This window comes from Roseofilum reptotaenium CS-1145 (assembly GCF_028330985.1).
Taxonomy (GTDB): Bacteria; Cyanobacteriota; Cyanobacteriia; order Cyanobacteriales; family Desertifilaceae; genus Roseofilum; species Roseofilum reptotaenium.
In genome coordinates, this window is the sequence record NZ_JAQMUE010000088.1 from 115344 (window position 1) to 173014 (window position 57671).

A 57671-nucleotide genomic window follows, 5' to 3' on the forward strand; every position below is an offset into this window, starting at 1 on the left:
GGCTGCTAAAATATCGGTAATACCCATACACTCTTCTAATAAGCGCAAATTGAGAGTGGGTAAACATTGACTATCCTCGGCGCGATCGTATCCACTCAAATCCGATCGCAGCACGTAGAGCGAAAGGCGATCGTTTTGCCAAAACCAAACTTCTGGGATACTGAATCTACGGTACTTTTCCAATTTATCAATGCCACCGCTTCCCACACTTATGAACGCACCTTTCTTTCCCCAAGTTTCCGTTATTGTGCCGGTGTATAACGGTGAGGAGGACTTACCGGAATTGTTACAGGGGTTTCGGAACCAGACTTATCCAAACAATCGCCTAGAATACCTGATTGTCGATAATGGTAGCAGCGATCGCACCTCGGAAATTCTCCAAGCTGCCGACTTACCCAACCTCAAACCCCTGAGTCAAACCGAGATCCAAAGTTCCTATGCAGCGCGAAACTTGGGCATCAAAACCGCTCAGTATGAGATTCTCGCCTTTACGGATGCCGACTGTCGTCCCCAACCGGAATGGTTAGCGAACCTGGTTAAACCGTTTGCCAAGCCAGACATTGGGTTATCGGTGGGCGAAATTATCGCGCTTCCCGGTAACACTCTACTGGAACAACACGCTGATCGCCAAGAAACCCTCTCCCAAAAACATACCCTCGCGAACCCCTTCTGTCCCTATGGACAAACAGCCAACTTAGCAGTGCGTCGCTCTATTTTCGATCGAGTGGGACTGTTTCGTCCCTATTTAACCACAGGAGGAGATGCAGATATCTGTTGGCGTATTTTGCGCGAAACTGACTGGAAATACGAATTTGTCCCCGATGCAACCGTTAAACATCGCCACCGTCGCACCCTCAAAGAGCTGCAAAAACAATGGTATCGCTATGGAAAATCGAACCGCTATTTACATCAACTCCATGGCGTAGACTTGATGCGTTCCCTAACGCTCAAAGAAACCCTCTATCGGATGACACGCTGGATGGTTAAAGAAGTCCCCCTCACCAGCGCCAAAATGCTCTTAGGGAAGGCCGATATTGTAGACTTAGTGAAGACTCCTTTAGGGTTGTACATGTTCCAAGCCAGAACTCAAGGGCAAACATTTTCCGATCTGCCGGAAAATGCCCGCTATATCGAACCCCTCACCCCTAACTCCTAAACTATGCGTTCATATACCCTATTAGCGTGCGCGAAAATTAATTTATATCTGGAGATTGTCGGCGATCGCGCCGATGGTTATCATGAATTAGCGATGATTATGCAAAGTGTGGGTTTGTGCGATCGCCTGCAAATCGAACCCTCTGGTACAGATATCATCCGCATCACCTGTAACCATCCCGATGTTCCCAGTGACTCTAGTAACTTAGCCTATCGTGCAGCGGAGTTAATGTGTTCCGAGTTTCCCGAAGCCTTCGCCCAATATGGAGGTGTGAATATTAGCATTGATAAACACATTCCCGTCGCTGCTGGGTTAGCCGGAGGATCGAGTAATGCGGCGGCTGTATTGGTGGGGATGGATTTGTTATGGAATTTGGGCTTAACTCAGGGAGAATGCGAACGGTTAGGAGAGCAGTTGGGGTCAGATGTGCCGTTTTGCGTTCGAGGGGGAACAGCTTTAGCTACGGGACGGGGAGAAAAATTATCCCCTCTGCCGGATCTAGATCAATTGTATGTGGTGTTGGCCAAGTATGAAAGCGTGAAGATTTCCACCGCTTGGGCGTATAAAACCTATCGCAACATCGATGAAGAGTCCTATATTCGCGACCCAGAACATATTGAAGCCTATGGTCAAAAAGTTCATTCCGGGCCGATAGTGAGGGCGATCGCCAGCAAGAATCATGCTATCATTACCGAAGAATTGCGGAATGATTTTGAAAAAATTGTTTTACCCGAATATCCCCAACTCGTCGCGCTCAAACAACGGTTTATAGAAGCCGGGGCACTGGGTACACTCATGTCGGGTTCAGGGTCTACCATATTTGCCCTTACCGAATCTCAAGCGGAAGCTGACCGAATTAAAAGCGACATCGAACAACAATTAAATGACCCCGATCTCAACTTATGGGTCGCTCAGTTTTCACCAACAGGCATTAAAGTGAGTGACTAATAGATACTCTAGCAATCATGATCAATCATAACGAATCAATTTCTGAACAGACGAGTAAACCGGCTATTTCTGCCAATGTTACCCCAGTGCGCTGTTTAACCGGCGCTCTGATGAGTGGGGCGATTACCTCATTTCTCTATTTCCTCTCCATGTCCATTATTGAGACATTTGCCAATAAGCCGCTCGCGACAAAAAATGCGATCGCTTTAAATATTGGTGCAGCCGTCCGCACCCTCGTCATGGGCATGGGATTATTAGCGACTGGTGTATTTGCTCTGACTACAGTCGGATTGTTAGCTCTAGCCATTCAACTCAGCGTTCGCAAAAGCACTGTCAATTAATCCCCGCTTGAACGAAAAAGAATGCACTATTCTATATGAAACAGTCCACTACTAGAACTATCTGCTCCAGCTTTTATAGCGCTTCGCGAAGCGTGTGTTTACAATAATCTGTAGGGACTTTCTGGCCGGAAAGCCCCTACATGCGCCCTTATCTGTCAAGACTATAGCGCGCAGCGCTATACTATTCGCTGATCAGAACAAGAGGCTCTTTCTGGGGAATTTTTATCGTAATTTCCAGAGTTCCCCCTAATGCATTTACCACCTCCTGAAGTGTATTTAACTCCAGACATTCCCTACTTTCTAGTTTTGCTTTTCCGGGATGCGCTTCGGTAAAATATTGCTCTAACTCTTCCTCCAACAATCCTAACTTCTCTTGCAGATACTGGAAAGTCAGTTCTTCAAGATAAATTTTATTCGCTCTAGCTTTAATCCATTCCTGTCGTTCTGGAGAAAGTTTTGCTAACTCTGACGATAACGTTGTATAGTCTTTCATTATTCTTCTTCCTTCAGTTTTTCAAGATAGTTTTCATAACGTTGCTCTGCTATAGGAATATTTTCCTTATACCATTGCTTGTTACCCGTTTTATTGCCGCCAACCAGTAAAATAGCTTATCGTTCCGGGTCGAACGCAAATAAAATCCGCCAAGGGTCTCCTTTATATTGAATACAAAGCTCTTTGAGATTCTTAATTGAAGAGACTTCAAGAGTATCAACTCTCGGTCTGCCCAAAGACGGGCCGAATTTCATCAACAGAGTTAAAACTGAAAAGACTTCATCTTGGAGTTCTTGTGCCTGTTGATAAAACCAGAGCTTAAAATCGGGATCGAATATAACAGTCCATTTCATAAACTATAACTCAACTCGCAGCAAAGTCAGTAAACTTCCGTTTATATTGAGATTATCGTTGGAGTTTTGCGGCAATTCCTTCTAAAGATAACGCTTGAGGGGGAGGAATTGTACAGACGGAACTGTTGCCATAACTATACTCAGGATCGTGAATCATGGCTAGAGTTTGATAGATATGGAAACGGTTAATTTCTTCCGGTAAAGTTAAGCCGAATTCTTTTAAACAATCCGCTAATTTGAATTGGTAGAAAAATATTTTTTCGCCCTTCGGTCGCTCAAAAAATCCCCAATTAAGTGCCATCCCAACTGCGGCACGATAGGGATCATTTTTCAATTTACCAAGGTTACGGGGCAGATCTTCAGGACTAATTGTATTTCCGGGGGTTCCTAGATAGGTATAGTTATTGGTTTTCATCGCTGACCAAAAATCCGGTTTATTTCGCCAATCTTGAATGATTTCGATGTTTACCCTAATATCGGGATCGCCCTGATAATATTCCCAAATTGAACTCATGGTGTGGTGAGAGTCAACCATATAAAATTGATTCCCCGGGCCTAAAACAACCGGTACTTTGCGCTGATTTACATAGTTTTCAACCGTTGCATATTCAGAAGATTCTCCGCGATCAATAACCTTTAAAACCGCGACCTGATATTGCACTTGATACTTACCCACCACGGGTTGTGTGGGATGCAAATCGGCGATCGCGATCTGGCATTCCAGAGTCGTTCTCAGTTGAGGAGGACGGGAGGGACAAGGGGGAATTCTAGCGTCTGCGGATGGAGGAAGAACGATCGATAAACCCAAAACGACTAGAGTCAGGCAGAAGAGCCAGAATTTTTGCACAGGTCAAACTCACCAAAAAATGCATACTCGTACAGGGTAATAGTGAGACTTTCATCTGTCAAATCAATTAAATCTTAAAATAATCAGATCCAAAACGAAAGGAAAAAAACCAGTTTTCCCTATTCCTCACTCTCTTCCTCTACATTTAAAGTATCTTGATAGGGTAATTCTTCCCAGAGAACACGATAGACTTGTAGGGGATCTTTTTTACCTTTGACTTGTACAAGGGGTAAGCGTTCTACAGGAATTTGATGCGGGTTCAATTGGGCGAAAGTGCTGGCAGAAATGAGGATTTCATTCGCTTTAGCTTCACTACAAATGCGACTAGCTACATTCATCGTATCGCCAATATGGGCATATTGAATCAGGCGTTCTGTGCCAATGTTTCCGGAAGCCACTCGTCCGGTATTTAAACCAATGTGAATATGAATGGGATGATGGTTACGACGTTGGCGCTGGATATTCAGCCGTCTAACAGCCCATTGCATGGAAATAGCTGCTTTGACCGCTCGTTCTGCATCATCTTCTCTTTGATAAGGTGACCCCCAGACGGCAACTAAGGCATCGCCAATATATTTTTCTAGGGTTCCTTCATAGGGGAAGACAATTTCTTCGACCATCATACTGAAGTATTCATTGAGCATCTCAATCACTGCCCGGGGAGACATGAGGGAAGACATTTGCGTAAATTGACTGATATCGGAAAACAGGGCTGTAACTTCTGTGTCTACAATTTTGTTCAAGTTGCCTTCTTCCCGTAGTTTACGGCTGACAGCTTTGGGAAAAAATCGTTCTAGCTTGTCCCGAAGGACGGCTTCGGATTCCATTTTCTGATAGAGTTGACTATGATCGATCGCGATCGCTGCCTGGTTCGCTAAAGCAGTTAAGAATTCTACATCTTCATCGGAATAGACATTAGCCAAGGATAAATTATCCACGTATAACACCCCAATGACCGTATCGCGAGGCTTGAGAGGGGCACAAATCGAGGCATGAATACATTGACTAATGACCGAATCAGAATCACTAAACCGACGATCCATTTGGGCATCTGCCGTCATAATAGTTTGTTGTTTTTCACAAACATAATTTGTGATTTTTTTACTATAAAATTGATAGTCTGCATGAATACCGACTTGAGAATGTACCGCTTTAACTTGCAGCTTTTCGGTTTGCGGATCGATCAACAAAATAGCAGCGCGGTCAATCTGCATTAAATCCAACAGAATTTCTAAGATTTTTTTGAGTAACTTATCGAGTCTTTTGGGATAGGAGAGTTGTTTACTAACTTCTAACAAAAGTTTGAGTTTATCTTCTTTCCGTTTTTGTTCATCCTGTTCTCGCAATTTGAGTACGGTTAAGCATTGTTCTTGATCGGACAATAACTCAGGTATTCCCACGTTGCCTCGATCGAGAGAAAATTCTTTAATAATAGTGCGATGTTCCTCTGGATCTAAACCCATGTTTTCTTCAACAACTTCCAGTTGGTCTCGATATTGAAAGCTAATTTTACCGCAGCGAATGATATCCTTATCCTTGAGTAATTTACTATCAATTCGACTTTCATTAATAAAGGTATGATTACTGCTATTGAGGTCGCTCATCTCAACCCCACTCGGTGTCCAGTGAATTTCGGCATGATGGCGGGAAATACTGGCGTGACTAATCACGATCATGTTATCGAGCGATCGCCCCAGGCTATTGATTCCCCAACGCAGTTCATATAATTTTTCATCCTGACTATGGGGAGCGTAGATTAAGTACGGCATAGTGTTTTCATGCGGGATGATAAGGGATAAAATAAAGCCTGGAACAGACTTTAATCAAGTTTGAGGTGATTTTTATACTCAAGTATAGGCGATTTAAATAGCTTTGGCAAACAGGGTATACTGACGTATGGGTTGAGCATATCGATGGCTGATGTTTAGGGATGAATTACCTTGATACATAAGGGCATGAATTACGGATTTATAGCCTAACTTTTGGGCAATTTGATGACATTGCCACACCAAGAAACTCCCTAGCCCAGCGTAATCTTTTCGGGGCAAGATAGCAACGGTTTTCAGAATCACAGTCTCAACAGGTAAGTTCCGTTGTCTTAGGCAAAAATCCGGAAGAGCAAATAAAAAACCAACAATGGCGTTTCCTTGCTGCGCTAATACTACTAATTCTGGGTTAATGTAGCTACGGACTGGGTTATACTGCTCGATAAATTCGGACTCTGAGAGGGGTGTATATAAGAAATTTCGCGCAAATGCAATTCTAGAAACATGATAAATTTGACGGAGTTCTTCTTCCCACTTGTCCAAATTCAGGGGGCGAAGGGTAAGGTCGAGTTTTTTCAGGCGATCGCCGACTCGCTCTAAGCGACGATCGCCTTGATTTAAATCAGTGACTAAGGCAGAATAATAGCCAGCTAAAGGACTAAATCCAGCCTCTAGAATCTGTTCAACATAGTCTGGAGGATTGTTAGGTTCGAGAAAGAAAGCGGGATGCTCTCCTCGATCGGTAATCCAGCGATAATTGCGCCAAGTATTGCCATCAATAGGCGCAACGGCTAAAGTGCAATGGTGTTGCCCTAAAATCTCTAGACTACGACTCAATAAAGCTTTAGCGCTTTGACGATCTTGGGCAGCATAATGGCCAATTAATCCAAGGTTTTTTTGACCATAATTTGGCGTATTTTTCCACCAGAGGGAACAGCGAGCGACTAAGGTTTGATTGTGCAAAATTGCCAGATGTAGATCCGGTTGATGTTGCTTCAATTCAGTTGCACTGAGAGCAGAAATTCCGTCAACACTGGCTAAGATCTCTAGCTCAGATTCTCGATCAATTAAACGATAATCATACATAGAAAAATCCCCTTTACCCATGACCCATTACCCAAATGTTTAAGCTAATTGCCGATCCCAAAGCAACGATCGCCGATCGCCCGATCCACATCCACGTCTCATCTAGATTCCGGCAACTCCCTTGTAGGAGAGCAAAGACAATGGCGATTGGCCCCATGATCATGAATCCTTCTCCAGCATAGGCGATCGCCTGGCTGTCCCAGCCTTGAATCCATAAAAAAGGGACAAAAATTAACACCCATCCCTTCACCACAGAGCGCCCAATAAACCGCCAATTCGGTAATTGAGGATGAAATTGAGGTACAGCAATATCAATGATGGCTAGATGAGCCGCAAAGGCTAAGGTATAGGGATAAAAACAAAGGGTTTCACCCATGATTTTACCCAGTAATAACCATAAAATCCCGGTTGAGCCAATACTCAAAACTGCCCGCATGTCATGGCGACGTTCCTGGTATTGTTGAGTCCAAGGACAGAGTAAAGAATAGGCTAAAAATAGGATAACTGGAGCAATAAACCAGCGCCAATCTGCCAATACCCAAGTTAAATATCCGAACCAAGCACTCCCTAAAACAGCGCTATCATTGAGGGTCGTTCGGTGTCGCCAATTGAGGGTTAATAGGCCCACAATGAGGGTGAGAATGAGACGAAAACTGAGAGAGGGAATATCCATGGGCAGGAATAACTTTAACATGATCAATCCGCCGATGGGAATAAAGATATTATCCAATCCTTGCCAGGCGATCGCCTCTAAAACCATCACTTGCAAGCCTAGAATCACCGCAATTAATAGGCTTTCGGCTCGTCCTGTCTCCGTGAGCAGCAGTAAAGGAACATGGGTACTTAAAAAAGCTACTGTGAACAAGGCGATCGACCCTTCCGCACTTTTGTGTCCCTCCGAGGTACTATAGGTGTGCAATCCATAGCTCACCCCAATGAGTGCGGCAACTGCATCCCCAAGTGTCAGAAGGAGCATGGGAATCAGATAGTAGACCCAATTCCCTTGGGACAAGGTAAAAACCAAGGCAACTGAAAGGGGAAAATACACTTCTCCCCACGAGCTACGAGCTACGCCATCCGTTACGCTGCCCAACCGTTGATGAAAGTAGGGGATAAACTTAATACTGCATAAAAAGGCGATCGCGCCCATAGCCAAGCCAATTACCGGCAGGGGCGAATCAAATAACCAGGGAAAACTTAACGTTACTAACCCCATGCCCACATGAAGTAATTTACGCACCCATTCTGGATGTGGAGAGTACCGGTGCTGATACTCTCGCAACAGGAGCATCAAGCCGGCGAGAATCGATAAGACGAACAGTACACTCACCCAAGGAGGAAACATGGGGATTGATAGCGCTTCGCGCTAGGGAATAGGGAAAAAGTAGGTTTTACCGTATATCAATTGAAAATTAGAACTGAAAAATGATTTTATTTTAATTCTTCCGATGATTATTATCCAACTCAATCCTTGTGCCTGCCCATTGGAGCTTATTGCGGAGGGTGCGATAGTAGGAATGGTTTTCTTCGAGGATAATAAATTTGGCTTGATAATCAGCCATTCGCACATCAACACGATGACCTGGCCAAATGGCTGTACCCATGACTCCATCTGTCCAGAGTTTGGTACTTAAATCGTAGTCTGCCAGGGGCCAAACACTGACGATGCAGCCAGACGGAATAACAATAGGACGACTCGATAAACTTAACGGACAAATGGGAGTCACAGTCATGGCCTCCATTCCTTCATGAATGATCGGCCCATTGGCAGAGAGATTGTAACACGTTGAACCCGTGGGAGTGGAGACCAATAAACCATCCCCTTGATATTGATCGACGACTTCCCCATCGATCTCAATCTCTAGCTTCGAGGTAATCATGCGGTCATGGGAAGCCGGTTTAATGCAGATTTCATTCAACGCCAAAAAGCGATCGCTCACCGGAGGGATAAACCGCTGATTGCCTTCATAAACTGCTGCTTGGAGCATCATACGTCGTTGTATGGCGTAGCGATCGCCTTGCAACCGTTCCCAAACCCGTTGCGTATCATAAAAATTATCTGCCGACTCCGTTAAAAAACCTAAATTTCCCCCAATATTCACCGCTAAAATCGGGATACCTTCGGCTGCCAACTGTCGAGTGGCTGCCAGTGCCGTGCCATCTCCCCCCAAAACCACTGCCAGATCAATGGGTTCAGTCGCTGAAGCCAAAAATACAGGATATGGATTATCTTTAGCCCCCGATGGCCCCATCAGCACTCGACAACCCAAAGCATCCAACTCTTTCGCGCATCGTTCTGCCCATTTACGACTATCCGGGTCTCCTGCTTTATGGGAAATAATGACCTGTTTGAGTTCCACGATTCAATGAATAATTAACCTGAGTTCGGGATAAGCGATCGCTAGAAAATAATGAATACGAGCATCGGGTACGCTGACTTGTGAGAAATTATCAGCCTGATCCCTTCTCATAACTACCAGCTTAGAAGAACGGTTCTGCTATGTCGATGACTTTTGTCAAATATTTGAACCGGCTTAATTAACCATAGTAATTGAATCTCCTTCGACTAGCATTGATTGCTCCCAGACTTGAGTCCATCGCCCCACAGTAAAAATGCCTCACTCACGTTAAAATAAACCTGAATTACATCAGGTCAGGTAAGAGAATGGCACTAATTATCACAGGTAAGAAGCTAATTCGAGACTTAGAGAGCGAAGGCGCACTGGGCATGTATGTCCCCCTAGAAGGAGGAGAGGAAGGACGCTATATCCGCCGCGTCCGTGCAGCCGGTTATACACTACTGTCCCTAGACGCAAGAGGTTTAGGAGATTTATCCGCTTATTTAACTGGAGTGCATGGGGTACGTCCTCCCCACCTCGGTAAAAAGAGCAGTGGTAAAAAAGCCGCCGTCGGTGATGTCTACTTTATTCCGCCCATTATTCAAACCCAACTCGCTCAACTGCCTGCCAAGTCAAAGGGGCTACTGTTGTGGATTATCGAAGGTCATATCCTATCGTCAGAAGAACTCGGTTATCTAGCGGCGTTGCCTAGTCTAGAACCTAAGGTAAAACTGATTGTGGAATTAGGAGGCGATCGCGATGTTCGCTGGCTTCCTCTAAAACAAGCCCTCTAGAAAAAACGGTTTACCCATTACCCATTATCTACCCGCGCCAAGCGCTATCTATCAAGGAGATCATATCTATGGCAGAAGAGATTCTAAAAAACCGCGACTATACTCTAATTATCGACAAAAGTAATAGTATGTCGCTGCAAGATCAACCGGGAGGTAAAAGTCGGTGGCAAGCGGCCCAAGAATCTACATTTAAGGTAGCCCAATTCTGTGAAAAACTCGATCCAGATGGAATTACCGTTTATTTGTTTTCCGCTAACTTCCGCCGCTATGATAACGTCACGGCTAGTAAGGTAGAACAAGTTTTCCAAGAAAATACTCCCTCTGGAGTCACTAAGTTCGATCAAGTGCTTGAACATGCCCTCAATAATTATTTTGAGCGTAAAGCGGCTGGTCAAGCGAAAGAAAACGGAGAAACGTTTTTAGTGATTACCGATGGTATTGAAGGAGAAGAAGAAAAGAAAGGTGCCATTGCCTTAATTCGAGATGCCTCAAGCAAAATTGACCGCGATGAAGAGTTAGCTATTTCTTTTATCCAAGTAGGCAAAGATCCCAAAGTAACCGAGTTTCTTAAGGCTTTAGATGACCGGATGGTTGAAGTCGGTGCGAAATTCGACATTGTGGATACTGTTATCATGGAGGAAATGGAGTCCATGACCCTGACAGATGTATTGATGAATGCTATCTATGATTAGGGTTAGAGATTAGGGGATCATTGATCTCCTAGTGTATTGGGGAGGTTAGGTAGACAATGAGTTCTATTGATGATTTCTTGAATGAGTTGAAGGTTCAACATCAGCAGAAACAGCCCGGAGATCGCCAGCCTCCCCCTCTCGATCGCTTTCCTCAGCAGAACCAAGAGAATGAACCAATGGATGATTTGCTCTCTGATATTAAGTCTGGGTTTGTACATGGGAATGATGTAGAGGGAGAGGAAGTTGGGTTAGATGAGCTTCGCCAACGGTATCAGCAAGGAAAAAAAGCAGCTACTGCGGAGTCTCAAACTTCAGAATCGGATTTAGACGAGATTCGCCAACGATATCAACCTGAAAAAAAAGCGCCTACTGCGGACTCTGAACCTTCGGAATTAAATTTAGAACAGATTCGACAACGTTATACGGTGCAAAAACAACAGGGTTCTGAACACTCGAGTGGTAAAGGACAAGATTTAGAGCAGGTACGTTTAAGGGCGATGCAAATGCGATCGCAACTCGAAGCGCTAAAAGCATCTGCGGCTCAGACAGATGATGTACTCGATAATATGCGCGATCGCTATATCCAAAATCGTGCCATTGAACGCCAAAAACGAGAAGCGGCTCAACAGGAAGAAAAAAAACGCCGCCAGCAACGAGAAGCTCTCAAACCTCGTGCCAGGGAATGGTTGGCACGGCTCGATACCTACTCTGATGAGGGCTTTTGGTTTGATAGCTTTGCTCAAGGATATAGCGATCGCCTAGAAGCTGCTCTGGACTATCTACAAGCTCTGGAAGAATAGGGATAGGGAGATAGGGGGTTTTAATCCGATGATTAAAATTAAATCTCATTAGAGATTATTTGTACTACACAATATTTCTGTTATACTACAAATAATCTCACCTTAACTCTAGATCTCAATTTCAAGCAATTGAGATCTAGACTTTATCTATTGTGATTGTACACTTCCCCATTTTGGCCACAAGGCCTTATCTTAAAAGGGTGACTCAACTGTACCCTGCCCTAAACTCGATCGGGGATCGCCGCTGGTTCAAGCTTATCTGCGGGGCCAGTTACCAACATATCCCTGCTATTCGTAACCTAACGTTGGCTTACACCCTCGCGGGAGCCGACTGTATTGATGTGGCGGCCGATCCGGCCATTGTCGCCGTAGTTCAAGAGGCCATCTTTGCCGCCCGTAAACTCAAAACCGAAACCTGGCAACGCCAACTCGGTCAACCGGGCAAAACCCACGATCCCCTAATCATGGCTAGCCTGAACGACGGAGAAGATCCCCATTTTCGCAAAGCCGAATTTGACCCATCGTCATGTCCCCCAGACTGTCCCCGCCCCTGCGAAGCCGTCTGTCCTGCGCAAGCAATCCAACTGGCCATTCATCCAGAAATTGGTGTGATTGACCAACGTTGCTATGGTTGCGGCCGGTGTATCCCCATTTGTCCCCACAACCGAATTGTGACTCGCTCTTACATTTCCATGCCTCAAACCCTTGTTCCTCAACTTGTCGAGGCAGGGATTGATGCCTTAGAAATTCATACCCAGACCTCCCATTATACAGACTTCAAGCGTCTTTGGCAAGCGATCGCACCGCACACGGCATCCCTGCGGTTAATCGCCATTAGCTGTCCAGACGGCGATCGCCTCATCGACTATCTATGGTCTCTCCATGAACTCGTGCAACCCCTGCCCTGTCCTGTAATCTGGCAACTGGATGGTCGTCCCATGAGTGGGGATATCAGCTCCGGAACCACCCACCGTACCATCAAACTCGCCCAAAAAGTTATGGAATCCGGATTTCCAGGAGCCTTACAACTGGCAGGAGGAACGAACGACTATACCGTTCCCAAGCTCAAAAGCCTAGGACTCTTGGGAACCCCAGAGACAAACAAGCTTGGATCGACCTCATACCCATTGACCGATCTAAAATCCCCCATTATAGGTGTTGCCTATGGTAGTTATGCTCGTGTCCTACTCTCTCCCATTTTGGAACCCTTGGAGCCATCGGAAACCCAAACCGAATCTTTCCAGGGATTGGCCTATCCCCATATAGAAGACCATCCTGACCTTCTCTGGGCTGGGGTCAAGTTAGCCCATACCCTAATCTCTCAACTCAAACCCCCGCCCCCCTAAGCCAATCCTATTCCCCTATTAAATATCGATTTTATGAACGCTTTTGAACTGCCTCGGATACCTGAATCCTCCAACACTCAAATGCCCAAACAACCCTCGATGGATATGGCCGACGACTTAAAGCAATTGCTCGACATTTTACCGGTGACCATCCGCCACAATTTAGACAACCATACCAACTGCGGTCAACTGATTGAAGTTGTCCTGGATTTAGGTCGTCTCCCAGAGGCTCGATTTCCCAAACAAGCGGCTGAGTATATTACCGAAACTCCCGTAAGCCGAGAAGATATTCAATACTGTTTAGATCGAGTCGGTCACTTTGGTGGCGATAACCGGGCGGGTATCGAACAAACCCTGCATCGGATCAGTGCCATTCGCAACCGTACCGGAGACATTATTGGCTTGACCTTACGGGTGGGTCGAGCCGTCTTTGGCACGATTGGTATGATTCGGGATTTAGTCGAGCGTGGACAATCGATTCTAATGCTGGGTCGTCCCGGTGTGGGCAAAACTACGGCGCTGCGGGAAATTGCCAGGGTATTGGCCGATGAACTTGATAAGCGCGTCGTGATTATTGACACCTCTAATGAAATTGCGGGTGATGGAGATATTCCCCATCCTGCCATCGGTCGCGCTCGACGGATGCAAGTGGCTCGTCCAGAACTTCAGCATCAAGTGATGATTGAAGCCGTGGAAAACCACATGCCCGAAGTGATTGTGATTGATGAAATCGGCACGGAACTAGAGGCCTTAGCCGCTCGGACGATCGCCGAACGGGGAGTCATGTTAGTGGGAACCGCTCACGGGAATCAACTGGAAAACCTGATTAAAAACCCGACTCTTTCCGATTTAGTCGGTGGCATTCAAGCCGTTACCCTAGGCGATGATGAAGCTCGGCGACGGGGGTCACAAAAAACAGTTTTAGAGCGCAAGTCCCCCCCTACGTTCGAGATTGCCATTGAAATGCAAGAGCGTCAACGGTGGATTGTCCACGAACAAGTTGATGACATGATCGATGGTTTATTGCGCGGCCGACAACCGACTCCCCAAGTGCGTACCGTCAATGAGCAAGGGGAAGTGGTGATTAGCCATGAAACCACAGAAAATGGGTTAGCCATTCAACGGCCTACAGGTCGCCGTTCTGGTCATCATGGCCAATCTAATCATCTCACTCCAGTGCCTTTATCTAATAGTGCGGTAGGAGAGACTCAAGGGTGGTCAAAGGCTCAGGGGGTCAAGGGTTGGCGCAGTCAGGGTCATATGTTCCCGGTCTCCAATGATTCTAAATATGCTTCTTTTCCGCAAGCGGTTTCCCCAGAGCAAGAGTCGTTTCATCAGATGTTGGAAGATTCCTTTAGTCGCACTGGAGAACAAGAGCGACCTACCGGGCCTAATGGAGAGGATTGGCCGTTGCATATCTACCCCTATGGGATTAGTCGCCATCAATTGGAGCAGGTGATTCGCACGTTGAATATACCGGTATTGCTGACCAAGGATATTGATGGTGCGGATGCGGTGTTGGCGTTGCGATCGCATCTGAAAAACCAAGGGAAACTCAAACAAATGGCCAGATCCCGCCATCTACCGGTACATACGCTCAAGTCGAACACGGTTCCCCAGATGATTCGCACCCTGCAACGACTGCTGGATCTCGATACCTCCCATGTCAATGAGGCGATCGACTTAAATCTCTTTGCCCACAGTGGTGCAGAAGATGAGTTAGAAGCTCTCGAAGAAGCACGCTTGGCTGTAGAACAGATTGTGATTCCCAAGGGACAACCGGTAGAACTGCTGCCCCGCTCTGGAAAAGTTCGCAAGATGCAACATGAGCTAGTGGAGCATTATCGGCTCAAATCCGATAGTTTCGGTGAAGAACCCAATCGCCGTCTACGGATTTATCCGGCTTGAGGCTTACAGTGCTTTACTTGCGTTATGGAAGGCAGGGTTGAATGTTCAAAACCTTGTACACAAGTAGGGGCAAAAAAATTTTTTTCCCTACTGCCTATTGCCTAGCGCTTCACGCTATAAGTCAGACAGGAGTAAGATCTCAAAACTCAACCTTACTCCTGCTTGACTGATTAAAGCAACTGATGATATAGTTGTAAACCGGTAGGTAAATCACCTATTTCCCATCAGTTTCACCTGGAGAGGTGGCCGAGTGGTTGAAGGCGCGACACTGGAAATGTCGTTTAGTGGAAACGCTAACGAGGGTTCGAATCCCTCTCTCTCCGTATTAAATAAAACTTACCCAAACTAGAGTCTCGCTTTCGTGAGCGCGATCGCTCAACGGTTATTTACACATATTTCAAACAAAGTTTTTTTACTATAGTCAATTCAAATAACAGTGAGACATTTTTGTAGGGGCGAAAAATTTTTCGCCCCTACAAATACCGTTATATACCGTTATTGTAGACTCTCTTAGAGTGTCTCAGTGTTAATTAAATCAACTATATCACCCTAAGCCTTTCTACGCTTCGCTGAACGACGGGGTTTCAGACCCAAAATTTTCGATGATTTTTGTGAAAATCATGATATGGTTAGTGTTTGGGGTTTAAATCCTCCAGGGCGCGTTAGCCCCTGATCTTGGCCAGTCTGTCATCAAGTCCCGCTTAGGACTGCCAGAACTGGCTGAAAGGAAGTGGTGTAAAGGTCGTAAAAATCAAGACAGGTTCGCTAGACTGGAGATTAACGTCAGGGTAAAGAAAGAGAAACCCATGCTCAATAACATGGGAAGAACTCAATCCTCACCCCATCACTCAATCAGAAGGGAGATCCAAACACTGTGGCCAAAAAAGAAACCGCACAAGTACCAGAAAAAACAGACAATCCCGTAGAGGTTACCCAGAAATTTCTGCAAGGAACGCAAGACGAACTGCAAAAAGTTGTTTGGCCTTCTCGCCAACAACTAATCAGTGAGTCTGTTGCTGTAATGTCCATGGTTGGATTATTTGCCTTCCTGATCTTTGCAGTCGATAAACTATTTATTTGGACAGCCAGTCAGGTATTTTGATCATGGTATCAGAGGAGTCTTTCGAGTCTAACCCCAGAGAAACAGACCTCCAGGAAACCGACAACAAACCGGCTGAAAAACCCAGATGGTATGCTGTACAGGTTGCTTCCGGTTGTGAAAAGCGGGTTAAAAATAACCTCGAACAACGTAAGCAAACTCTCAACGTAGCTAACCGCATTCTGGAAGTTAAAATTCCGGAAAAATCAACGGTTCAATTCCGTAAGGGAGGAAAATCTCAACAGACGGTAGAAAAAGTCCTTCCTGGGTACGTCTTGATCCATATGGTTCTGGACGATGAAACTTGGCCTGTAGTCAAAAACACCCCCAATGTGATTAACTTTGTAGGGGCAGAACAAAAACGTCGCTACGGTCGAGGACGGGGGCATGTTAAACCCCTTCCCCTGAGTCCAACAGAAGTCGAGCGTATGTTCAAACAGACCCAGGAAGATAAAACAGTGGTCAAAATTGATATGGCCCCTGGTGACAAAATCCTGGTTTTATCTGGGCCATTTAAAGATTTTGAAGGAGAAGTGATTGAGGTGAGTCCGGAACGGAGCAAACTCAAAGCCCTCCTTTCTATTTTTGGTCGAGATACCCCAGTTGAACTAGAGTTCAATCAAGTGGAAAAACAATAAAGTCAATTTAGGATGATTGCCAATGGCTAAAAAAGTTGTTGCTCTGATTAAATTAGCTTTACCTGCGGGTAAAGCTAACCCTGCACCTCCGGTTGGTCCCGCACTGGGTCAACATGGGGTGAATATCATGATGTTCTGCAAAGAATATAATGCGAAAACGGCCGATCAACCTGGAATGGTGATTCCCGTTGAAATCTCTGTTTATGAAGACCGCAGTTTTACCTTTGTTCTCAAAACCCCTCCTGCTTCGGTGCTAATTAAAAAAGCGGCCAAAATTGAGAGAGGTTCTGCCGAACCCAACAAACAAAAAGTAGGAAGCATTACCCGCGCCCAACTGCAAGAAATTGCCCAAACCAAAATGCCTGATTTGAATGCTAATGATATCGAGGCAGCTATGAATATTGTGGCCGGAACTGCCCGAAATATGGGAGTCAAAGTGGTGGACTAGAAGAAGTTTTCTTCTTGTGCTATCATAATAAAATTGTCTACTCTTAAGACAACTGTAATTGAACTAAAGCGGGGGAGAAGTCAAACCTTCGTTACCCACCCCAGGAGATCCAAAAAAACATGCCTACAAAGCGATCGCGTAGACTGCAGGAGCTGTACAAAAAAGTAGAAGAGCGGCCCTATGAACCCTTAGAGGCTATCCAGTTACTCAAAGAGACAGCCACAGCCAAATTCCCAGAATCGGCAGAAGCCCACATTCGCCTAGGAATTGATCCCAAATATACTGACCAGCAATTAAGAACGACTGTAGTTTTACCTAAAGGAACAGGGCAAACGGTTCGAGTCGCTGTTATTGCTAGAGGGGAAAAAGTCTCAGAAGCCTCCAGTGCTGGAGCAGATGTCTTTGGTTCGGAAGAACTGATTGATGAGATCCAAAAAGGACGTATGGACTTCGATCGCCTCATTGCCACTCCAGACATGATGCCTAAAGTGGCAAAACTCGGTCGTTTACTGGGGCCCCGTGGATTGATGCCTTCACCGAAAGCGGGAACAGTAACCTTGGATGTGGCTCAAGCCATTTCTGAAGTCAAAGCGGGTAAACTCGAATTCCGGGCAGACCGTACCGGGATCGTCCATATCCTATTTGGTAAAGCCGCGTTTAGTGCGGAAGATCTCTTGGAAAACCTCAAAGCCATCCAGGAAACGATCGATCGCAACAAACCGTCTGGTGCTAAAGGCCGATACTGGCGCACCGTTTATGTTTGTGCCACTATGGGTCCGCCCATTGAGGTCGATACTTCCCTCTTACGAGACCTCAAAGTTGGTGAAGCTGCCTAACTTGTGCAACTTGCAATGCATCTAAAACTCTAAACCTCTGAATTTTTTATATCGATTCAGCCCAAGATAGCAGGTGCTTACTGCTTAATTTCCTGCCGAGGCCCATCGAAAGTGTTCTTTAATTTCCCATTACCAGGTCAGTCTAGTCTGGTTGGGTCGATCATTTTCGCTAGCAACGCCCCGGCTACCCCGTCGGGGCATTGCTTTTGGGCAACTAATGCCAAAGTCGGAGTAATGTCTGACTCAGACCATGGAGGTAACACATCAATGGGGAGAACCCTAGAAAATAAAAAGGCGATCCTCGCCGAACTTCAAGAAAGCTTGAAGGATGCCCAACTCGCTGTTGTCATTGACTACAAAGGTCTGTCTGTTGCTGAAATCACTGATTTACGGCGACAACTACGCCCAACAGGAACCACCTGTAAGGTAACCAAGAATACCCTGATGCGTAAAGCCGTAGAAGGGGATGAAGCTTGGGAACCGATGAAGGAGTTCCTTTCCGATGCTTCAGCCTTTCTGCTGGTTAAAGACGATATTGGTGGGGCAATTAAAGCCTACCAAGGCTTTCAAAAAGCCACCAAGAAAACTATTCTTCGGGGTGGGGTCATGGAAGGCCGTGCCCTCTCCGAGGAAGAAATTAAAGCCATTGGTGAGTTGCCCTCTAAAGAGGAACTCATTGCTCAAATTGCTGGGGCAATCAATGGTGTGGCGACCAAACTGGCGGTTGGAATTAATCAAGTTCCATCCTCTATTGCCCGTGGCCTTCAGGCCTACGTGGACAAAGAAGGAGGGGATGCTGGCAGTGATGCTGCTTAGAATCCCCTTCACCTGATCGTAAATGACTAATACGGAGTATACCTAACTATGTCTGCTGTTACTGACGAAATTCTGGAAAAACTGAAAACCCTTTCTCTGCTCGAAGCTTCTGAATTGGTTAAGCAAATCGAAGAAGCCTTTGGGGTGAGTGCTGCGGCGAGCGGTGGCATGATGATGATGGCTCCTGGCCCTAATGCTGTGGCTCCGACTGAGGAAGCAGAAGAGAAAACTGAATTTGATGTGATTCTCGAAGAAGTTCCTGCTGATAAGAAGATTGCCATTCTTAAAGTGGTTCGCGCCCTTACTGGCTTGGGTCTGAAGGAAGCCAAGGAAATGGTCGAATCTGCGCCTAAACCGATTAAAGAGGCAGTGGCTAAGGATGCGGCAGAAGATGCGAAGAAGCAGCTTGAGGAAGCAGGCGCTAAAGTTAGCATTAAATAGAGAACCATTGGCCTGAATTGATATACTTTGAGGGGGGATTCAATCCCCTCTTTTCTTTTATTTAGACTCTTGTTTTCTCTCTGTGGGCTTTTTGTATGACGACTCGCAATCCAGTTTTACTCATTCATGGCATTGATGACACTGGAGCGGTGTTTAGGAAAATGGCTGCGGTGTTAGAGCGTCAAGGATGGTTGACTCATGCCCTAGATTTAGTTCCCAACAATGGCAAAGTGGGTTTAGATCGATTAGCTGAACAGATTCAAGGGTATGTAGAGCGAACGTTTAGCCAAGATACACACCTCGATATAGTTGCCTTTAGTATGGGCGGAATCATTAGCCGGTACTATTTACAGCGCTTGGGAGGGTTAGAGCGATGCGATCGCTTCATTACGTTATCGTCTCCCCATCATGGTAGCTTAATGTCCTACGTGCGACAAAATCCTGGTTGCTTGCAAATGCGCCCCAAGAGCCAGTTTTTGCAAGATTTAAACCGAGATTTCGATCAACTGAACTCCGTTCAATTTACCTCCATTTGGACACCCAACGATTTAATGATTTTGCCTGCTAAAAGTTCCAATGTTCCTGTGGGGAAAAACATCACGGTTCCTGTTCTGATTCATCCTTGGATGTTAACGGACGATCGCATCATTGAGTTAGTGGGTCAATACCTGAAGAAAACAGGAGTGGGTTAGGACAGTTACAGCGCTTTGCTTGCGTTATGAGGGACAGTGTTGAATCCTTTCTCTCCATGTACCACAACCCTATTCCCTATTCCCCAGCGCAAAGTGCTCGAATTCGGTTACATCGTTGTTCATAAATGGAATCACTGAGAACAGGAGAGAGCCGATCGCCAGAAATCGCAGTTTGTAGATCGATCCAAGATTTACAGCCGCCATAACTCGCATCGTAGGGCACGATCGCCGGTTCTGGTAAGCGATAAACCCTTAGGAGGAGAAGAGAGAGCGGTTTTTGAGGTTTCCAGCGCAGGCGATCGCCAATAAAGTCTTCAGTCCAAATCTGTTCAGCAAACAAGTTTTGAAATAATCCCTGAATTTGCTCCGGTTCCGTGAGTTCTAAAACATCGGTAACCTTTGCCCCACTACTAATGGTAATTTTATCAGGATGCCATCCAGAAGGAACCGGCTTAACTTGAGCCGCATAGACCGATTTGAGCAAAGAAGGTTTTTGATGCTCATAAGTCGGATAGAGCCACACCCAATCCCGATCTACCTGAAAGCGTTTTTCGGTTTCTTGAATGCCTCCTTTGCGCCAAAGGCAGATGATTTCGCCCGTTTCTAAGGCTTGGATGGCGATCGCCCATTCTTTTAAGGCACGAGTTGACAACACCATACTTAATTGATCCTCAAAATGAACTTACGGAATCGGTAAACGGACTACAAACGTTGTGCCTTGGGTCGCGTCAGGTGGATAGGCGGCTGGACTAAAAACGTTTAGGCTTCCCTGCATTTGTTCGGTTAAATCTTTGGCGATCGCCAAACCTAAACCCGTTCCAGGAATCTCCCCCTCAGCTTGAACCCCTCGATAATGGCGCTTAAACACCTCGGGGAGATCCTCTTGGGGAATCCCTGGGCCGGTATCACTAATGGCCATCAACAGTTGATTTTGAGTCTCGTGAGCCGTGACCTGTAGATAGATCGTTCCTGGAGCGGGGGTGTATTTAATTGCATTTTCTAAAAGATTATTCAAAACTTCCGTCAACGCCGTGGGATCGACTTCAATGAGCGGTAAATTAGCCGGCATTTGACAATTGAGACCCAATCCCTTTTCTTGAGCGATCGCCTCAATAGACGGTAAAAGAGCGTCTAAAATGTCTTCAATGGCGCACGATTGAAGCGTGAGGGAAATCTCACCTAGGGAAGCCGGAAGTTGAGGTACAGAGGAAGGACTTGCACTCAACAGTCGTTGTTCTGAAAGATTCTCCCCATTCAGAGTGTTTCCCGACACTTCTAGAGAATCCATCGATTGGTTAAAATGTTGCAGCAAATCCTGGAGGCGAGTACTTTCGCGCAGAAGATTTTCGGCGATCGCCCGATTCGGATCGGCAGCAGGCAATCGTTTGAGCAGCAGTTTCCCAAAAGTTCGCAGAGCGGTTAGAGGATTACGGAATTGATGGAGAAAATTATGGAACAGTTCATGACGCTTCGTTTGCAGCTTACTCTGTTGTTGATAGCGATGTTCAGACCATTGACCCCGTTGATCCAACAAACAGGCGATCGCCAATGTATTGGTAATATGTTGAATTTGTTCTCGCTCGAGTTCATTCCATTGCCGATCCTCCCGTTGGGTGACTAAAAACCCCATCAACATTTTTTGTTTGACCAGCGGTAGGATCAGTTGATGAGGTTGCGGCAGTACTTGCGATGCGGCTGATTCTAGCTGCGGATCGAGGGGATCGGGTAAAGAAGGAGCAAGACCTTGCAAGTATCCCTCATAGGGAAGAAAAGAGATCGGCTTCAACTCCGTCCAAGGAGTTGCCCGATCCGGGTAAGCGGCGATCGGAATCAGTTGGGTAAACGACCGGTCTAGATGATGTTCCGTCAGATAAACTGCACTCAAAGATGCTCCCAACGATTGGGTCAACAAGGAGATTTGCGATCGACACAGTTCAATAAAGTCCGAACTGGCAGGCCTTAACATGAGGATAGAACTTAAGCGGGGACGTTAGGAATTCACAACATTACACATTTAAGGAATACCCAAATTGAATTCCATTTTCCCTATTGTAGTGGTTTCCGCGACTTCAGTAGCTTTAACCGGTTCTACCGATGGGGATCTGCATAGGGATCGCGTCAGTATGATTAGGGAATTTTGTTGATTTATCTTAAGACTGATTGATTTTTTTCATAGAAACCGATATAATCTGCACGTATTTTGTAACCACAACTACATCTGTCTGCTAAAAGGGGAGGTAAGGAGATTTGGCTAGGAGACGTAAGCGCAAAAGTCGTCGTCGCCAGGAAGGACGGCGTATCCTCGAACAAGTTCCTCAGTATAGCATTGAAAGCGGAGAAGATAAACCCGTAACAGCAGCTCGAAAATTTATTCGCGCTCAAGGGATTATCCCACCCGCTTTATTATTGGTCAAGCGGAATGAGCATACCACGGATCGGTATTTTTGGGCAGAAAAAGGTTTATTTGGCGCTCAATATGTTGAGGAAAACCATTTTCTGTTTCCCAGTCTGAAACATCCGGATGACCTGCAACCCCCATCAATGCTACTGGGAGCTATCATAACTGAAGCCAAACAAGTTGATACACCTTATCCGATCGGATAGCAGCGTGTCAAGCTTCAGGTAACTCAGGGAGCTTATGAGGCAGAGTTTCAGCTTAACTCTGCCTCATTACAAAGCAAAGATTGTAAGGCTTTCTGAAGTTCAGCGAGTTCATCTCGGTGCGCTCTGACCGCAATCAGACTTTGCGCCACTTCCGTGGATGGCTCAAGAGATTGAACTTGTAGCTCCACTTGTTCAGTGCGATAAGCGCCCTTCCAGTAGAAAAGACCTGCACCCGGGGCAAGGAAGACGATCGCCCATAGGATTGGGGGAAAGTCAGACCATACGGTAGAGATTACAAGATTACCACAAAGTAGGCCAAGAGTAGCTAAAAAAGAGAGAAAAATGGCTAAAAACCAACTGGGTTGAACAGTTCCCTCAAAGGTGATTTTCTGGGTTTGGCTCTCTAGAGCTGTAACCTGGTAGGCTCGGTTGTCAAAATAGGTTTGCAGTTGGGGAAGTAATTCTTCTTCTGTGACGTTAGCTATGAGGGTGATTTCTTCTGTTCGGTCTTTAACGGAGGCTCGAATAAAGAAAAAGAGACCGATACACAGCAGAAGGGTCAGGATTAGGAGGGGAATTAAGGCAGGATTTTCGCCGATCATGTCAGGGTTTAAAGTATAGAAGACGTTTTCAGTATTTTACGATGTGGCCATGAAGGTGAGAGAAGTTGGGGAACAGGGGCTTTTGCAGCGTCTCTTCCGGTTTTGTGCTGCCCATAGAGTGGGGGATGATGGGGCAGTACTGGATCTGACTCCAGGATACCGCATGGTGGTGACCACAGATGTGTTGGTGGATGGAGTCCATTTTAGCGATCGCACGACTCCCCCCCATGCCGTCGGATGGCGAGCAGTAGCCGCTAATTTATCAGATTTAGCTGCTATGGGCGCTTGTCCCCTAGGGATCACCGTGGGGTTAAGTTTAACGGCAGATACAGAGGTGGAGTGGGTTGAGTCACTTTATGAAGGGATGAACGACGGTTTAAAACCCCATGAGACAGCCATTATTGGTGGGGATGTAGTGCGATCGCCGGTTATTTCCCTTAGTATTACCGCTTTGGGACAAGTTAAACCCGATCGCCTCTGTCAACGCCATACGGGAAAACCTGGCGATCTGATTGTAGTCACAGGAGTTCATGGAGCCTCCCGTGCTGGCCTAGAATGTTTGTTAAATCCTCAGTGGTCGATGACTTTGTCACCGGGCGATCGCCAAAAATTCATTAAAGCGCATCAATATCCCAAGCCGCGCTTAGATGTTCTACCCAAATTATGGAATTTAAAGCCGCAACGGATCGCCGGAATGGATAGCAGCGATGGGTTAGCCGATGCCTTAGATCAAATCTGTCGCGCCAGTGGCGTTGGCGCGAGGATTGATTTAAGTCAAATTCCCACTGCTCAGGGTTTAACCTCTGTACTTTCTGAAGCAGAGATTCGCCATTGGACTTTCTATGGAGGAGAAGATTTTGAGTTGGTGTTGTGCCTTCCCCCAGAAGTCGCTCATCCTTTCGTGGAGACATTAGGGGAAGAGGCAGCCATTATTGGAGAATTAATCGGGGGCAATCGCATTGAACTGATCGATCGTAAGGATCGACAAAACCCCAATTTGACCTTAGATCGAAGTTGGGGATTCCAGCATTTTCCACTTTCATGAGGTACCGGTTAGTCCATTGCCTGTTGCCTTAACTAATCGTAGTACCAATCTGGATGGTCGATTAAAGGATTATCGTTATTGAAATTACCTGCATTGTGATAAGTACAGCTTAAGAAATATCCTTCCGGCCAGGTCCGATCGCCTCCCGGCCAACGGACGGGGCCACGATAAATACCACAACCGATCGCGGTACTTTCCCGCCATACCATCTGCGTATAATGACCGCAGACCCCCTGACAAGCTTGCGTGTTATGGTTGTAATCCTTGCGTTCGTCATCCCAACGGGTGACGCTGCTGACCACTGAAGAAACGACAGAGCGATCGCTGCCTCCCGACCAAGCCAAATTTTCACCCAGTTTAGCCGCTCCACCTTGGAGTCCAGTACGATTACTGAACTGTTGCTGCCGCCAGGCGTTAGCACTGTGACCTTGGGAACCTCGGCTTTGATCGGCCCACTGTTGCGCCACTGCGGCCGCATCACAATTCCAGATGACCGCAGGTAAGGGAGGTAAGCCATTAGGAACGTAGCGATCGGCATCTTTGCGGGAGCGGTTGTGTTCGAGTAAAACTTGCTGAATTTCGCTGCGGGTGAGTTTAGACGTACGGGTAGCACAATCGGGAATGGGGATAGCACCCGGATTACGCTGATAACGGTTGTAAAATTGTGCCGCTGTTTCTCCTGAAGAAATCGCCATTTGAGTGTTCTCTCTGGGCTGATTGATGGGTTTTTGGATATCTCCAGATCCAGTAGCAGACAGGATATAGCCTCCGGAACCTTCAGCATCGTAAGCATTGACGATGAGTCGGTATATCCCATCCGCTGGAAATGTAACGGTCAATGCCGAATTGGTCGTATTTTCGTCGATATCGTCATTTGAGGCTAATAGGTTACCCTCGGAGTCGATGACCGCCAAAACCGTGTCAAAATCTACACTTTCTAACGTAATGGAAATGGACTGTCCTGCCTGTGCTTCAAATTCACAAATATCATATAAACTGCCATCCGACTCTAAAACGCGATCGCCCCTCTGCAATTGGCCACTACAATCGTAGGAAATACCTTGCGCTTGGACTGCAATGGGTTGAGCTACGGCGATCGCTACAGATGTTGCACTCAGAAAAATCAGGGGGTCTTGCCATCTCATTCGTCTGACCTACCTTGCTTTTTTTGATGGTTTCATTTCCTACTATAACGTCAGTTTTGGTTAAGCAAGCGATCGTCAGTTTGGGATGGGGAGGAGCAAAGGCAGTAGGCTAAAAGTGCGAACCATAAAGCTATCCCTTGCTCCATACTTAGTCTAGAAGAACTGTTCTGTGAAGTTGATGACTTCTGCCAAACCTTTGAACCTCTGTCGAATAGACCACTCCTATCATCAGGTCTCAAAACCCAGAATTGCTTGTCAAATCTCTGCTTGACTGACGTTAATTTTTAATTTTTAATTGAATCCGATGGGGACTCTCAGTCTGTAGTGGTATGGTTGACATCAGAGTTAAATCCTCTGGCTACCATGTACCATAACCCTATTGCCTCTTCCTTATTGCCTCTCCCCTATTCCCTAGCGCAAAGCGCATAATTTAACCGTGCGCCCTCTATTGCTACCCAAACGACGGGTGATGATTGCCGAGGCTTGTCTGATTGGATTAGTCTCTGGTTGTAGCGCCGTCTTACTCAGAAATGGCATAGGAACCTTGGGGGGGTGGCGGATCTGGCTTACCCAAATCTTCCCCGCTTGGTTTGTCTTACCCATCATAGGCATGACCTTTGCCTTTTTCTCCGGTTGTTTGATTGAAGCGTTTGCCACTGAAACCCAAGGGAGTGGTATTGCCCACGTCAAAGCTGTTCTCGAAGGAACCCCACTTCCTCTGGGTTGGCGGACTGCTCTGGTTAAGCTTACTGCCGGATTGCTTTCTCTCTCTTCTGGACTCACCCTCGGTCGTCAAGGGCCAACTGTACAAATTGGAGCTGCTTTAGCTTCGGAAATTGCGAGGATTTTCCCCACCTCTCCTAACCATCGCCGGCAAATGGTCGCCGCTGGTGCCGCCGCAGGACTGGCGGCTGGCTTTAATGCCCCGATCGCCGGCATGTTATTTGTATTAGAAGAATTACTCCATGATGTTTCGGAATTAACTCTAGAAACAGCGATCGGAGCCTCCTTTATCGGTGCAGTCGTCTCTCGCATCTTTGGAAATGACCTCGACCTCAATCGGGAAGTCAGTGCTTCGGTTGCCCATTTCTCTGCCCCAGAAATTCCGTCTTTCTTAATGCTAGGTATCCTAGCGGGAATTCTAGGTACACTCTTCAACCAAAGTATTATTACCAGCCTGACTCTCAATCGGCGCTTACCCCTGACTCTGCCTGCTCGCATGGCTTTAACTGGTTTAATTTCTGGCCTTTGTATTGCCTTATTGCCACAAACGTTTAATGACCATGCGGGTTTACGACAACTTTTGTTAGTCGGGGATCTTAAAGCTACTGAAGTCCTTCTTGCCTTTGTTGTTCATTTTTTACTCACCTGTTTAGCCTATGGTGCAGGGACACCTGGGGGACTCTTTGCCCCAACCCTAACATTAGGCGCAGCTCTTGGCTATTTGGTGGGTTACTCTCTAGGATTACCCCTCGGTATTTCTCCTGATACTTATGCCCTGGCGGGGATGGGAGCCTTTTTTAGTGCCGTGGGTAAAGTTCCCATGACCAGTATTGTGATTGTTTTTGAAATCACGGCAGATTTTAATTTGGTCTTACCCCTGATGATTGTGTCGGTGGTGGCCTATTTTGTATCCAGTTTGCTAGAGAAAAACTCCCTATACCAGCGTCTGTTGGTCTGGAATGGTATGGAAGCCCAAAGTCATCAACGCAAAACGCCGGAAGGCTTTGATGAATTGATTGCTGAGGATCTGATGCAACACCGGGTGGAAACCTTGAATCTCCATTTACCTTTAGATCAAGTGGTACAAGCGTTTTCTCGCTCTCATCATCGGGGATTTCCTGTGGTGCATGGAGGTCAGTTAGTCGGTATTGTTACTCAGGAAGATCTGAAGAAACGCAACATGAATCAGAAGGCCGTATTGGGGGAAATCATGACCCCCGATCCGGTGAGTGTTCCACCCTCTTGTCCTTTAAGTGAGGTGGTGTATTGTTTGAATCGTTATAAACTCAGTCGTCTTCCAGTGACTGAGGGACGGAGGTTAGTGGGGATTATTACCCGCAGTGATATTATCCGGGCGGAGTCAGATTTGCTCAGTGGTATCGGGCCAACCTTGGGGCCGGCTGGTGGGACTTCTTATGTAATTTATAGAACACAGGGGCCGGCAACGGGTAAGGGCCGGATTTTGGTTCCAGTGGTCAATCAACGCACAGCAGCTTTATTGTTACAGATGGCAGGGGCGATCGCCGCGGAACAAGATTATGAGTTGGAATGTCTGCAAGTCGCTTTGGTTTCCCATCATACTCCCGTCGATCAAGCTCGGGTCAGCTTTGATGCATTTCAACGCTGGACAAACTATACAGAAAAGTTGGGTGAACAGTTAGGCATTAGTGTCCATACTCAGGTGCGAGTCACCCATGATATTGGGAAAACGATTCTAGAGACGGTGAAGTATCGCCATGTGGATCTGTTGCTGATGGGATGGAAGGGAAAAACAACAACGGAGGGGCGCATTTTTGGGGATGTGGTGGATACCTTAATTCGTCAAGCCCCTTGTGAAGTGGTGTTGGTGAAGTGGGCTACCCGTGGACAACAGGCGAAATGGCATTTTAATCGCTGGTTACTGCCGTTGGCAGGAGGGCCAAATGCGATCGCCGGTGCTGAGTTGTTACCGGGTTTAATGCGCTTGCGATACATTCAGTTCAAATCGAAAGGCCACAATTGGGATCAGCCCTTTTTTCCCCCAGAAATCCAATTGTGTCAGGTCTGTTCTCCAGAACAGAAAGCCCAGGTTTCTGGGATGTTGGAAGAGGTGCAGCAGTTTTTGCACAGTCGCTTAAAATCAGTTTCTTTGGTATCTGGAGACAGACACAAGGAAGAGTTAAGATTACCTAAATTGAGTCGGGTACAGCTCATCTCTGAACAGGTCAGCGAAGCCATTATTCAACAAGCCCAAAAATCCCACATTGATGTCGTGATTATGGGAGCATCACGAGAAGGTTTACTCAAACAGGTGATTAAAGGCAACATTCCAGAGGCGATCGCCTCCGGATGCGATTGTACGGTGATTTTAGTGCGTCAAGCTATCTCTCTAACTTGATCTTAACCGACTACCCATTTTTATTAATTGATACAGTGCTTTGCTTGCGTTATGAGGGACAGTGTTGAATCCTCAAAGCTATGTACCAAAAGCCTATTCCCTAGCGCAAAGCGCTATATTACTGAGTGTCTCTGCGTCCTAACTCATAAACCCCACAAGCAACACAGGCCAATAATCCCATGCTAATGGCCCAACTGTTACCTAATGTTGCTTCTACGGCCCAATTAAATAAACCACCGACGATGAGAAAGGGAATAATACTAAATAAGGAGGCATAAAAGGCATTTTGTGCTTCTCGACTTGCCCTCGTGCGTTCAAATTCCTCCACTGAGGTATAGAGACTGCGTTCGGCAAAATTAAACCACCGAGTTAGTTGCAGCATTATCCAATCACTAATGGGAGAAAAGCCTAAGTAAAGACCCAGAGACCAAAGGGTGGTTCCGGCGATCGCCGTTGTATTCAGTGAAAAGGAGAAGGGGAAAATGTCGGTGAGCATGAAGACAGGCTGTTTGAATGCAATTCTACCTAGTGTAATCAATTCTCCAACGTTTGCATTAAGGATTCAAAAAATAGATTAATGCTGTATAGGATCATACTCCATTGATTTTGGAGAATGTCCAGGGTGATGGCGCGATCGCGTGAGCGATACGGAGTATTATTACCCCTGATGTCAATTAAGGTATTATGCTTAAAATAGAGAACCTGCAAGTCTTCTACCACTCCAAACGCACCAAAAGGCAAATTCAAATTAATTGCGGCGATCTCTCTTAGGGTTCGATCGAGATGTTCTGAGGTAACTTTATCGCTTAACTCGATAAACAATTGTAAAAATTCTTGCGTGGCAAAATCCTCGCTCTCATGCAGTTTAGGTAAAATACAAAATTGCCAATCGATAGGGAAACCATCTAAAAGATAAAAGCGGGCAAGCAGACCATAATAGGGAACCTCTTCTGTGGGTTCAATCCATTGATTTTCGATTTCCCAAGAAGTTAGGATCTCTTGAATGGAAACCAATAATTCATGGGGGCGCTCTGAGGTCTCCATGATTTACTCTACTTACTGTAATCGAGTTGCGTAACTACATTACTGTGCGCCGGTAATCGGCTATTGGCAATTCTCTTGACTGTGAGTTTGAGACCTAAACCAATCAAGACACACAATCCTGGATAGTGCCTCGGATTGAGATCGTTGGCTTGTAGATAATCGCGTAGTTTAGTCTTATTCTCCTTCGCTGAATCCTCTTGAAGATCGTCTCGTTTCTGCAAGAGTTGCATATCGACTTGTGCCTGAGTGATAATCGTTTGAGCCATTTCATTGAGACGATAGTAATAATATTGGTCAGCATTCACAAAACCTTCCCTTCTTAAGAGATAATCGCGAATTTGATCTCGGGCTTTTTCTTGGTTAGAAAAACCAAATTTTTTCGCCATAAATCCAGTTTTTACCGATCGACCTGTAAGTTTTTTATATCGTTCATTAACACCTAATTCTTCATCAACAAAATCATTCTTCCGCTTACGCCAACCAAAATATTTAGCTAGAGCCACTGTACCGCCAATTACCCCAGCAACAGCTAATGTTATCCATCCAATCGGCCCTAATCCAGCTAATAAGAGAGCGCCACCGAGCATCATGGCGGTTCCTTTGGCAATTCTGGCTGCACCCAGCTTTTTGTCCCAACCTTGGTTTGTTGCTCCTAGTTTCGCCCCTTTCTTCAGGTCAGTATCGAGGTGAGGATCATCACTGTTGCTAATTTCTTCTAAATCTTGTTGATTTTGCCCAGCTTGACGATATTGACTGATCCCAACTCCGACGTTAATGGCTCCTCCAACAATGGCAAAGGCTCCTGCTGCGGAGGTTGCTGCTGCGGTCGAAAGTCCACTTCCGAGCTTATGGAGTATGCCTGTATTTTCGACTGCACTGGATAAGGTGACCAGTCCGGTACTGGTATAGCGGCCGATGTCAGCGAGGGTAGTGCCTAGCTTACCGATGCGAGTTTTATAGAGACCCAGATCATTATTGGCTAAAAGTTCTGTATATTCTCGATAGGCTGTAATCAGTAATCCTACGACTCCCAACAGGGAGCCAATTTCACTGCTCCAATCTGCGACGACTTGACCCCCAACGAGATTGGCCAAATGAGACGTAGAGGCAGAACCAATGGCAGCAATCGCGCCACCGAGTTCAGACATATCCTGGATAAAGGTCTCATCCCAGGGGTTGACTGCCCTAATGGTTTGCAGTGCGTCAGAAAATTTTGTCCAATCAAAGCCTTTACGACCCAACTTGCTCAGTTGTCTGGATTTGAGTTTAGATTTGGCTTCAGCTAAGGAAAAGTTACTGACCCCTAGCTGAGATAAAATCATGGCTCTTTGCAGAGGCCCTTGTCTTTTATAGAGATAAAAAATGTCGGAGTAACCGGAGGTACTGGCTTTGTGTTCAATCCAATTATCAACGGGGATTAAGAGAGATAAGAGTTGTTTTTCTTTTTTGTTTTTCTCTTCTAATAATTGATTTTTGGCATCTTTTAATTCTGAAATTTTTTGTTCTAGTTTAATTTTATCGGGGGTGAGGGGAGCTTTGTGAGAGGGCGGTTGGTTGCGATCGCTCTGTGACTCAGAATTGTCTGTATTGGGGGGTGAGGGAGCCTGCTGGGTGGGGGGTTGTATGGTTCGGTTGGATGTGGAGTCTTGGGGTGCTTCTGTGCCAGAGGTTAGGTTATCACGCTGGATCGTCGATTGGCGCTGCAACAGGTGAGCGGGTTTCCAGGGAGTGATGGGAGAGCGATCGCCTAATGGTTGTAAGGTTGAGGAGAGATGTCCCCAGTTGAGGTTTTGTTTGGGTGGAGTAGGAGATTGGGGTTGAGGAGATCGCCGAATGGTTCCCAAAAGGGGAGATTTGTGGGGCGGGGAAATACTGCGGTCTTGCCGAGCGAGACGCTTGGGATAGAGGCGATCTGTGGGATTTTCGGGAGCAGAGGGCGATTGATATAAATTCTCTTGCGGCGCTAAAGTCGAAACTTTGTCCCATACTTCCCTAGAATCCACCGGTAGACGTTGGACAGTCGAAGAAGACGGAGTATTGTGTTGGCTCAGTTCAGGGGTTGTCTTCACCCAAGGACGGGACTTAGGCAATTGGGTTTTAGGCTGTACAGTTTCCTGAACGGTTCGTTTGCGTCGAATTTTCATGATTTGCCATGGCCAATTTACGGCCCTACCGCCCATTATATAGCCTTGAGGGAGTTGTCATTGCCATCCCAGGGAGGCGGATCGCCCATGTCAGTTAACCACGGAGGCACTGAGAAAGAGAGAAGGGATATAATTACCGGTTATCTGAAAGAAACCGGTTATCTAAAAGAATGGGCTGAATTTCTTCAGTTTACATCATTATTACTTCAGGCATTGCAAGAATCGGGTGTGGAATGAGATGGTGTGCCCTTTGACTCTGCTCAGGGCACACGACTTTATCATGACTACATGATGACTACCACTTACCCATTTTTTGCCTTAGGTTTGTGGGTGGAAGCCACAGAAAGTTCTTTCAACTGGCGATTATCCACGGTTGCAGGAGCATCGGTGAGCAAACACCGCGCTTGCTGGGTTTTGGGGAAGGCAATCACATCGCGGATAGAGTCTTCACCGGCAAGAAGCATTACCAGTCGGTCTAAGCCATAGGCAATTCCGCCGTGGGGAGGCGTTCCATATTCAAAGGCTTCTAGGAGAAAGCCAAATTTATTATGGGCTTCTTCGGGGGATAATCCGATCGCCTCAAACACCTTTTCCTGAATCTCCCGTTGATAGATCCGCAGGCTTCCCCCACCAATCTCATTGCCGTTATAGACCAGATCGTAGGCTCTGGCACGGGCAGTTTTGATGTCGTCTAGGTCTTCTGGGTTGGGTGCGGTGAAGGGGTGATGCATGGCTTCAAAGCGCTTTTCATCAGGATTCCATTCAAACATGGGGAATTCGGTGACCCAAATCAGGTTAATTTGATTGTCGTCAATGAGTCCCATTTGTTTGCCAATCACTTGCCGCAACCGGTCTAGGGTTTTGTTCACTGTAGCGGTATCTCCGGCTCCAAAGAGGAGTAAATGGCCGGCTTCGGCTCCGGTGCGTTGCAGGATTTCCTGTTTTTGTTCGGCACTGAGGTTATCTTTAATTGCGCCAATGGTGTCGATTTCACCATTTTCACGGACGCGGATATAGGCGAGACCTTTTGCTCCAGCTTCGGTGGCTTCTTTGAACAGTTCGCCACCGGGTTTAATCGCTACATTGGAAATGTTATCGTTGCCGTTGGGAATGGGCAAAATTTTCACCGCGCCACCAGCGGCAACGGCTCCAGAAAAGACTTTAAACCCGCACTCTTTGACGACATCTGAAACTTCGACTAATTCAAGTCCAAATCGGGTATCGGGGCGATCGCATCCATAGCGCTCCATGGATTCTTTGTAGGTGATGCGGGGAAAGGGTCGGGGAATGTCAATATTTTTAATGGTTTTGAAGATGTGACAGACTAATCCTTCATTCAGGTTAATAATGTCTTCTTCGGACATGAAGCTCATTTCCATGTCTAATTGGGTAAATTCCGGCTGGCGATCAGCTCGCAGGTCTTCATCCCGGAAGCAACGAGCAATCTGATAATACCGGTCAAACCCGGAGACCATCAGTAACTGTTTAAACAGTTGTGGGGATTGGGGCAGGGCGTACCATTCCCCCGCATTCACCCGACTGGGAACGAGGTAATCCCTTGCTCCTTCTGGGGTGGAGCGGGTGAGGATAGGGGTTTCTACTTCAATAAAGTGTTGTTCGTCTTCTAAGTAGCGACGGATAGCTTTTATGACTTGGTGGCGGAGTTGTAAGTTGCCACTCATGCGATCGCGTCTCAAGTCTAAATAGCGATACTTCAGCCGCAAATCTTCCCGTACAGCCTCCTCTTCGTAACTGGAGACCTGAAACGGCATTTGCCGGTGAATGCCGTTGAGTAGCTCAATTTTATCGGCGTAAATCTCAATTTCTCCCGTGGCAATTTTGGGGTTGAGTGAATCTTCGGGTCTCTGGGTGACTCGTCCCTCAATGGTTACCACATACTCATTGCGCAGTTTTTCCGCCAGTCCATAGGAGTCGGGTGTCCGGTCTGGATCGCTAACAATTTGCACGATTCCGGTGCGATCGCGCAAGTCCAGAAAAATTACACCACCATGATCGCGACGGCGATCGACCCAACCACACAGGGTTACCGTCTCGCCAATGTTTTTTCCTTGTAATTCTCCGCAGTAGTGGGTTCGCATGGTGGTTCCTAGCGTTCAGTAGAGTTCTTGCTTAACACAACTTCCCCATTATCCAACAAGAATGGCGGTACTGGCGATCCAAAAATTTTTCCTTGACAACTCGAAGTCATTATGAGTATGATTAGATTAATCCAAATTCATAACGACTTCGTTTTACTTGTCTGTCAGGAGATCAACACTTATGTTGCAGAATAAAGAAGGCCAAACCGTACCCAACGTCAGTTTCCGCGCTCGCGTCAACAACGAATGGAAAGACATCAGTACTGATGAGCTATTTGGTGGCAAAACGGTTATCGTCTTTTCCCTTCCTGGAGCATTCACCCCTACCTGCTCCTCTACCCATGTTCCTGGATATAACGAACTTGCGGACGTTTTCAAAGCTAACGGAGTTGATGAAATTATCTGCGTATCCGTTAACGATACTTTTGTAATGGATGCATGGGCGAAAGATCAAAAAGCCGATAAAATCACCTTCATTCCCGATGGTAACGGAGACTTCAGTGCTGGCATGGGTATGTTAGTAGACAAACAAGACCTCGGGTTTGGTCAACGCTCTTGGCGCTACTCCATGCTCGTCAAAGATAAAACCATTGACAAAATGTTCATCGAACCGGAAAAACCTGGCGATCCTTTCGAGGTTTCCGATGCAGAAACCATGCTCCAACATATTAATCCCAGCGCCGTTAAGCCGAAAATGGTATCTCTATTTACTAAAGTCGGCTGTCCCTTCTGCGCCAAAGCCAAAGCCCTGCTGCAAGAAAAGGGATTAGAATACGAAGAAATTGTACTTGCCGATGCTGTAAGCACCCGTTCTCTTCAAGCGATTACTGGCAAAATTACGGTTCCCCAAGTCTTCATTGATGGTCAACATATTGGCGGTTCAGAAGATTTAGCGGCTTACTTCGCTTCCTAGCGATCGCGCAACCGAGAAACCGGGTTTCTACTTGTACATTCTAGTGTCCTTGTTCACAGAAATAGAAACCTGGTTTCTTGCCCCCTTACTACACAATTTCCTCTACATGAAAGGCGCTATAAAAAAATGCCTTATCTTGATCGTAGAGATGATGGGCTAAGTCAGAAAGGGGGCGAATTTGACTCGACCATTCTGGGGAACAATGGCGAGGAACCAATAAATTCCAATAGGCTAATCTGCCTCCTTTACGGCCTTTTTGAATCAGTTGTTCCAGAATCTGGTGATAAGACTCTAAAGACATATATTCAAACATATCACTGAGATTGTAGCGATCGATTGTCTGGTTGGGTAACTGATCGAGAAAGGCTTCTACAGAACACTGATGCCATTCTAGGCGATCGAGGTTAGCACGAATTGTGTCAAAGTGTTCTGGACGCAGGGCATAGGGCAGTGCGGTGGTATGATGTCCGGTTAAAATCCATTGTAAATAGGGATTATCCGCCGGGTTAAGCTGAGTTAGGGCATATTCAGCGCGATCGAAAATTCGTTCAGCGACATTGGCATTCACATATTGGAAAAAACTGGGGTCTCGCCCTAAATTTCCCATTACCGTGCGGGAGAAAAAGAGGCGAAACATCCATCGCCATCGTCGGCTATTCCAAACCTGATTATAAAATAATTGGCGCTCTTCTAGGATTCCCCCTTGCAAGAGTTGGTCAATCTGTTTTTTGCCATGGACTAAGGGTAAAATATAGCGACGAAAAATCTCAAAGTAGCGCTCGAATTTACCACTATTTCCGATTCCCATGGCAATCAATTGCGGGCGATCGCCCCAAAACTGTTGTACGGTAGGCGAAAGATGGGGACGACAGCGCTGATACAGGGTTTGTCGGCTTGTGGGTTCTGTGGTTTCAGTGGCGCTACCCATGAGAAATAATAGCTCTGGATGAGTTAAACAGCGATAGGCTGCAACCCGCAATTCTAAACAGGCCAGTTGTGCTAAACTCAGGTCTAGGGCAATGACTCGCTCTGGCGATCGCGTTAACAGAGCTAAAGTATTATCACCGGCTGATGCGATCGATAAGCAAGTATCTCCCGGTTGAATCGCTAAACCTTCTAAGAGGATATCAGCATCTTCCCAACATTGACCATAGCGAATCTGGGAGAATTGGGCACGCTCTTCGATTTCGCTGGACATGACAGTTGCCCCATGTCAATGGGTCAGGTTTTGATCAAGCGGGTAGGGGGAATCGAACCCCCATGTTCAGCTTGGGAAGCTGACATTTTACCACTAAATTATACCCGCAATTAAGTTTAAATTGAATCAATAGATTGTACCTCTAGATGGGTTATTTGTCAATTGTTGTCGCTTGGGTTTATCCTTTCTCAGGATACTTGATTGGATAAAATGTCAAGCCTACTCAACCCCCCTCTTCTAATTAAAGATTTGCCTTGGGAAGAATTTGAAATTGCAATAAATCTCCATAAAGTACTTGACACTGCTCATAGGCAATAGGTAATTGCTTGGTCTATCCGTGTCTCCCTCCTCCCCATCTGTCCCAGAATTTGCCACAATGAACAGCAGAAGAATCTGTATTGATCTAAACCTCATGTCTAACGAACGCTCCAATGAAACCCAAACACCTGATTTAGAAACTCGTGTTTCTGAACTGGAGGCGCAAATAGCTCAGTTGAGTGTAATGACATCCTTACCCGAAAAAGTCAATAAACTACAAGAACAAGTTGAATACTTACTCAATGTCGTCACTGATGTAGAGCGCTATGGTAAGTTGGGTGAATGTTTAAGTGCTGGTCAGTGGAAGGAAGCAGACGACATTACTACTGCCTTAATGTTAGAAGCGATGGGCCAAAGCCGTCATGATAAATTAACGCCGGATGATGTGCTGATGTGTCCCTGTAGTATTATTCGCGTGATCGATCGCCTGTGGCTCAAATATAGTAATGGCAAGTTCGGTTTTAGCGTCCAGAAACAATTCTATGTGGAGGAGGGGGGTAGTGATGATATTTCTAAAGTGGATATGAAGATTTTAGAGAAAACAGCAGCTAAGATGGGTTGGTTTAAAGATGGCAAATTTTTGGAGCTAGAGAACCTGGATTTTAGCTTAGATGCGCCTGCGGGGTCTCATCCTTCGGGATGGTGGAGATCGCCCTATGGTGGAAAAATGGCGACCTATTTCTTTGCCCGGATGATTCGGTGTGGTATGTAACAGAACTATAACTGAAGTTCCTCACTATTGTGTTAAGACCTATTGAGAACAGGGGTGAAAAATGCCCCTGTTTTGCTATAAACAAGGTAGGGTATTGACAAGCGTGGAGGAATACTCATGAATCTGAAGTTAATTTTTTTTTCTGGGGTCGTTACAGCTTTGATTGGTATTGTCTTTGGATTGTCGGTGTCGAAAATGTCGCAACGACAATTTCAATGTTGCGATCTCACCCACCGACCCGAATTTATCGATGGATTTAGTACATCACGAGCGCCTCGTACCTATGCCATAATTGGAGCGTCTGCGGGTTTTGCGATCGGTTCTTTGATCGAAACTGTGCGACAAAATAAACCGGCTGAAGTAGATTAATGGGGGAGTGGGGGAATGGGAAGACGTGGAGATTACCATTACCTTATGATCCATTACTTATGTTAGCTAGAGTCTGGAGTGCATCCCTAGTCGGAATCAACGCCATTAAGGTGGGAGTTGAAGTTGATGTATCTGGGGGACTACCGGCGATCGTGGTGGTTGGATTGCCGGATACAGCGGTGCAAGAGTCGCGGGAAAGGGTGAAGGCGACCTTGAGAAATTCGGGATATGCATTTCCCATGCGAAGAATTGTGATTAACTTGACTCCCGCAGATTTGCGTAAGGAGGGGCCAAGTTTTGATTTGCCCATTGGTATTGGAATTTTGGCGGCTTCGGAACAGGTCAATCCTCAGTTACTCGGAGATTATTTGTTTTTGGGGGAAGTCTCCCTAGATGGGAGTTTGCGCCCGGTGGCTGGAGTGTTACCGATCGCCGCTGCTGCGGAAAAATTAGACATTACAGGATTAGTCGTTCCGGAAGATAATGTGCAAGAAGCTGCCCTCGTCAGTGGATTGAAGGTGTATGGATTTAAGCAACTTTCTGAAGTCGGGGATTTCCTCAGTCAGCCCGATCTCTACGAACCTGTAGTATTTAATGGCGTGAAACGTTGGCAAAATTCATCTGCGAAGCGTTTAGACCTTGAGGATGTTAAGGGACAAGTCCATGGTCGCCGTGCCTTGGAAATTGCGGCGGCGGGCGGTCATAATTTATGCTTTATTGGTCCGCCAGGTAGTGGGAAAACAATGTTAGCACGGCGTTTACCCGGAATTTTGCCACCCTTGAGCTTTGACGAGGCTCTAGAAGTGACTCAAATTCATTCGGTCGCTGGTTTATTAAAGAATAAAGGCTCTTTAGTGTGCGATCGCCCCTTTCGCAGTCCGCACCATTCCGCTTCAGGTGCTTCTTTAGTAGGTGGTGGCAGCTATCCCAGACCCGGTGAAATTTCCCTCGCCCATGAAGGTATACTTTTTCTCGATGAATTGAGCGAGTTTAAACGCAATGTTCTCGAATTCCTGCGCCAACCCCTCGAAGATGGGGAAGTCACCATTTCCCGTGCTCGTCAAACGGTTACGTTTCCCGCCCAGTTTACCCTCGTCGCTTCGACAAATCCCTGTCCCTGTGGCTATTACGGGGATTCCATTCAATCCTGCACCTGCTCCCCACGCCAACGAATTAATTACTGGGCCAAATTATCCGGGCCATTACTCGATCGCATCGATCTACAAGTTGCCGTCAACCGTCTCAAACCCGAAGAAATTACCCAACAGAGTATCGGGGAACCTTCAGCCACTGTACTCGAACGGGTTAAAATGGGACGAGATCGCGCTCGATTCAGATTCCAAAACGATCCCAATCTCCATTGCAACGCTCATATGCAAACTTCGCATCTGCGCCAGTGGTGTCAACTCGATCAAACTTGTCAGCAAATATTAGAAGGAGCCATTCGCAAGTTAGGATTATCCGCTCGGGGAACCGATCGCATCCTCAAAGTTGCTCGCACGATCGCCGATTTAGCTGGTCAGGAAACCCTGCAATCTGCCCATATCGCCGAAGCCATCCAATATCGGATGATCGATCGAATGCAATGAATCAATTAAAGCTTAAAATTCCTGCTGATTTAAAATTACTTCTGTCATGTGAGTCAGTTGTTCAAACTGAAAATTCTCAATTAAATAGGTTAATGAATCCACCACCCTGGGACAAGCATCACGAATCTCATCGATCAGCTCTAAAGCCTTATCCCCATCTGCTTCCATACAGGATTGATGTAAAGAATAAATCCAATCTATGGATAGGGTTTTAAGTTGCTGGCTTACATCCGAAAGATCCTGTGATGGCTCAGTGGTTACTCTATCCAAGTCTTTAGGTTCTTCGTAAATATAGCGTACTCCCAAATATTTCTCGATCTTCTCAAAGATCTCCGTTTCTTGAAACGGTTTACTGACGAATTCATCACACCCAGCTTCAAATATAGCTGCTCTTTCATGTTCCAGAACACTAGCTGTTAGAGCAATAATCGTTACTGGAGGAGGGGGTTGAGGTAGAAGGGTTAATTTTTGTTTCTCCAGATGACGAATACACCGAGTTGCTTCATAACCATCCATTTCTGGCATCTGAATATCCATCCAGATTAAGTGAGGATTCCATTGTTCCCAGAGGGCGATCGCTTCTTGCCCATTATAAGCTTCTGCCACTTCAAATCCTACTGAGACCAAAAGTTCATTTAAAACCAAGCGATTTTCCAGTTTATCTTCTACAATGGCAATTCTATATTTCGCTTGATTAGGTTGCAGTGCAATCACTCGTTTTCTCTGAACCTCAGTTTCTAGTTTTCCTAAGTCTAGACATTCGACCTGAATATCAAAACTAAAAATAGATCCTTTTTCCATCACACTTTCAACCCTAAGTTCTCCACCCATTAGTTCAACAAATTTTTGTGAAATTGGCAGCCCCAAACCAGTTCCTTCACCAGATTTTCGCCCTGTTTCTGTTTGTACAAAAGCTTCAAACAACCGGCTCATTTCTTCCGGAGCAATTCCAGGACCTGTATCTTCTATTTCAAAGCTGATTTTGCCAATGGGTATTGCTGGATATTTCAGCCATGAGACTCGTAAAATTACCTGGCCTTTTTCTGTGAATTTGATAGCATTACCTAATAAATTAATCAAGATTTGACGCAATTTCACTTCATCTGTTTTAATCCATCTGGGGATTTCTGAATCGCATTCAATTAAAAAGTCAATTTTTTTGGTATTAGCTTTGACTTTTAACATGACTTCTAAAGTTTCAAGTAACTTATATAAATCAAAGATTTTTATCGTTAATGTGATGCGTCCAGATTCAATTTTTGACAAATCCAAAACATCATTAATGAGAGCCAGTAAATGTTCGCCGCTTTGCAGAATAATGTTGAGCTTTTTTTGATGATCTTGATTCAAACTTAGGTCGCGGTTCATTAATTGTGTGAAGCCTAATATTGCATTGAGTGGAGTTCGTAATTCATGACTCATACTCGCTAAAAATTTAGATTTTGACTGATTGGCATCTTCCGCTTTTTTTTGTTCCTGTTTTATGGTTTTGATTTGCGTTTTAATTTGTAAAGACATATTCAAAAATCTCTGAGTAAGAAACCCAATTTCATCGTCACCCTGGGGTAAACTGTGAGTATTTAGAAAATTACCTACTGCAATTTCTTCCATTCCCTGTGCCAGATTTCGTAATCGAATCACTAACTGTTGTGAACTCCGAATTTTTAAAAATGTGAAGAGACTAAGCACCAGCAAAGCGCTTGTGAAAATGATTAACATTTGATATAAAGATTGGTGTCGTTGTTGTCGTAGGTCTTCCGCAGCTTGATTTAACAAAGTATCAATTTCTTGATCAATTTTGATCAGTTCTGGAGCAATGAGCTGGTATTGCAATGTACTTTCAGCTATGAGCAATTCTAGTTCTAGAATATTAGCCGTTAATTGAGATACAAGAACTCGGTAGTGATTAAGTTCATTTTCTAAACCAATCTTGAGCTGTGGTGATAAGTTGAGTGTCTCCACATCCTGACTTAATTGTTTTGCTCTTTTAAGTAATCCATCCGCAATCCTCATGTCCAAAGAATTACTAAATTCTTTTTCATCAAGCTGCATATGAATAAATTCAACTATTAATGAATCTTGATTTGTTTTCTCTAAGTAATTTTCAATTTCTCTTTTAGCCTCTGTTGTCTCTAATAAAACCCCTTCTTGTCCAACTAAACCCATATGAGTTTGGGCTTTTAAAATATTATTGACTGAAATTCTATATCGATCTAAGATTCGCGTTGTATTGCTTAACAGTATCAAGATTTCTCGATCATTTTGACACTGTTCCTTTAAATTTTCAGATAACTCTAAAATATATTTTATGCGTTCTTCAAAGCTTTCAAAAAAAATCAACTTTCGTGACGAAGTCAACTGAGATTCATCCAGCCGTGCTAAAGTCAGTTCTAGCTGAATAGCTTTAACGTTCTTTTTCAAACTCCAAAATCTTTCTTGCTCTTGTAAAATGAAATTGGTTTTTGAACGATCGCGGAAATCCAAAATGGCCCAAGTCACGATCAGAAACAAGGCAACACCGGCCACTAAAGAGAATTGAGGTAAAATAGTGTTTTTTCGTTTCCTCATTCGCGATCGCGTGAAATACGCCTAATATTTCGTGTATAAATACACGCCTTACTATCCCTTAAGCTCCTTTAGAATACTTAGACGGAGTGCTACAGTAGATCAAAGTTTATAGCTCTTCAGGTGCTTTTGGTGCAATTTCTGGCCAATTCTTCGACACTTTCTTAAAGTTACCCACTGTATCCTGAAAAAATTTGGTCTTCACCTCTTCATTGAGGAAAACATACAGTCTATTTTCATGCAATGACCAGACTTTTGGATCTCCATCAAATTTCTTGGCAAGAACTACACCAAAGGTGCAATAACCCCCATTAGCTGGTGCAAATTGATCAGGGTTAGCTGCAAATCGCTCTCGATGTTCTGCACTGCTAAAATACCACGTCGCTCCATTCCAATCAAGACTAAATTCGGCTTTCCCTTGTACTGGCTTACCTTCCGTAAAATAAGTGACTGGATCATAGCCTTTCAATGCACGTCCCTGTTCGTCTAAATTTAAGCTAAAATCTTCTTGGCGATCGCTTGGGGATTCAGTGACGCTAATTGTCTGATTCTCGGTCTGATGCTGGTTAGAATTAGAAGTACAACCTACGAAGACCAAGACAGGTAAACTGAGAGTCGCCATCAGTAAATACTTAGGGAACATAAAAAATACTCTTCTTTACACAGCACAGGTAAAAAGTAGTTTCTTACCCTTACTATTCCATTTTAGCCACTCCAGATAGAGCGATGTCGTATTAAAATCACCATCATCAGTGATTGTGGATTGCATGAACCCCTGATCATCATGTCTATCGAACTACTCAAAGGTCTGACTATTTTAATCTTCTGTCCATTGCTCGGCGGTACGCCCCTGATCCAATGGCTTACCCTAGCGTTAACGGGCAAAGACTTAGCCCGACTGGGTACAGGAAATATTTCCGTTTCGGCTGCCTTTTATCATGGAGGTAAACTGGCAGGGATTGGTGCCGTTTTATCGGAAGCAGGAAAAGGGATCGGTGCAGTTCTCTTGGCGCGATCGCTCTTTCCCCAAACTCCCGTTTGGGAAATCATCGCCCTGATCGCCCTCGTTTTGGGACGCTACTTCATCAGTCAAGCCGCAGGAACCACCAATGCTACCTGGGGATTAGTAGTGCATAATTGGCAAATTTCCCTCCTCGTGGGACTGATCGCTCTGATAGGTCTCACGGTTGTCCGGGAGCGCAAATCTCGTCAATATGGCATCTTAATCCTGTTTCCTCTGCTTCAGATTCTCATGCATCCGAGTGACAAAGGATTGGCGATCGCCACCATATCCCTCAACACCAGCCTCGCCCTCATCTACCAACACATCCCCGACGACCTCGAACTTCCCTCTAATTCCTCCACTCGAAACCCAAATATGCCCTCACTCTTTCCTGGAAATAAGGGAATTCTCTCCCTCGATCGCCCCCTCAAAGCTCAAGAAGTGGGTGCAAAAGCGGCTAATCTCGCTTACCTAAAAAAACTCGGTTATCCCGTTCCTCCGGGTTGGATTTTACTCCCTGGAGATGACCCCCAACCGGTGATTAGCCTCCTGAACCCCTCTTCTCAGAACCCTCTGATTGTTCGCTCCTCAGCCTTCGGAGAAGATACGCTACACTCCTCTGGAGCCGGTCAATATACCAGTATTCCCCAGATTACTAACGCCCAAGGCTTACACCAAGCCATCCTCACTTGTATGCGATCGGCCGATAATCCCCAGGCGATCGCCTATCGTCAAAGCCGACAACTCCCCGATACCCAAGTCGCCGTTTTAATTCAACAACAAATCGCCGGAGTCTTTTCCGGTGTTGCCTTTAGCCGTGACCCCATTGCCCGCAGTGGTGAAGATGTCATCATTGAAGCGCTTCCCGGAGATCCGAGCCGTGTCGTTTCCGGTCAAGTTACACCAGAATCCTATCGCGTCCTAGTGATAGAAACGGATGGAGAACCGACCACCCAAATTTTAGAAGGGGATGGAGATATTCCTCCCGCCTTAATTCACCAAGTCGCTCAAATAACCCGTCAAATTGAAGGCAACTATCACGGAATCCCCCAAGATATTGAATGGACGCATGATGGTCAGCAACTGTGGATTTTACAAACTCGCCCCATTACTACCCTGAGTCCAATTTGGACGAGAAAAATCGCTGCCGAAGTCATTCCCGGATTTATTCATCCCCTGACCTGGTCAATTAATCAACCCCTGACTTGTGGCGTTTGGCGCGATATTTTTGCCCTGGTTTTAGGCAAAAAAATTGCTAATTTAGACTTAAATCAATTAGCTACGCTACACCATTCCGTCGCTTATTTTAATGCTTCTCTATTAGGAGAAATTTTTCGCCAGATGGGACTGCCGCCCGAAAGTTTAGAGTTTCTCACCAGAGGAGCAAAGTTTACCCGCCCCCCCCTATCATCTACCGTCAAACAAATTCCCGGATTATGGCGACTTCTGCAACGGGAATGGTCTTTAGAAGAAGATTTTGAGCGAGATAACCGCAAGTGGTTTTCCCCTACATTAGAGCAATTGAAAAACCAAGCTCCTCAAACCCCTTCAGAGTGCTTAGACCGTGTAGATTTAATTTTAGAAACCCTAAAGCGTGCCACCTATTATAGTATTTTAGCCCCCTTGAGTTTTGCCTTGAGGCAGGCGGTATTTCAGGTTTCTGAAGAGGATTTAGATTATCAAGAAATGCCAGAAGTTGCTGCTCTGGAAGCATTGCAAGAGTTGGCCACCTGTGCCCACCATTTACTGCCCCATTTGGAGACAGAGACCCCGGAAACCTTATTTGGTTGTTTGTCTGAATTGCCCGATGGTCAGAGTATTATCGATCAGCTTTGCCAATTTATGGAGGATTATGGATATCTGAGTGAGGTGGCAACGGATATTTCTGTTCCTCGATGGCGGGATAATCCGAGGATGGTGCGCGATATGTTTTTACAACAGTTACATCAGATGAAAGGCGATCGCCCCAAAACCCTACCGAAACGCCTTAAAATTCAAATGGTACAAGTGCGCTTAAATCTCAAGGGTCAAGTTACTCAAGTCTACAGCCAATTGTTAGCTCAGTTGCGTTGGAGTTTCTTAGCCCTAGAAAACTTCTGGATCGAATCCGGTATTTTACAGACTCAAGAAGATATCTTTTTCCTCACCTTACCCGAAGTGCAAGCCGTGTTATCTGACTCTACCGATACATTTTTATCGACGGACCGCATACCAGAAATTATTGCGACTCGCAGAGCCACATTTGCCCAAGATAAATTGGTGAAATCTATTCCTTACGTTGCCTACGGTAATCAACCTATCAAAAGAATTACTCCCTCTGCTCAGTCTAGATTAAAGGAAGGGCAAACGTTATCAGGCATTGGTGCAAGTCCAGGACAAGCGGAAGGTCGGGTAAAAATTATGCGTCAGTTGCAAAATGTGGAAGCTGTAGATACCGATACAATTTTAGTGGTTCCTTATACGGATTCGGGTTGGTCTTTGGTATTGGCAAAAGCAGGCGGATTGATTTCCGAAGTTGGAGGAAGGCTATCCCATGGGGCGATCGTGGCGCGAGAGTACGGAATTCCCGCAGTGATGGATATTCCCAATATTATGGAACGCTTGCATGATGGGCAATGGGTACGCATTGATGGGGAAACGGGAATGGTGGAAGTAATGAATAATGAATAATTAATGTAGCGATCGCTCTCCAGATTTAGCTTGGGACTTTAATGGTAGACACGGTGGTAGGAGCTTGCATATTTTTCGCCCCTACACATGGCTCTGGTTAAGCTAAGATCGGAGCGATCGCCTATAGCCTGTTGATTATGGCTCCAGTCTCCACCAAGCGAGGAAAACCTCAAACACTATGCAATTTATCAGCCCCAAAACCGATTTCGCCTTTAAGCGCATCTTTGGCTCCAAAGAAAGCAACGATATCCTGATCAGTTTCTTAAATGCCCTCATTTATGCCGGTGAGCCAGAAATCAAAGACCTAGAAATTATCGATCCCTATAATCAGGGCGATACGAGTACCCTAAAAGATAGCTATCTGGATGTGAAAGCGATCTTAGGTAACGGTACAACCGTCCTGATTGAAATGCAAGTGCTAAATGTCCCGGCTTTCAAAAAGCGAGTCTTGTACAACTGGGCAAAAATCTATAGCAATCAACTCAGCATCGGAAAACCTTATGTGGGACTGCAAGCCGTCATTGCTCTAAGCATCGTTGATTTTCCCCTATTTCCGGAGGTAAAACCGATTATTACCCACTTTGGCTTAAAAGAGAAAACCTTACCCTCATTTGAGTATCCTGACGAACAAATTGAACTCATTTTTGTAGAGTTGCGAAAATTCAATAAATCTCTGGAAGAATTAGAAACTCTGACGGAAAAATGGATTGACTTTATGAAGGAAGCACCCAATTTAGAGATGATTCCCAGTTCTCTCGAAGAAGTGCCGGAAATCGGCAAAGCTTTGGAAATAGCAAATCGAGCCAATTTGAGTCCCGAAGAAGCAGAAGAGTTAGAGCGAAAGGAGAGGTGGATACTCGACCAGGAAGGTTATGTGGTGCAAGCAAGGACAGAAGGATTGGAACAAGGGCTAGAACAAGGGCTAGAACAAGGGCTAGAACAAGGTCGTGAGGAAGGTCGGGCTGAAGCAGCATTAGGATTAATTTTGCGTCAACTTCAGCGACGGTTTGGAGAGATTCCTGAAGCGACTCTAGCCCAAATGCAACGGTTGTCTCTGGATGATTTAGATGAGCTGGGGATTACGATTCTCGATTGCACTTTAGAGGATTTCGACCGTTGGTTGAGGGAGAGGAGGTGAAGGGAGTCGGGATGCTCAGATGAAGAAAAGGCGATCGCCGGTTGGGAGGGCGATCGCCATATACGGTTCAGTCGTTCATCTGCGATTAAGCTCAAGCAGGACGAATACTGAGTCCTGCAAAATACTCCTTCCAGTTAATACCAAAATCGACTATATAACCCTTTTTAATAGACCATCGAACAATTAGAACTACAGCTACCACTACAATAAGAGCTGCGATTACATTTGGGTTAGCCATTGCGAACTCAAAGGATAATTTAGCCAGTGGAATGATCACTTTTTCCACAATAAAAAGCAACAGGTTTTTGAGGAAGACGCTTACTTGTATAGTAGTCTCTGGGTTGATTACAGGGAAAGAATTGATCATGATTCACTTCCTTACACAAATGGGAGAACAACTTGAATGTAGCACGGTGAATTGGTAGTAGATACCACAAATGTGGTAATTAGATATAGCGCTGCGCGCTATAGTGTTGACAGATAAGGGCGCATGTAGGGGCGAATGGCCGTTCGCCCCTACAGATTATTGTAAACACACTATCGCGAAGCGCTATAGCACAAAAGCCAGAGGAAGTTTTTTGAGGTACTTCCTCTGGCCCGATCGATGCGCTATTGGACTAAATTGGCATTCAATCGAGCTAAATTCGTCACAAGATTACCAGGGAAAAGATTGGGGCGTGGGGGAGTTTTTAATCCACACCACTGAGCAGCATCAACCGAGAAGTTAACACAATCTGGCCCCGTACCAACGGAGTAAGTTAAGCCTTCATATTTGCTCAACAGTTGGGCAATAACTTGTGCTAGTTTCGCGTCAGCAATCGCAAATTTGACTGAATCCTTGATGTGAGGACTCCTATCAGTGCGATCGACATGGCCAGCACCACGGGGAGTTTTAGGAACGTTTGGCTTAAATCCATACCATTCTGCGTTGCCGTTGTACTCGAACAAGCAAGCAGAATGAGGAAAACCGGTTTCACTAATAATGGTCAAGTATCCCATTCACATTTCCTCAAACTAACACTACTAATCTATCGTTGAAGATTGCTATCCTGCTACCACATTTGTGGTTAAACTAAGTTAGATGGATAGCATAATAATTTTTAGATAAATACTTAGCACTAATTGCAGTCAGATGTCGAAACTGCTCAATTGTCCATGCTTCCAGGGAATTATTGGTGTCTAAAATAGCTACTTCTTTGCTATGCGAGTTGTAGCCGACAACATTGACATAGTGGAGTTTAAATGTGCTGAACTGCACGAGAACAAGAGACGGGTGTTTCCCTAAATTTCCCTGGATAGCGGGCCAGAATGAATTCCACTTGACGCAACTACATTCGTTAACACTCGAACTAGTGTAGTTGTCGATATACTTGGCGAGTTTGCTGGGAGTCGGGCCGATTTTAGTGCTGTCATGTCCTCCTAAAGATACAGGACAATTCTCGATAAAAGATTGTAATCCCTTGGCGGAGGTATGTTGACCATTGAGACAGAGAGCGCGATAAGCAGAATTTGGCCCGCAAGACCAACTTTCTTTTTGTGCCGGAAGTTGCTGTGCTTGGTGAATTAGAGCTGGAGATAGAGATTGCCATCCTGACTCATTGTTGAGAGTTTGAGGATTGATATCTCGCACAGCATTATCATCTTCAGTTTTCTTCTTCTTGAAAATCATGTATTTCCTCCGTTGATTTTGATTTATTGACGGGCTTGAGTAGACACAGGCGATCGTTGAGTTTAGAGTTAAACTCAAACCTAGAGACATACTGCTTAACCAAAGATTCAGATGCAAGGGACTTAATAACCCTTGCATGGCATGACTTCGCAGGAAATACTACGACACAATAATTGCTGTAAGAACTGAACACACAACAGTCGTGAATCCAATAAGAAGAGCTACTGTCGTAAATTTATGTCGCTCTAATTCTGTGGTACTGTTGACTTCATGTTGCCGTTCTTGAAACTCTAAATTGCGTTTATGTTGTTCGCATTCTTTCATCGCATCGATCTTGTCTTGTCGTTCTCGAAAATCGAAATCTAGAGACTTTCCCATAATCTTGGCCATCGAGCTAAGTTGACTTAGCTTATAAATAGCATAGACAATAACTGAAACATCATCAGTCAATCCGACAATTGGAATGACATCAGGAATCGCATCAAAAGGAGAGATCAGATAAAGCAGTGCAGCGATTGCAATACCTTTTGCTGTAAATCCTGCATCGGGATTTTGAATCGTACTCATCAGAGTCTGAACCTTATCCCAAACTTCTCTGACAGGCCCTCTATTTTTCTTCTCCACTTCAGCCGAGTCTACTTTTGATTCATCTCCGGGTTTCGTCTTATTTAAGATAGATTCAAAGTCTTTGATTGGACGCTTTTGCATTTTTTCTCCTTACTTACTTCGGTAATCGCAGAATAATTTCAAGGCAGGGAATGAGTATGAACCTCATCTATTCCAGGAAAACGATGTAGCTCAACAATAGAAGTGAGTACTGGATTAACTCCGATCGATCTCAGAGTTAATCCAATCTGGTTTAGCTATCTGTTGCCTTTTTCAGTGCCAAACCCAAACCAGCAATAACAGCCACACCTCCTGCGACAGGAAGAACAACTGGAGCAAGTGGAGCAATCACAAGGCCAAAAGTTGAACCCAAAGCAGTTGCACCAGCCCCTGATGCCATAGCTACCGCACCTGTCGCAGTTGCATTAGAGCCGATGGCGATCGCTAACACGGTGTTAGCCGTTCCTGCTACTGTACCTGCGCCTACCGAAACAGCTACTGTACCGCTACTTACAGCGGCAGTCCCTGCCGCAGCTCCTGCCGCTGTGATTGCGGAGGTAGCTTTTACCAGGTTACTCATAGGTCTTGATTACCTCTGCTCGAACCAACACTATCAATCTATCGTTGAAGATTGCTGTCTTGCTACCACATTTGTGGCTTATTTAATTGAACCGGATAGCAAGCATATCTTGATAGAGAATCCGTAGCTCAAATGTGGTAAGTTAAAGGGGCAATCCCAAAAAAGTCTTGAAATCTGCAATCATGTCGGACGAGAAAAGTTTTTGTGACTCACAATATGACACTCTTAACGAAACAGAAAGGAGAGTTTTAGATCTTTTTTTATCTGGTAGAACAGATCGAGAAATTTCTGAAATCGTGCCCCTTGAACGCACTAATGTTAGAGGTTGTATCAGTAATATTTGTACTACTTTTCTGGGCGCTCGAAAGAGTGGAAAAACTGACAAAAATAGCCCGAGGCGAAACGAGTTGTTTAATTACATTGCTCGCTACAAACCCGATCTGATCAAGCCTAATTTGAAAATCGAAGTGTTGAAGAAATATACTGGTTTTGAAGTCGTCTTGCATGGAGATCTAAAAAATCTAACACTAGATCAAAGACGGGCATTAGAACAGGAAGTACAGAAAATAGCTAAGGAGTTGGACTTAATTGTGGTTAAGATCAAATCTGGATCAATTATCATTGAATTTGAAGGATCGCCTGAAGGGTTTGAGCGCATCAAAGCCTTATTTGACTCAGGGGAACTCACGGAAGTTGCTGGCTTTGCCATACAAGAGATTAGCGCTCTACCGGAACAACAAACCCAACGGACTCAACTGAGAGAATGGTTGCAAGGTGTTTTTGCTCCCCTGTGGGAATCCGTCGATGGCTTGTTAACCACTGAGCAACCGAGCTTTGCCTTTCGTCAGCGCAGTGAGGGGGTTTCGCGGAGAAAGACAATTGTCTTTAACGAGCTTGAAGATTGCCAAGTCGAAATGGTGGCTACAATTATACCTCTAGAGAGACCTAAAGTCAAGGTTATTATACAGATTCTTCCCAGTCCCGGAGCGAGCCATCTACCGGAAGACCTGCGTATCCAGTTACTCGATGAAAGCGATGCAGACAATCCGGAGGGAGAAATCTTTGATGCCAAGGAAAATCTGGAATTTAATGTGGAAGAGGGCGATGCTTTTAGTATAATTGTAGAGCAGGGTAGATATAGGGTTGTCGAACGATTTATGGTGTAAATTACAGAATTTTTACGGAAAGCGACCCCAACCCAATAACCCACCCTCAATAGCAAGTTACCTAGTCTCCTCTAGGTGGCTTGTTATGTTGTTTACCAGAAGTGTTGAACAATGGTTCAAAAAGTTATTAACTTCATTATGCATGACTCTAGTTCTGAAGGAGTTTTCCTTTCCACAGAAATGCGAGACTGCAATCAAGACCAAATCTTGGTTGATATGAGTGGACAATTGCCTCCGAATCCTGAAGTCAAAGAAGAGTATGAAGGTTTGAGTAAAATCTATCCCGGACTCCGCAATCCCGGACGAATGGCAACAACCAGAAAAGTCACTAACTTTAAGACGGGTTCTTGCCAAGAAGTAAGCCAAGAACGACAAGAACTAATGGAATCGTGCAGAGAAAATTATATCCAATTAAGCGAGAAATTTAAGAAATGGTTTAGATCTCCTGAATGGATGAATTTTCTAATAAATTTGTATCCAGATTTGTCCAAAAAAGAAGAAATTAATATCTTTATTCGTACATCAGATATAGAATTGCTAAAAGCACCCTGGCATCAGTTCGATTTAATTGAAAAATACCCCAATGCTCAATTTATATTCACCTCCTATAATTGTAAAGCTCCTCCCCATACAAAGGAAGTAGCTGGGAAAGATAAGGTCAAGCTTTTAGCAATCTTCGGTCATGATGAAGACATAAATACGGATGAAGATAGGAAATGTATTCAATCGATTCCCTCATTGGAATACACGGATCTGAATAAGCCAAGTCGTCAAGAAATCTTAACTCATTTGACGAATAATAATTATGATATTTTGTTTTTTGCTGGCCATAGTGAAAGCACTCAAGATGATGGTCGTATTTATATTAATAAGGAAGACTACTTGACAATTGAAGATCTCAAACATGCATTGGAAACGGCAGTAGAACGGGGCTTACAAATTGCTATTTTTAACTCTTGCGATGGTTTGGGATTAGCTCGGAAACTCCAAGAAGTGAACATTCCCCAGGTTGTGGTGATGCGAGCACCAGTCACTGATAAAGTTGCCCAAGAATTTCTGAAAATATTTCTGATCTCTTTTTCTAATCATAAATCTTTCTACTTGTCTGTCCGTAAAGCCCGAGAAGGTTTACAAGGATTGGATTCTAATTGTCCCAATGCTTCTTGGTTACCCGTCATCTTTCAGAATTCTACGACTGAAGCTTTGAGTTGGCGGCAATTACGGGGACTACCTGGGGGTATGGATTGGCGCAAATTTTGTGAAGAAAAAATTAACCCCCAACTCGATTGTACGTCTTCAAGCTGCAACAATAACCGCGATATTTCTGCCTGTGAGAGAATTTATGTACCCCTCTCATTAGAAAGACTAGACGATCGGGAGTTTCTGAAAGGTTCTCTGCGTAGCGATGATGACTTTTTTGGAACAGTGTTAGGCAGTGAAAAATCTCCTAAACGGATTGCTCTGATTGGCGAAACCGGGAGTGGCAAAAAAGCGATCTTACAAAAAATGGTAGAGTGGATCGTAAACAGGAACAAGAACGAGAATGAACCAAACGCTTATCCCATTTGGATTGCTTTAGCTGATTTACACGATCGCCGTTGGGATACCCTAGAAGAATTTTTAGAAAAAAAATGGCTCCCCGATGCTTTAAAAAAAGAGAAAGCGACATCAGATCATTTAGAATACCTGAGACAGTTATTTGAAAGTGGGCGAGTATTTCTCTTCCTGGAAGGATTGGATGAACTGCCTATCTTACGGAGAAAAGAGTCTCCCTTGAGTCTATTAGCCGATCAACTCACCGATTGGATTGCACCCGCTCAAGTGATTCTCACTTGTCGCTCAAATTTGTGGGAAAATCACCCCAACATTTTAGAGGATTTTGAAGTTTATAAAATCGCCGGTTTGACTCACCCTGAGCAAATTAATGAATTTGTCGATAAATGGTTTGAATATTGTCAAAACCGGCCATCGGATCAAGATTTAGCTTCAGCGCTTAAATCTCAACTGAGAACTCCGAGAAAAGCAAAGTTTAGAACCATTCTCAAAAACCCTCTGTGTTTAAATATATTTTGTGAGCTTTGGCAACACAATCAAGGAAACTTGCCGGACACTAAAACGGCTTTATACAAGAAATTCACCCATGGATTTTACGATCGCAGATGCTCGTCCGAATCCGATCCTTTAGAACCCAGCGAGATCGATTCAGCCTTGGGAGCGCTTGCCCTCGAAACCCTCGAACACCAAAGCTCTCAATTTCGGCTTCGGCAAATGGAGAGCTATAACACCAGAAAACCGGAACTCTTTGAGCAAGCCATTGAAGTCGGTTTTCTCAGTTTAGTGGAAAAGGAAGATCGCGACAATAGTCAATGGTCGTATCGTTTCTTGCATCCAAATTTACAAGAATATTTTGCGGCTCTGGCGATTGAAGATTGGCTCTTTTTCTTTAATCCCTCTGAAGGAATTTACCGTATTTTTGACCGCCATTGGAAAGAAGTGATTCTCCTGTGGTTAGGACGGGAGGATATTAATCCCGCTCAGAAAGAACAATTTCTCGATGCTTTAAGGCAATTTCTGGCTGAGATTAAACCCTACTCCGATCGCGCTTATTTTTTAGCAGCCGCTGGACTGGCGGAATTTCCAGACTATCCACAGGCAGAAACCATTGTCCGGGGACTGGTGAAATGGTGTTTTGGCGAGCAAGTAGAAGGGGGAAAAATCAAGCGCTTTCCGGCAACCCTTGAACTGAGAGCCAATGCAGCGCTGCAAGAGAGCGATCGCCCCCTAGTCCTTCAGATTCTCAGAGAACTATTAGACACCTACTCTGATGACACAACCCTGAGTCGCGTTGCTTACACCCTCGGTAAACTGGCACCAGAGCAGTCCGAAGACCAGGAAAAATCCTTAGAAGTCCTGAAAAATTTGTTGCGTAAGAGTCAAGAGGATGAGCAGCGTTTGGCGATCGCCTCCAGTTTAGCAGAACTCGATCCAGACCATACTTTAGCTCTCGATACTCTACAAAACCGCTCGGATACTTCTTCATCTGATGGTGGCGATCGCAAATTCCATGGACTCGCAGGCGATCAAATCGATCCCGGTAACCCAGCATTCGAAACTCTGCTCGAACTCGCTAAAAGTCCAGAGGAAGAGATGCGCTTATCAGCCCTCGAAAACCTGAAAGTGATTTTTGAGGAAAAATATGCTCGCCAAATTGTTGATTTATTAAGCGATCGACAGGCGATCTCTAACACCGAGAAGAATTCAGAGCTAAATCGGGTTTACAACGAATTATTGTGGCTCTGTGCCGATCTCCTCAATTATGTAGACTTTTACCAAGCCCTTCATCATTCCCCATTACCTAGGGTTGCTCAACCCTGCGATGACACGAGTCTAAAAAATACCCATCGGCTATGGATTAACGCAGCCTCTTTGCAAGCAGAAACAGACCGCGAGGCGATCGCCCAAGCTCTGTGCAATACAATTTATGCCGAAGCCTTACCAGATCAGTCCATCCCTACAGTCGCCACTGACGTTGAATTAGGACTTCAGATCGTTCGAGCTAGACAACACTTGCAAAAGCAAAAGTTAGTCCTTATTTTCGACCCATGCCACCCCAGTCAAGAATTACTCGACTGCTGCCGTGAAATTGCCTCTCCCAATTTAGGAGTGTATATCGCCTGGATTACTGAGCAACCCTTAGAACCCCCTTTGCATCAATTCTTTCCCCAAGACCCGAATCTCAAACGTTCCATCCGAGAGTGGATACAACAGTTGAATGATGCTTCTGGGGTCAATTCCATAACCGATCTTGATTTCAATAGCTAGACTCGGTTGTAGGGGCTTGCATATTTTTCGCCCCTACAGATACCTCTGATGATTATTGGGTAATATTATGCCTGTTCTTCCTCCAGGGAGATCAGTTTCTCCTCGATCGCCAGAGGAGGACGCAGCAAGAAATAGACAACCAAACCAAAAAAGGGAATCAAGCGGGTAACCCACAGCAGCGTGGAATTGTGCCATTGGCGACGAGCCATATCATCATTCACTAGCCAAGATTGAAAGAGGGAAAAGAAGAGCAAATCGATTGCAAAGGAATACGCCAGGCGATCGCTACCTACAATCTGTATCAATTCTTGCGATCGTTGCCCAATATCGCCAAATTCGGGTCTTGCAAACATCGCCCAACTGATGGAAATCAGGACAATTACACTTAAGAAAATACCCCAACCGCGACTCTCTGTGACTTGTTCTAATCGCGATAGGGGGCGATCGCCTAATTCTGGATTGCTGTGTCTAATTCCTAACCAAGGCAAATAAAACACATTTGTCAAAAAGGCAATACCCACTAAAAATGGAAACATCGGCCAGCGTTGACCTCGACCATCCACTAGAAAGCCCCATAATAATAAAGCCCAAGCCACCACGATATTAAACAACCCTTCTAAGGCAGGATGTAAAACCGGCGCTTGTTCAGGTAAAACCAGGGGAGTAATAAACCAAAAGTTTAAGCTTAAATCCCAGACTTCTTGCAGTAATTCTGAATTAATATGCAGCAAAGAAGGACCAGGGGGCAAGTCCGAAAACAAGAGATAAACTACATAAATCAACCATATTGTCCAAATAAAAATTTTCCCCATCACCATTGCTCATCCTTGAAACTTTGATTTTTAAAGTCTATCTAGTCCCTAGCGTGTAACGCTATATTAAGCCACCTGATGAGAGCATTGACATTTCGGCAACTGATTGAGCAATTCACTGTCAACATTACTGACTGGGGGAAGGGTTTCACCGGGTTCTAAAACTGCCTGATCCGCAGGAATTTGTTTTTCATTCGCTTGGAGTAGCTTTTGTTTAATGGTATTCAAGGCAGCTTGATTATTCACAGGTGATCGTGGTAGAGGTAAGTCTAAATTGGGCCAACTTGATAAACGAATACAAGGACAATTTTTAGTCTCCATGCTACCAATCGTCATGGGAATAGGCATCACGCATCGACAGCAGAGAATTATGTCCCATTTGGGCGTGAGTAATTCGGCAATAGTCTGATCTGTATCTTCTAAATAACAGTCACCAGATTGATCAGAAAGTAGGGTTTGCCAACAGTCTTCAAAGGCTTTACTATAGCGATTTCTTTCAATGACGGGATGGGGAGAAAGAGTGCAATCGCCATTATGAATATAAATTTTACGTCCTAACTGAAGCCAGTGGGCTAAATATTGTTTAACTTGGTCTGCGGATGCCATAAATAATCTAACCTAAATACAGCTTATGAGTTTTGAAAACAGAGATCATAGGTTGAGAGATTGACTGATCATGCCTAGTGCTAGTTGGTTTACGATCGGGGGGGCTGGAGAAATTGGCGCTCGGCTCTGTCTAAAGATCTTGGTGGTAAGGACAGCAGAAAGGGAAATCGCTTGAGTGCGCTAGTGCTTATTCCCGATCTTCTCCTCTTCCTATCTTAACCTCCATCCCCTGTATCTTATCTCCATCAAACACAAGAAATTAAGCGATTAAAGCTTATGAAACTCTAAAGATTGGTGATTGAATTTAAAGGAGTACCTAACTCAGTTAAATTGAGGATATAGCCTCCCGTCACTAAGTACACTTGGTTTGCGATCGCTCCTAAATGACGAACCAAGTTCCCCAGGCGATCGCGAAAGGTTCGTCCCAAAGGATAGGCTGGAACCACCCCCCATCCGGTTTCTTCCGCTACCAAAATCAGATCCGCTTGTGTTTGTTCTACCGCCAATAACAACTCTTGCTCTATCAACTCCCATACTTCTTGATCGTACTCTAGACAGTTCGCTAACCAAGTTCCTAAAGAATCAATTAATAAACACTCCCCTTCCTGTCCTCCATCCAGACATTGGCTCAACTCCTTCGGAACCTCTCTCATTTGCCATTGTGGAGGTCTACGCTGTTGATGTCGTTCAATACGCTGTTGCCATTCCACATCGCTTGGATCGAGTTGGGCTGTAGCAACGTAAACCACCGCCTTTCCTGTCTTTTGGGCTAACCTTTCTGCCCACTCACTTTTTCCCGATCGCGCTGGTCCCGTCACTAATATAACGCTTCCTGGACGAGAAGCATCCGTTCCCATACTCAATTGTTCAATTCCCTATAAAAAACCAGGTACGTTTAGTGTACCTGGTTAATAGACTTCTGAGCTGTATCTTTTATACGGCCGCGAAGTAAACTTTTGATTTTACAGGATCGGGGTTCATGGTTTTTTCACCGGGTTGCCAACCCGCAGGACAAACTTCGTCGGGGTGAGATTGAACATATTGAATGGCTTGCAGTACGCGCAGAGTTTCATCAACGTTGCGACCAAAGGCTAGGTTGTTGATCGTGGCATGTTGAATGATGCCTTCTTTATCAATGATGAATAGACCCCTCAGAGCAACTCCAGCATCGGGATCGAGGACATTGTAAGCAGCACTGATTTCTTTTTTGATATCGGAGACCAGAGGATAGTTCAGATCGCCAACACCACCAGATTTACGGTCGGTTTGAATCCAAGCTAAGTGAGAAAATTCACTATCTACAGAAATGCCTAGGACTTCGGTTCCTAACTTTTTGAATTCTTCAAAGCGATCGCTAAAGGCAGTAATTTCAGTCGGACAAACAAAAGTGAAGTCTAAGGGATAAAAGAAGATCACCACATACTTACCTTGGTAGTCCGATAGTTTAATGGTCTTAAACTCTTGATCGACCACCGCAGTTGCCGTAAAGTCAGGGGCTGCCTGTCCAACGCGGATACATCCTTCAGATTGAGTCATGTCTGCTTTCTCCGTTACATATTGTTACGAATCATATCATACTCATAGTCGTTATGACTCCTTTTTTTCCAACTTCCCCTAATCTTCAGTGATCAATGGAATAAAAATCGCCTATATCCAGGAGATACAGACGGTTTCGGAAACTCTTAAATATTTAGATGGCTCGGGGCAGATTTGAACTGCCGACCTTGGGCTTATGAGTCCCCTGCTCTAACCAACTGAGCTACCGAGCCAAACTTGCAACTTTACCACTATAACCTAATTTCGATCTAGAAAGCAAGGGAGATCGGAAAGCATTTTTCCGATCTCCCTTATTAACCATCCAAATTTAGCGGTTAGGTAAATAAGCCATAGGGTTAACTGCGCCCTGTCCAGCCGGGTGAATCTCAAAATGCAGGTGAGGGCCGGTACTGTAACCGGTACTGCCCATTTCAGCAATTTGCTGACCTTGACGGACTTTTTGCCCCTTGCGGACTAATAGGCGATTATTGTGGGCATAGCGGGTCAGACTTCCATCGGGATGACGGATATCCACTAAATAGCCATAACCCCCCGAATTCCAATCCGAATAATCCACGACACCGGGAGCAGCCGCAAAAATTGGTGTACCAATGGGCCCAGCAATATCAATACCTCGGTGCATTCTGCCCCAGCGCCAACCATATCCAGAGGTGAAAACTCCTTGTGCTGGCCAGATATAGCCATTCATGCGATCGCCAGGAAGATAGCGTTCACTCGGAGCCAATGGCGGTACTTCCGGCGACACCATTTCTCCAA

The 57671-nt window shown here is 45.2% G+C and carries 55 protein-coding genes, 3 tRNA genes and 2 pseudogenes (2 of these 60 cut by a window edge); 29 read left to right on the plus strand and 31 right to left on the minus strand.

Annotation, left to right across the window (positions count from 1 at the left end; genetic code table 11):
* Nucleotides 1-207, minus strand: the 5' portion of a protein-coding gene (locus tag PN466_RS20020; protein ID WP_271942966.1) for a hypothetical protein. Its footprint begins 39 nt before the window's first position; only the first 207 of its 246 coding nucleotides appear in the window; it begins with the start codon at nt 205-207; its stop codon lies off the left edge, out of view.
* Between the two features lie 4 nt (nt 208-211).
* On the opposite strand from PN466_RS20020, the gene PN466_RS20025 reads away from it, so the two are divergent.
* Genes PN466_RS20025 through PN466_RS20035 form a run of 3 tightly spaced genes read left to right on the plus strand, consistent with a single transcriptional unit; the run spans nt 212 to nt 2445 of the window.
* Nucleotides 212-1156, plus strand: coding sequence for a glycosyltransferase (locus PN466_RS20025; protein ID WP_271942969.1), 945 nt, complete (start codon nt 212-214; stop codon nt 1154-1156).
* Nucleotides 1157-1159: 3 nt separating this feature from the next.
* Entirely contained in the window at nt 1160-2104 is a 945-nt protein-coding gene (ispE, locus tag PN466_RS20030; RefSeq protein WP_271942972.1) for a 4-(cytidine 5'-diphospho)-2-C-methyl-D-erythritol kinase, read from the plus strand.
* Between the two features lie 17 nt (nt 2105-2121).
* Nucleotides 2122-2445 (plus strand): DUF3082 domain-containing protein, encoded by a 324-nt coding sequence (locus tag PN466_RS20035; protein WP_271942975.1) that lies wholly within the window; start codon nt 2122-2124, stop codon nt 2443-2445.
* 181 nt (nt 2446-2626) lie between these two features.
* Here PN466_RS20035 and PN466_RS20040 read toward each other — a convergent pair whose 3' ends face one another.
* The 7 genes and pseudogenes from PN466_RS20040 to PN466_RS20070 all read right to left on the minus strand — a co-directional run bounded on the left by PN466_RS20040 (nt 2627) and on the right by PN466_RS20070 (nt 9350).
* Complete coding sequence (locus PN466_RS20040) at nt 2627-2938, minus strand: XRE family transcriptional regulator (RefSeq protein ID WP_271942978.1); 312 nt, start codon at nt 2936-2938, stop codon at nt 2627-2629.
* Nucleotides 2938-3291: pseudogene (locus PN466_RS20045) on the minus strand (type II toxin-antitoxin system RelE/ParE family toxin). The gene PN466_RS20040 and the pseudogene PN466_RS20045 overlap by 1 nt, the downstream one beginning before the upstream one ends.
* A gap of 52 nt (nt 3292-3343) precedes the next feature.
* Nucleotides 3344-4138 (minus strand): ParB/Srx family N-terminal domain-containing protein, encoded by a 795-nt coding sequence (locus tag PN466_RS20050; protein ID WP_271942983.1) that lies wholly within the window; start codon nt 4136-4138, stop codon nt 3344-3346.
* Nucleotides 4139-4257: 119 nt separating this feature from the next.
* Complete coding sequence (locus PN466_RS20055; RefSeq protein ID WP_271942987.1) at nt 4258-5907, minus strand: adenylate/guanylate cyclase domain-containing protein; 1650 nt, start codon at nt 5905-5907, stop codon at nt 4258-4260.
* Nucleotides 5908-6000: 93 nt separating this feature from the next.
* Complete coding sequence (locus PN466_RS20060) at nt 6001-6990, minus strand: N-acetyltransferase (protein ID WP_271942989.1); 990 nt, start codon at nt 6988-6990, stop codon at nt 6001-6003.
* 13 nt (nt 6991-7003) lie between these two features.
* Nucleotides 7004-8335: a diacylglycerol/polyprenol kinase family protein gene (locus PN466_RS20065; protein ID WP_271942992.1), complete on the minus strand. Its 1332-nt coding sequence runs from the start codon at nt 8333-8335 to the stop codon at nt 7004-7006.
* Nucleotides 8336-8426: 91 nt separating this feature from the next.
* The gene (locus PN466_RS20070) at nt 8427-9350 is read right to left on the minus strand and encodes an NAD(+) kinase (protein WP_271942995.1); all 924 of its coding nucleotides are present in this window, start codon (nt 9348-9350) and stop codon (nt 8427-8429) included.
* Between the two features lie 305 nt (nt 9351-9655).
* Between PN466_RS20070 and ndhN the strand changes: the two genes are divergently transcribed.
* The 13 genes from ndhN to PN466_RS20135 all read left to right on the plus strand — a co-directional run bounded on the left by ndhN (nt 9656) and on the right by PN466_RS20135 (nt 19839).
* Nucleotides 9656-10123, plus strand: a complete 468-nt coding sequence (gene ndhN, locus PN466_RS20075) for an NAD(P)H-quinone oxidoreductase subunit N (protein ID WP_271942999.1) — start codon at nt 9656-9658, stop codon at nt 10121-10123.
* Nucleotides 10124-10191: 68 nt separating this feature from the next.
* Nucleotides 10192-10815, plus strand: coding sequence for a VWA domain-containing protein (locus PN466_RS20080; protein ID WP_278003160.1), 624 nt, complete (start codon nt 10192-10194; stop codon nt 10813-10815).
* Nucleotides 10816-10871: 56 nt separating this feature from the next.
* Nucleotides 10872-11615: a salt stress protein, Slr1339 family gene (locus PN466_RS20085; RefSeq protein WP_271943002.1), complete on the plus strand. Its 744-nt coding sequence runs from the start codon at nt 10872-10874 to the stop codon at nt 11613-11615.
* Between the two features lie 200 nt (nt 11616-11815).
* A complete protein-coding gene (ldpA, locus tag PN466_RS20090) occupies nt 11816-12961 on the plus strand; it encodes a circadian clock protein LdpA (protein WP_271943005.1) in 1146 nt (381 codons plus the stop codon).
* Between the two features lie 99 nt (nt 12962-13060).
* Entirely contained in the window at nt 13061-14869 is a 1809-nt protein-coding gene (locus PN466_RS20095) for a R3H domain-containing nucleic acid-binding protein (RefSeq protein ID WP_271943202.1), read from the plus strand.
* Nucleotides 14870-15105: 236 nt separating this feature from the next.
* A tRNA-Ser gene (locus PN466_RS20100) sits at nt 15106-15192 on the plus strand.
* Between the two features lie 551 nt (nt 15193-15743).
* A complete protein-coding gene (secE, locus tag PN466_RS20105; RefSeq protein WP_271943008.1) occupies nt 15744-15971 on the plus strand; it encodes a preprotein translocase subunit SecE in 228 nt (75 codons plus the stop codon).
* Nucleotides 15971-16606, plus strand: a complete 636-nt coding sequence (gene nusG, locus PN466_RS20110; protein ID WP_390890045.1) for a transcription termination/antitermination protein NusG — start codon at nt 15971-15973, stop codon at nt 16604-16606. Before secE ends, nusG begins: the two co-directional genes overlap by 1 nt.
* A gap of 22 nt (nt 16607-16628) precedes the next feature.
* Nucleotides 16629-17054, plus strand: coding sequence for a 50S ribosomal protein L11 (gene rplK / locus PN466_RS20115; RefSeq protein ID WP_271943014.1), 426 nt, complete (start codon nt 16629-16631; stop codon nt 17052-17054).
* A gap of 119 nt (nt 17055-17173) precedes the next feature.
* A complete protein-coding gene (gene rplA, locus PN466_RS20120) occupies nt 17174-17890 on the plus strand; it encodes a 50S ribosomal protein L1 (protein ID WP_271943017.1) in 717 nt (238 codons plus the stop codon).
* Between the two features lie 267 nt (nt 17891-18157).
* The gene (gene rplJ / locus PN466_RS20125; protein ID WP_271943204.1) at nt 18158-18706 is read left to right on the plus strand and encodes a 50S ribosomal protein L10; all 549 of its coding nucleotides are present in this window, start codon (nt 18158-18160) and stop codon (nt 18704-18706) included.
* A 48-nt stretch (nt 18707-18754) separates the two neighbouring features.
* Nucleotides 18755-19147 carry a 50S ribosomal protein L7/L12 gene (gene rplL, locus PN466_RS20130; RefSeq protein WP_271943019.1) on the plus strand — a complete coding sequence of 131 codons (393 nt, stop codon included), beginning with the start codon at nt 18755-18757 and terminating at the stop codon, nt 19145-19147.
* Nucleotides 19148-19242: 95 nt separating this feature from the next.
* Nucleotides 19243-19839 carry an esterase/lipase family protein gene (locus PN466_RS20135; RefSeq protein ID WP_271943022.1) on the plus strand — a complete coding sequence of 199 codons (597 nt, stop codon included), beginning with the start codon at nt 19243-19245 and terminating at the stop codon, nt 19837-19839.
* Between the two features lie 76 nt (nt 19840-19915).
* Here the strand turns inward: PN466_RS20135 and PN466_RS20140 are convergent, their stop codons facing one another.
* Nucleotides 19916-20497, minus strand: a complete 582-nt coding sequence (locus PN466_RS20140; protein WP_271943025.1) for a DUF1802 family protein — start codon at nt 20495-20497, stop codon at nt 19916-19918.
* 24 nt (nt 20498-20521) lie between these two features.
* On the minus strand, nt 20522-21805 hold the full coding sequence (locus PN466_RS20145) for a sensor histidine kinase (RefSeq protein WP_271943028.1): 1284 nt from the start codon (nt 21803-21805) through the stop codon (nt 20522-20524).
* 281 nt (nt 21806-22086) lie between these two features.
* Between PN466_RS20145 and PN466_RS20150 the strand changes: the two genes are divergently transcribed.
* Nucleotides 22087-22443 (plus strand): DUF3155 domain-containing protein, encoded by a 357-nt coding sequence (locus tag PN466_RS20150; RefSeq protein WP_271943030.1) that lies wholly within the window; start codon nt 22087-22089, stop codon nt 22441-22443.
* 47 nt (nt 22444-22490) lie between these two features.
* Here PN466_RS20150 and PN466_RS20155 read toward each other — a convergent pair whose 3' ends face one another.
* Nucleotides 22491-23045, minus strand: a complete 555-nt coding sequence (locus tag PN466_RS20155; protein WP_271943033.1) for a cofactor assembly of complex C subunit B — start codon at nt 23043-23045, stop codon at nt 22491-22493.
* Between the two features lie 49 nt (nt 23046-23094).
* Here PN466_RS20155 and thiL point away from each other — a divergent pair, with 49 nt between their 5' ends.
* A complete protein-coding gene (gene thiL / locus PN466_RS20160) occupies nt 23095-24090 on the plus strand; it encodes a thiamine-phosphate kinase (protein WP_271943036.1) in 996 nt (331 codons plus the stop codon).
* A 32-nt stretch (nt 24091-24122) separates the two neighbouring features.
* Here thiL and PN466_RS20165 read toward each other — a convergent pair whose 3' ends face one another.
* Nucleotides 24123-25235: a CAP domain-containing protein gene (locus PN466_RS20165; RefSeq protein WP_271943039.1), complete on the minus strand. Its 1113-nt coding sequence runs from the start codon at nt 25233-25235 to the stop codon at nt 24123-24125.
* Between the two features lie 144 nt (nt 25236-25379).
* Here PN466_RS20165 and PN466_RS26650 point away from each other — a divergent pair.
* Together PN466_RS26650 and PN466_RS20170 are read left to right on the plus strand one after the other, a co-directional pair.
* Nucleotides 25380-25511: pseudogene (locus PN466_RS26650) on the plus strand (IS982 family transposase); the annotation flags it as partial.
* A 160-nt stretch (nt 25512-25671) separates the two neighbouring features.
* Nucleotides 25672-28335 carry a chloride channel protein gene (locus PN466_RS20170; RefSeq protein ID WP_271943042.1) on the plus strand — a complete coding sequence of 888 codons (2664 nt, stop codon included), beginning with the start codon at nt 25672-25674 and terminating at the stop codon, nt 28333-28335.
* A gap of 118 nt (nt 28336-28453) precedes the next feature.
* Here PN466_RS20170 and PN466_RS20175 read toward each other — a convergent pair whose 3' ends face one another.
* Genes PN466_RS20175 through PN466_RS20185 form a run of 3 tightly spaced genes read right to left on the minus strand, consistent with a single transcriptional unit; the run spans nt 28454 to nt 31523 of the window.
* Nucleotides 28454-28831: a hypothetical protein gene (locus tag PN466_RS20175; protein ID WP_271943044.1), complete on the minus strand. Its 378-nt coding sequence runs from the start codon at nt 28829-28831 to the stop codon at nt 28454-28456.
* Nucleotides 28832-28869: 38 nt separating this feature from the next.
* Nucleotides 28870-29379 (minus strand): hypothetical protein, encoded by a 510-nt coding sequence (locus PN466_RS20180; protein ID WP_271943047.1) that lies wholly within the window; start codon nt 29377-29379, stop codon nt 28870-28872.
* An 8-nt stretch (nt 29380-29387) separates the two neighbouring features.
* A complete protein-coding gene (locus tag PN466_RS20185; protein ID WP_271943049.1) occupies nt 29388-31523 on the minus strand; it encodes a hypothetical protein in 2136 nt (711 codons plus the stop codon).
* Between the two features lie 87 nt (nt 31524-31610).
* Here PN466_RS20185 and PN466_RS20190 point away from each other — a divergent pair, with 87 nt between their 5' ends.
* The gene (locus tag PN466_RS20190) at nt 31611-31760 is read left to right on the plus strand and encodes a hypothetical protein (RefSeq protein WP_271943052.1); all 150 of its coding nucleotides are present in this window, start codon (nt 31611-31613) and stop codon (nt 31758-31760) included.
* Nucleotides 31761-31825: 65 nt separating this feature from the next.
* On the opposite strand, the gene aspS is transcribed toward PN466_RS20190, so the two are convergent.
* Nucleotides 31826-33622 (minus strand): aspartate--tRNA ligase, encoded by a 1797-nt coding sequence (aspS, locus tag PN466_RS20195; protein WP_271943055.1) that lies wholly within the window; start codon nt 33620-33622, stop codon nt 31826-31828.
* 181 nt (nt 33623-33803) lie between these two features.
* On the opposite strand from aspS, the gene PN466_RS20200 reads away from it, so the two are divergent.
* A complete protein-coding gene (locus PN466_RS20200; RefSeq protein WP_271943058.1) occupies nt 33804-34535 on the plus strand; it encodes a glutathione peroxidase in 732 nt (243 codons plus the stop codon).
* Between the two features lie 88 nt (nt 34536-34623).
* Here the strand turns inward: PN466_RS20200 and PN466_RS20205 are convergent, their stop codons facing one another.
* Together PN466_RS20205 and PN466_RS20210 are read right to left on the minus strand one after the other, a co-directional pair.
* On the minus strand, nt 34624-35733 hold the full coding sequence (locus PN466_RS20205) for a DUF3419 family protein (protein ID WP_271943060.1): 1110 nt from the start codon (nt 35731-35733) through the stop codon (nt 34624-34626).
* Nucleotides 35734-35770: 37 nt separating this feature from the next.
* Nucleotides 35771-35841, minus strand: a tRNA-Gly gene (locus tag PN466_RS20210).
* Nucleotides 35842-36145: 304 nt separating this feature from the next.
* On the opposite strand from PN466_RS20210, the gene PN466_RS20215 reads away from it, so the two are divergent.
* The 3 genes from PN466_RS20215 to PN466_RS20225 all read left to right on the plus strand — a co-directional run bounded on the left by PN466_RS20215 (nt 36146) and on the right by PN466_RS20225 (nt 38721).
* Nucleotides 36146-36763 carry a GUN4 domain-containing protein gene (locus PN466_RS20215; RefSeq protein ID WP_271943062.1) on the plus strand — a complete coding sequence of 206 codons (618 nt, stop codon included), beginning with the start codon at nt 36146-36148 and terminating at the stop codon, nt 36761-36763.
* 117 nt (nt 36764-36880) lie between these two features.
* Nucleotides 36881-37132, plus strand: coding sequence for a hypothetical protein (locus PN466_RS20220; RefSeq protein WP_271943065.1), 252 nt, complete (start codon nt 36881-36883; stop codon nt 37130-37132).
* Nucleotides 37133-37191: 59 nt separating this feature from the next.
* Entirely contained in the window at nt 37192-38721 is a 1530-nt protein-coding gene (locus PN466_RS20225) for a YifB family Mg chelatase-like AAA ATPase (RefSeq protein WP_271943068.1), read from the plus strand.
* A gap of 12 nt (nt 38722-38733) precedes the next feature.
* Here the strand turns inward: PN466_RS20225 and PN466_RS20230 are convergent, their stop codons facing one another.
* Both PN466_RS20230 and PN466_RS20235 read right to left on the minus strand, forming a co-directional pair.
* On the minus strand, nt 38734-41289 hold the full coding sequence (locus tag PN466_RS20230) for an ATP-binding protein (protein WP_271943072.1): 2556 nt from the start codon (nt 41287-41289) through the stop codon (nt 38734-38736).
* A 106-nt stretch (nt 41290-41395) separates the two neighbouring features.
* Nucleotides 41396-41929, minus strand: a complete 534-nt coding sequence (locus tag PN466_RS20235; RefSeq protein ID WP_271943075.1) for a YHS domain-containing (seleno)protein — start codon at nt 41927-41929, stop codon at nt 41396-41398.
* A gap of 141 nt (nt 41930-42070) precedes the next feature.
* On the opposite strand from PN466_RS20235, the gene PN466_RS20240 reads away from it, so the two are divergent.
* Complete coding sequence (locus PN466_RS20240; protein ID WP_271943076.1) at nt 42071-44959, plus strand: glycerol-3-phosphate acyltransferase; 2889 nt, start codon at nt 42071-42073, stop codon at nt 44957-44959.
* 178 nt (nt 44960-45137) lie between these two features.
* Nucleotides 45138-46097 (plus strand): Rpn family recombination-promoting nuclease/putative transposase, encoded by a 960-nt coding sequence (locus PN466_RS20245; protein WP_271943078.1) that lies wholly within the window; start codon nt 45138-45140, stop codon nt 46095-46097.
* A gap of 91 nt (nt 46098-46188) precedes the next feature.
* On the opposite strand, the gene PN466_RS20250 is transcribed toward PN466_RS20245, so the two are convergent.
* The 5 genes from PN466_RS20250 to PN466_RS20270 all read right to left on the minus strand — a co-directional run bounded on the left by PN466_RS20250 (nt 46189) and on the right by PN466_RS20270 (nt 48952).
* A complete protein-coding gene (locus PN466_RS20250) occupies nt 46189-46464 on the minus strand; it encodes a hypothetical protein (protein ID WP_271943081.1) in 276 nt (91 codons plus the stop codon).
* A 242-nt stretch (nt 46465-46706) separates the two neighbouring features.
* Nucleotides 46707-47096: a hypothetical protein gene (locus PN466_RS20255; protein ID WP_271943084.1), complete on the minus strand. Its 390-nt coding sequence runs from the start codon at nt 47094-47096 to the stop codon at nt 46707-46709.
* A gap of 73 nt (nt 47097-47169) precedes the next feature.
* Nucleotides 47170-47766 (minus strand): hypothetical protein, encoded by a 597-nt coding sequence (locus PN466_RS20260; protein ID WP_271943087.1) that lies wholly within the window; start codon nt 47764-47766, stop codon nt 47170-47172.
* Nucleotides 47767-47925: 159 nt separating this feature from the next.
* The gene (locus PN466_RS20265; protein WP_271943090.1) at nt 47926-48474 is read right to left on the minus strand and encodes a YkvA family protein; all 549 of its coding nucleotides are present in this window, start codon (nt 48472-48474) and stop codon (nt 47926-47928) included.
* 151 nt (nt 48475-48625) lie between these two features.
* Nucleotides 48626-48952, minus strand: coding sequence for a hypothetical protein (locus PN466_RS20270; protein ID WP_271943093.1), 327 nt, complete (start codon nt 48950-48952; stop codon nt 48626-48628).
* A 407-nt stretch (nt 48953-49359) separates the two neighbouring features.
* Between PN466_RS20270 and PN466_RS20275 the strand changes: the two genes are divergently transcribed.
* Entirely contained in the window at nt 49360-50118 is a 759-nt protein-coding gene (locus PN466_RS20275) for a DUF1822 family protein (RefSeq protein WP_271943096.1), read from the plus strand.
* 111 nt (nt 50119-50229) lie between these two features.
* Nucleotides 50230-53940: an NACHT C-terminal alpha/beta 1 domain-containing protein gene (locus tag PN466_RS20280; RefSeq protein WP_271943097.1), complete on the plus strand. Its 3711-nt coding sequence runs from the start codon at nt 50230-50232 to the stop codon at nt 53938-53940.
* 65 nt (nt 53941-54005) lie between these two features.
* Here the strand turns inward: PN466_RS20280 and PN466_RS20285 are convergent, their stop codons facing one another.
* The 6 genes from PN466_RS20285 to PN466_RS20310 all read right to left on the minus strand — a co-directional run.
* Nucleotides 54006-54752, minus strand: a complete 747-nt coding sequence (locus PN466_RS20285; protein WP_271943100.1) for a hypothetical protein — start codon at nt 54750-54752, stop codon at nt 54006-54008.
* Nucleotides 54753-54818: 66 nt separating this feature from the next.
* Complete coding sequence (locus tag PN466_RS20290) at nt 54819-55358, minus strand: hypothetical protein (RefSeq protein WP_271943102.1); 540 nt, start codon at nt 55356-55358, stop codon at nt 54819-54821.
* Nucleotides 55359-55642: 284 nt separating this feature from the next.
* On the minus strand, nt 55643-56215 hold the full coding sequence (cobU, locus tag PN466_RS20295; RefSeq protein WP_271943104.1) for a bifunctional adenosylcobinamide kinase/adenosylcobinamide-phosphate guanylyltransferase: 573 nt from the start codon (nt 56213-56215) through the stop codon (nt 55643-55645).
* A gap of 76 nt (nt 56216-56291) precedes the next feature.
* Nucleotides 56292-56894: a peroxiredoxin gene (locus PN466_RS20300; RefSeq protein ID WP_271943105.1), complete on the minus strand. Its 603-nt coding sequence runs from the start codon at nt 56892-56894 to the stop codon at nt 56292-56294.
* A 159-nt stretch (nt 56895-57053) separates the two neighbouring features.
* Nucleotides 57054-57127: transfer RNA gene (locus PN466_RS20305), tRNA-Met, on the minus strand.
* 95 nt (nt 57128-57222) lie between these two features.
* Nucleotides 57223-57671, minus strand: the end of a protein-coding gene (locus PN466_RS20310; protein WP_271943107.1) for a peptidoglycan DD-metalloendopeptidase family protein. Its footprint extends 2080 nt past the window's final position; 449 of the gene's 2529 nt are visible here — the last part of the coding sequence; its start codon lies beyond the right edge, outside the window — the gene reads right to left on this strand; its stop codon occupies nt 57223-57225.

Coding starts and splice junctions, on each gene's coding strand:
- PN466_RS20025 (WP_271942969.1), top strand. CDS start 212: ATGAACGCACCTTTCTTTCCCCAAGTTTCCGTTATTGTGCCGGTGTAT.
- ispE (WP_271942972.1), top strand. CDS start 1,160: ATGCGTTCATATACCCTATTAGCGTGCGCGAAAATTAATTTATATCTG.
- PN466_RS20035 (WP_271942975.1), top strand. CDS start 2,122: ATGATCAATCATAACGAATCAATTTCTGAACAGACGAGTAAACCGGCT.
- PN466_RS20040 (WP_271942978.1), bottom strand. CDS start 2,938: ATGAAAGACTATACAACGTTATCGTCAGAGTTAGCAAAACTTTCTCCA.
- PN466_RS20055 (WP_271942987.1), bottom strand. CDS start 5,907: ATGCCGTACTTAATCTACGCTCCCCATAGTCAGGATGAAAAATTATAT.
- PN466_RS20060 (WP_271942989.1), bottom strand. CDS start 6,990: ATGTATGATTATCGTTTAATTGATCGAGAATCTGAGCTAGAGATCTTA.
- PN466_RS20065 (WP_271942992.1), bottom strand. CDS start 8,335: ATGTTTCCTCCTTGGGTGAGTGTACTGTTCGTCTTATCGATTCTCGCC.
- ndhN (WP_271942999.1), top strand. CDS start 9,656: ATGGCACTAATTATCACAGGTAAGAAGCTAATTCGAGACTTAGAGAGC.
- PN466_RS20080 (WP_278003160.1), top strand. CDS start 10,192: ATGGCAGAAGAGATTCTAAAAAACCGCGACTATACTCTAATTATCGAC.
- PN466_RS20085 (WP_271943002.1), top strand. CDS start 10,872: ATGAGTTCTATTGATGATTTCTTGAATGAGTTGAAGGTTCAACATCAG.
- PN466_RS20095 (WP_271943202.1), top strand. CDS start 13,061: ATGGATATGGCCGACGACTTAAAGCAATTGCTCGACATTTTACCGGTG.
- rplK (WP_271943014.1), top strand. CDS start 16,629: ATGGCTAAAAAAGTTGTTGCTCTGATTAAATTAGCTTTACCTGCGGGT.
- rplA (WP_271943017.1), top strand. CDS start 17,174: ATGCCTACAAAGCGATCGCGTAGACTGCAGGAGCTGTACAAAAAAGTA.
- rplJ (WP_271943204.1), top strand. CDS start 18,158: ATGGGGAGAACCCTAGAAAATAAAAAGGCGATCCTCGCCGAACTTCAA.
- rplL (WP_271943019.1), top strand. CDS start 18,755: ATGTCTGCTGTTACTGACGAAATTCTGGAAAAACTGAAAACCCTTTCT.
- PN466_RS20135 (WP_271943022.1), top strand. CDS start 19,243: ATGACGACTCGCAATCCAGTTTTACTCATTCATGGCATTGATGACACT.
- PN466_RS20140 (WP_271943025.1), bottom strand. CDS start 20,497: ATGGTGTTGTCAACTCGTGCCTTAAAAGAATGGGCGATCGCCATCCAA.
- PN466_RS20145 (WP_271943028.1), bottom strand. CDS start 21,805: ATGTTAAGGCCTGCCAGTTCGGACTTTATTGAACTGTGTCGATCGCAA.
- PN466_RS20155 (WP_271943033.1), bottom strand. CDS start 23,045: ATGATCGGCGAAAATCCTGCCTTAATTCCCCTCCTAATCCTGACCCTT.
- thiL (WP_271943036.1), top strand. CDS start 23,095: ATGAAGGTGAGAGAAGTTGGGGAACAGGGGCTTTTGCAGCGTCTCTTC.
- PN466_RS20165 (WP_271943039.1), bottom strand. CDS start 25,235: ATGAGATGGCAAGACCCCCTGATTTTTCTGAGTGCAACATCTGTAGCG.
- PN466_RS20175 (WP_271943044.1), bottom strand. CDS start 28,831: ATGCTCACCGACATTTTCCCCTTCTCCTTTTCACTGAATACAACGGCG.
- PN466_RS20180 (WP_271943047.1), bottom strand. CDS start 29,379: ATGGAGACCTCAGAGCGCCCCCATGAATTATTGGTTTCCATTCAAGAG.
- PN466_RS20185 (WP_271943049.1), bottom strand. CDS start 31,523: ATGAAAATTCGACGCAAACGAACCGTTCAGGAAACTGTACAGCCTAAA.
- PN466_RS20190 (WP_271943052.1), top strand. CDS start 31,611: ATGTCAGTTAACCACGGAGGCACTGAGAAAGAGAGAAGGGATATAATT.
- aspS (WP_271943055.1), bottom strand. CDS start 33,622: ATGCGAACCCACTACTGCGGAGAATTACAAGGAAAAAACATTGGCGAG.
- PN466_RS20200 (WP_271943058.1), top strand. CDS start 33,804: ATGTTGCAGAATAAAGAAGGCCAAACCGTACCCAACGTCAGTTTCCGC.
- PN466_RS20205 (WP_271943060.1), bottom strand. CDS start 35,733: ATGTCCAGCGAAATCGAAGAGCGTGCCCAATTCTCCCAGATTCGCTAT.
- PN466_RS20215 (WP_271943062.1), top strand. CDS start 36,146: ATGTCTAACGAACGCTCCAATGAAACCCAAACACCTGATTTAGAAACT.
- PN466_RS20220 (WP_271943065.1), top strand. CDS start 36,881: ATGAATCTGAAGTTAATTTTTTTTTCTGGGGTCGTTACAGCTTTGATT.
- PN466_RS20225 (WP_271943068.1), top strand. CDS start 37,192: ATGTTAGCTAGAGTCTGGAGTGCATCCCTAGTCGGAATCAACGCCATT.
- PN466_RS20230 (WP_271943072.1), bottom strand. CDS start 41,289: ATGAGGAAACGAAAAAACACTATTTTACCTCAATTCTCTTTAGTGGCC.
- PN466_RS20235 (WP_271943075.1), bottom strand. CDS start 41,929: ATGTTCCCTAAGTATTTACTGATGGCGACTCTCAGTTTACCTGTCTTG.
- PN466_RS20240 (WP_271943076.1), top strand. CDS start 42,071: ATGTCTATCGAACTACTCAAAGGTCTGACTATTTTAATCTTCTGTCCA.
- PN466_RS20245 (WP_271943078.1), top strand. CDS start 45,138: ATGCAATTTATCAGCCCCAAAACCGATTTCGCCTTTAAGCGCATCTTT.
- PN466_RS20250 (WP_271943081.1), bottom strand. CDS start 46,464: ATGATCAATTCTTTCCCTGTAATCAACCCAGAGACTACTATACAAGTA.
- PN466_RS20255 (WP_271943084.1), bottom strand. CDS start 47,096: ATGGGATACTTGACCATTATTAGTGAAACCGGTTTTCCTCATTCTGCT.
- PN466_RS20260 (WP_271943087.1), bottom strand. CDS start 47,766: ATGATTTTCAAGAAGAAGAAAACTGAAGATGATAATGCTGTGCGAGAT.
- PN466_RS20265 (WP_271943090.1), bottom strand. CDS start 48,474: ATGCAAAAGCGTCCAATCAAAGACTTTGAATCTATCTTAAATAAGACG.
- PN466_RS20270 (WP_271943093.1), bottom strand. CDS start 48,952: ATGAGTAACCTGGTAAAAGCTACCTCCGCAATCACAGCGGCAGGAGCT.
- PN466_RS20280 (WP_271943097.1), top strand. CDS start 50,230: ATGGTTCAAAAAGTTATTAACTTCATTATGCATGACTCTAGTTCTGAA.
- PN466_RS20285 (WP_271943100.1), bottom strand. CDS start 54,752: ATGGGGAAAATTTTTATTTGGACAATATGGTTGATTTATGTAGTTTAT.
- PN466_RS20290 (WP_271943102.1), bottom strand. CDS start 55,358: ATGGCATCCGCAGACCAAGTTAAACAATATTTAGCCCACTGGCTTCAG.
- cobU (WP_271943104.1), bottom strand. CDS start 56,215: ATGGGAACGGATGCTTCTCGTCCAGGAAGCGTTATATTAGTGACGGGA.
- PN466_RS20300 (WP_271943105.1), bottom strand. CDS start 56,894: ATGACTCAATCTGAAGGATGTATCCGCGTTGGACAGGCAGCCCCTGAC.